The organism is Leptospira abararensis (assembly GCF_016918735.1).
Lineage (GTDB): Bacteria > Spirochaetota > Leptospiria > Leptospirales > Leptospiraceae > Leptospira_A > Leptospira_A abararensis.
This window is the reverse complement of record NZ_JAFFPR010000029.1, coordinates 1-57,671: the sequence shown is the minus strand read 5'-3', so window position 1 is coordinate 57,671 and position 57,671 is coordinate 1. Positions and strand designations below refer to the sequence as shown.

Annotated in this window: 49 protein-coding genes (1 of these 49 running past the window's edge); 19 read left to right on the top strand and 30 right to left on the bottom strand. The window is 38.3% G+C overall.

What is annotated here, in order from left to right; genetic code table 11:
• Positions 1 to 1,100: the 3' end of a beta strand repeat-containing protein gene (locus JWG40_RS10090; RefSeq protein WP_408611509.1), read on the top strand. Its footprint begins 3,130 nt before the window's first position; 1,100 of the gene's 4,230 nt are visible here — the last part of the coding sequence; its start codon lies beyond the left edge, outside the window; the stop codon is at positions 1,098 to 1,100.
• 41 nt (positions 1,101 to 1,141) lie between these two features.
• Here the strand turns inward: JWG40_RS10090 and JWG40_RS10085 are convergent, their stop codons facing one another.
• Both JWG40_RS10085 and JWG40_RS10080 read right to left on the bottom strand, forming a co-directional pair.
• Positions 1,142 to 2,941 (bottom strand): sulfatase, encoded by a 1,800-nt coding sequence (locus JWG40_RS10085; RefSeq protein WP_205285686.1) that lies wholly within the window; start codon positions 2,939 to 2,941, stop codon positions 1,142 to 1,144.
• 3 nt (positions 2,942 to 2,944) lie between these two features.
• Complete coding sequence (locus JWG40_RS10080) at positions 2,945 to 3,334, bottom strand: DMT family transporter (protein WP_205285685.1); 390 nt, start codon at positions 3,332 to 3,334, stop codon at positions 2,945 to 2,947.
• On the opposite strand from JWG40_RS10080, the gene JWG40_RS10075 reads away from it, so the two are divergent.
• Positions 3,329 to 4,246 carry an alpha/beta fold hydrolase gene (locus JWG40_RS10075; RefSeq protein WP_205285684.1) on the top strand — a complete coding sequence of 306 codons (918 nt, stop codon included), beginning with the start codon at positions 3,329 to 3,331 and terminating at the stop codon, positions 4,244 to 4,246. The two genes, JWG40_RS10080 and JWG40_RS10075, sit on opposite strands and share 6 nt — an antisense overlap.
• 71 nt (positions 4,247 to 4,317) lie before the next feature.
• Here JWG40_RS10075 and JWG40_RS10070 read toward each other — a convergent pair whose 3' ends face one another.
• From JWG40_RS10070 to JWG40_RS10040, 7 genes are all read right to left on the bottom strand, one after another.
• On the bottom strand, positions 4,318 to 4,467 hold the full coding sequence (locus JWG40_RS10070) for a CopG family antitoxin (protein ID WP_205285683.1): 150 nt from the start codon (positions 4,465 to 4,467) through the stop codon (positions 4,318 to 4,320).
• A gap of 337 nt (positions 4,468 to 4,804) precedes the next feature.
• The gene (locus JWG40_RS10065; RefSeq protein ID WP_205285682.1) at positions 4,805 to 5,632 is read right to left on the bottom strand and encodes a hypothetical protein; all 828 of its coding nucleotides are present in this window, start codon (positions 5,630 to 5,632) and stop codon (positions 4,805 to 4,807) included.
• A gap of 214 nt (positions 5,633 to 5,846) precedes the next feature.
• Positions 5,847 to 6,617, bottom strand: a complete 771-nt coding sequence (locus JWG40_RS10060) for a hypothetical protein (RefSeq protein ID WP_205285681.1) — start codon at positions 6,615 to 6,617, stop codon at positions 5,847 to 5,849.
• On the bottom strand, positions 6,607 to 7,530 hold the full coding sequence (locus JWG40_RS10055) for a hypothetical protein (protein ID WP_205285680.1): 924 nt from the start codon (positions 7,528 to 7,530) through the stop codon (positions 6,607 to 6,609). The genes JWG40_RS10060 and JWG40_RS10055 overlap by 11 nt, the downstream gene beginning before the upstream one ends.
• 72 nt (positions 7,531 to 7,602) lie before the next feature.
• Positions 7,603 to 9,231 (bottom strand): hypothetical protein, encoded by a 1,629-nt coding sequence (locus JWG40_RS10050; protein WP_205285679.1) that lies wholly within the window; start codon positions 9,229 to 9,231, stop codon positions 7,603 to 7,605.
• Between the two features lie 37 nt (positions 9,232 to 9,268).
• Complete coding sequence (lpdA, locus tag JWG40_RS10045) at positions 9,269 to 10,696, bottom strand: dihydrolipoyl dehydrogenase (protein WP_205285678.1); 1,428 nt, start codon at positions 10,694 to 10,696, stop codon at positions 9,269 to 9,271.
• A gap of 43 nt (positions 10,697 to 10,739) precedes the next feature.
• The gene (locus JWG40_RS10040) at positions 10,740 to 11,480 is read right to left on the bottom strand and encodes a class I SAM-dependent DNA methyltransferase (protein WP_205285677.1); all 741 of its coding nucleotides are present in this window, start codon (positions 11,478 to 11,480) and stop codon (positions 10,740 to 10,742) included.
• Between the two features lie 77 nt (positions 11,481 to 11,557).
• Between JWG40_RS10040 and JWG40_RS10035 the strand changes: the two genes are divergently transcribed.
• Genes JWG40_RS10035 through JWG40_RS10020 form a run of 4 tightly spaced genes read left to right on the top strand, consistent with a single transcriptional unit; the run spans position 11,558 to position 15,774 of the window.
• Complete coding sequence (locus JWG40_RS10035) at positions 11,558 to 12,688, top strand: hypothetical protein (RefSeq protein WP_205285676.1); 1,131 nt, start codon at positions 11,558 to 11,560, stop codon at positions 12,686 to 12,688.
• Positions 12,689 to 13,204 carry a chemotaxis protein CheX gene (locus JWG40_RS10030; RefSeq protein WP_205285675.1) on the top strand — a complete coding sequence of 172 codons (516 nt, stop codon included), beginning with the start codon at positions 12,689 to 12,691 and terminating at the stop codon, positions 13,202 to 13,204.
• A 6-nt stretch (positions 13,205 to 13,210) separates the two neighbouring features.
• Complete coding sequence (locus tag JWG40_RS10025) at positions 13,211 to 14,248, top strand: alpha/beta hydrolase (protein ID WP_205285674.1); 1,038 nt, start codon at positions 13,211 to 13,213, stop codon at positions 14,246 to 14,248.
• 44 nt (positions 14,249 to 14,292) lie between these two features.
• Positions 14,293 to 15,774 (top strand): DUF342 domain-containing protein, encoded by a 1,482-nt coding sequence (locus tag JWG40_RS10020; RefSeq protein WP_205285715.1) that lies wholly within the window; start codon positions 14,293 to 14,295, stop codon positions 15,772 to 15,774.
• Between the two features lie 11 nt (positions 15,775 to 15,785).
• On the opposite strand, the gene msrA is transcribed toward JWG40_RS10020, so the two are convergent.
• On the bottom strand, positions 15,786 to 16,295 hold the full coding sequence (gene msrA, locus JWG40_RS10015) for a peptide-methionine (S)-S-oxide reductase MsrA (RefSeq protein ID WP_205285673.1): 510 nt from the start codon (positions 16,293 to 16,295) through the stop codon (positions 15,786 to 15,788).
• Positions 16,292 to 17,365: an S-methyl-5-thioribose-1-phosphate isomerase gene (gene mtnA / locus JWG40_RS10010; protein WP_205285672.1), complete on the bottom strand. Its 1,074-nt coding sequence runs from the start codon at positions 17,363 to 17,365 to the stop codon at positions 16,292 to 16,294. The genes msrA and mtnA overlap by 4 nt, the downstream gene beginning before the upstream one ends.
• Before the next feature lie 121 nt (positions 17,366 to 17,486).
• Between mtnA and JWG40_RS10005 the strand changes: the two genes are divergently transcribed.
• Positions 17,487 to 17,753 carry a sigma-54 down-regulated protein gene (locus tag JWG40_RS10005; RefSeq protein ID WP_002973373.1) on the top strand — a complete coding sequence of 89 codons (267 nt, stop codon included), beginning with the start codon at positions 17,487 to 17,489 and terminating at the stop codon, positions 17,751 to 17,753.
• A 12-nt stretch (positions 17,754 to 17,765) separates the two neighbouring features.
• On the opposite strand, the gene JWG40_RS10000 is transcribed toward JWG40_RS10005, so the two are convergent.
• From JWG40_RS10000 to JWG40_RS09985, 4 genes are read right to left on the bottom strand one after another with little or no spacing between them, the layout of a single operon-like run.
• A complete protein-coding gene (locus JWG40_RS10000) occupies positions 17,766 to 18,500 on the bottom strand; it encodes a hypothetical protein (protein ID WP_205285671.1) in 735 nt (244 codons plus the stop codon).
• Positions 18,497 to 20,314, bottom strand: a complete 1,818-nt coding sequence (locus tag JWG40_RS09995; RefSeq protein ID WP_205285670.1) for a CHAT domain-containing protein — start codon at positions 20,312 to 20,314, stop codon at positions 18,497 to 18,499. Before JWG40_RS09995 ends, JWG40_RS10000 begins: the two co-directional genes overlap by 4 nt.
• A 12-nt stretch (positions 20,315 to 20,326) precedes the next feature.
• The gene (locus tag JWG40_RS09990) at positions 20,327 to 21,037 is read right to left on the bottom strand and encodes a hypothetical protein (protein WP_205285669.1); all 711 of its coding nucleotides are present in this window, start codon (positions 21,035 to 21,037) and stop codon (positions 20,327 to 20,329) included.
• A gap of 37 nt (positions 21,038 to 21,074) precedes the next feature.
• On the bottom strand, positions 21,075 to 21,992 hold the full coding sequence (locus JWG40_RS09985; protein ID WP_205285668.1) for a sigma-70 family RNA polymerase sigma factor: 918 nt from the start codon (positions 21,990 to 21,992) through the stop codon (positions 21,075 to 21,077).
• A 45-nt stretch (positions 21,993 to 22,037) separates the two neighbouring features.
• Between JWG40_RS09985 and JWG40_RS09980 the strand changes: the two genes are divergently transcribed.
• Positions 22,038 to 22,952, top strand: a complete 915-nt coding sequence (locus JWG40_RS09980) for a M23 family metallopeptidase (protein WP_205285667.1) — start codon at positions 22,038 to 22,040, stop codon at positions 22,950 to 22,952.
• A gap of 33 nt (positions 22,953 to 22,985) precedes the next feature.
• Here JWG40_RS09980 and JWG40_RS09975 read toward each other — a convergent pair whose 3' ends face one another.
• The 3 genes from JWG40_RS09975 to dnaE all read right to left on the bottom strand — a co-directional run bounded on the left by JWG40_RS09975 (position 22,986) and on the right by dnaE (position 29,566).
• Positions 22,986 to 24,884: an AMP-dependent synthetase/ligase gene (locus JWG40_RS09975; RefSeq protein WP_205285666.1), complete on the bottom strand. Its 1,899-nt coding sequence runs from the start codon at positions 24,882 to 24,884 to the stop codon at positions 22,986 to 22,988.
• A 78-nt stretch (positions 24,885 to 24,962) separates the two neighbouring features.
• On the bottom strand, positions 24,963 to 26,063 hold the full coding sequence (locus JWG40_RS09970) for an AraC family transcriptional regulator (protein WP_205285665.1): 1,101 nt from the start codon (positions 26,061 to 26,063) through the stop codon (positions 24,963 to 24,965).
• A gap of 5 nt (positions 26,064 to 26,068) precedes the next feature.
• On the bottom strand, positions 26,069 to 29,566 hold the full coding sequence (dnaE, locus tag JWG40_RS09965) for a DNA polymerase III subunit alpha (protein WP_205285714.1): 3,498 nt from the start codon (positions 29,564 to 29,566) through the stop codon (positions 26,069 to 26,071).
• 163 nt (positions 29,567 to 29,729) lie between these two features.
• Between dnaE and cobT the strand changes: the two genes are divergently transcribed.
• From cobT to JWG40_RS09950, 3 genes are read left to right on the top strand one after another with little or no spacing between them, the layout of a single operon-like run.
• The gene (gene cobT / locus JWG40_RS09960; protein ID WP_205285664.1) at positions 29,730 to 30,785 is read left to right on the top strand and encodes a nicotinate-nucleotide--dimethylbenzimidazole phosphoribosyltransferase; all 1,056 of its coding nucleotides are present in this window, start codon (positions 29,730 to 29,732) and stop codon (positions 30,783 to 30,785) included.
• Between the two features lie 8 nt (positions 30,786 to 30,793).
• Positions 30,794 to 31,615, top strand: a complete 822-nt coding sequence (locus JWG40_RS09955) for an adenosylcobinamide-GDP ribazoletransferase (RefSeq protein WP_205285663.1) — start codon at positions 30,794 to 30,796, stop codon at positions 31,613 to 31,615.
• Positions 31,600 to 32,193, top strand: coding sequence for a histidine phosphatase family protein (locus JWG40_RS09950; RefSeq protein ID WP_205285662.1), 594 nt, complete (start codon positions 31,600 to 31,602; stop codon positions 32,191 to 32,193). Before JWG40_RS09955 ends, JWG40_RS09950 begins: the two co-directional genes overlap by 16 nt.
• A 74-nt stretch (positions 32,194 to 32,267) precedes the next feature.
• On the opposite strand, the gene gatB is transcribed toward JWG40_RS09950, so the two are convergent.
• The 5 genes from gatB to JWG40_RS09925 all read right to left on the bottom strand — a co-directional run bounded on the left by gatB (position 32,268) and on the right by JWG40_RS09925 (position 40,894).
• Positions 32,268 to 33,731: an Asp-tRNA(Asn)/Glu-tRNA(Gln) amidotransferase subunit GatB gene (gene gatB, locus JWG40_RS09945; RefSeq protein ID WP_205285661.1), complete on the bottom strand. Its 1,464-nt coding sequence runs from the start codon at positions 33,729 to 33,731 to the stop codon at positions 32,268 to 32,270.
• Positions 33,732 to 33,790: 59 nt separating this feature from the next.
• Positions 33,791 to 34,894, bottom strand: coding sequence for a bacteriohemerythrin (locus JWG40_RS09940; RefSeq protein ID WP_205285660.1), 1,104 nt, complete (start codon positions 34,892 to 34,894; stop codon positions 33,791 to 33,793).
• 192 nt (positions 34,895 to 35,086) lie between these two features.
• Positions 35,087 to 36,562 carry an aldehyde dehydrogenase family protein gene (locus tag JWG40_RS09935; protein WP_205285659.1) on the bottom strand — a complete coding sequence of 492 codons (1,476 nt, stop codon included), beginning with the start codon at positions 36,560 to 36,562 and terminating at the stop codon, positions 35,087 to 35,089.
• Between the two features lie 85 nt (positions 36,563 to 36,647).
• Entirely contained in the window at positions 36,648 to 38,792 is a 2,145-nt protein-coding gene (locus tag JWG40_RS09930) for an adenylate/guanylate cyclase domain-containing protein (protein WP_205285658.1), read from the bottom strand.
• Positions 38,780 to 40,894 carry an adenylate/guanylate cyclase domain-containing protein gene (locus JWG40_RS09925; protein ID WP_205285657.1) on the bottom strand — a complete coding sequence of 705 codons (2,115 nt, stop codon included), beginning with the start codon at positions 40,892 to 40,894 and terminating at the stop codon, positions 38,780 to 38,782. The genes JWG40_RS09930 and JWG40_RS09925 overlap by 13 nt, the downstream gene beginning before the upstream one ends.
• Positions 40,895 to 41,007: 113 nt before the next feature.
• Between JWG40_RS09925 and JWG40_RS09920 the strand changes: the two genes are divergently transcribed.
• The 6 genes from JWG40_RS09920 to JWG40_RS09895 are packed head-to-tail and all read left to right on the top strand — an operon-like array spanning position 41,008 to position 49,041.
• On the top strand, positions 41,008 to 42,219 hold the full coding sequence (locus JWG40_RS09920; RefSeq protein ID WP_205285656.1) for a FliG C-terminal domain-containing protein: 1,212 nt from the start codon (positions 41,008 to 41,010) through the stop codon (positions 42,217 to 42,219).
• A gap of 4 nt (positions 42,220 to 42,223) precedes the next feature.
• Positions 42,224 to 43,147, top strand: a complete 924-nt coding sequence (fliH, locus tag JWG40_RS09915; protein WP_002973208.1) for a flagellar assembly protein FliH — start codon at positions 42,224 to 42,226, stop codon at positions 43,145 to 43,147.
• Complete coding sequence (locus tag JWG40_RS09910) at positions 43,144 to 45,129, top strand: sensor histidine kinase (RefSeq protein ID WP_205285655.1); 1,986 nt, start codon at positions 43,144 to 43,146, stop codon at positions 45,127 to 45,129. The genes fliH and JWG40_RS09910 overlap by 4 nt, the downstream gene beginning before the upstream one ends.
• Positions 45,126 to 47,123 carry a 7TM-DISM domain-containing protein gene (locus JWG40_RS09905; RefSeq protein WP_205285654.1) on the top strand — a complete coding sequence of 666 codons (1,998 nt, stop codon included), beginning with the start codon at positions 45,126 to 45,128 and terminating at the stop codon, positions 47,121 to 47,123. Before JWG40_RS09910 ends, JWG40_RS09905 begins: the two co-directional genes overlap by 4 nt.
• 56 nt (positions 47,124 to 47,179) lie before the next feature.
• Positions 47,180 to 47,764, top strand: coding sequence for a Crp/Fnr family transcriptional regulator (locus tag JWG40_RS09900; RefSeq protein WP_232369303.1), 585 nt, complete (start codon positions 47,180 to 47,182; stop codon positions 47,762 to 47,764).
• Between the two features lie 50 nt (positions 47,765 to 47,814).
• Positions 47,815 to 49,041: an NnrS family protein gene (locus JWG40_RS09895; protein WP_205285652.1), complete on the top strand. Its 1,227-nt coding sequence runs from the start codon at positions 47,815 to 47,817 to the stop codon at positions 49,039 to 49,041.
• A gap of 4 nt (positions 49,042 to 49,045) precedes the next feature.
• Here the strand turns inward: JWG40_RS09895 and JWG40_RS09890 are convergent, their stop codons facing one another.
• Genes JWG40_RS09890 through JWG40_RS09875 form a run of 4 tightly spaced genes read right to left on the bottom strand, consistent with a single transcriptional unit; the run spans position 49,046 to position 53,656 of the window.
• Entirely contained in the window at positions 49,046 to 50,797 is a 1,752-nt protein-coding gene (locus JWG40_RS09890; protein WP_205285651.1) for a nitric oxide reductase activation protein NorD, read from the bottom strand.
• Between the two features lie 9 nt (positions 50,798 to 50,806).
• Complete coding sequence (locus JWG40_RS09885; protein ID WP_205285650.1) at positions 50,807 to 51,589, bottom strand: CbbQ/NirQ/NorQ/GpvN family protein; 783 nt, start codon at positions 51,587 to 51,589, stop codon at positions 50,807 to 50,809.
• Positions 51,590 to 51,592: 3 nt separating this feature from the next.
• Positions 51,593 to 52,942 carry a cbb3-type cytochrome c oxidase subunit I gene (locus JWG40_RS09880; protein ID WP_205285649.1) on the bottom strand — a complete coding sequence of 450 codons (1,350 nt, stop codon included), beginning with the start codon at positions 52,940 to 52,942 and terminating at the stop codon, positions 51,593 to 51,595.
• A 9-nt stretch (positions 52,943 to 52,951) separates the two neighbouring features.
• Entirely contained in the window at positions 52,952 to 53,656 is a 705-nt protein-coding gene (locus JWG40_RS09875) for a c-type cytochrome (RefSeq protein WP_205285648.1), read from the bottom strand.
• A gap of 304 nt (positions 53,657 to 53,960) precedes the next feature.
• Between JWG40_RS09875 and JWG40_RS09870 the strand changes: the two genes are divergently transcribed.
• Positions 53,961 to 54,533 (top strand): cytochrome c oxidase subunit 3, encoded by a 573-nt coding sequence (locus JWG40_RS09870; protein ID WP_205285647.1) that lies wholly within the window; start codon positions 53,961 to 53,963, stop codon positions 54,531 to 54,533.
• 10 nt (positions 54,534 to 54,543) lie between these two features.
• Positions 54,544 to 54,774 carry a prokaryotic cytochrome C oxidase subunit IV gene (locus JWG40_RS09865; RefSeq protein ID WP_205285646.1) on the top strand — a complete coding sequence of 77 codons (231 nt, stop codon included), beginning with the start codon at positions 54,544 to 54,546 and terminating at the stop codon, positions 54,772 to 54,774.
• Here JWG40_RS09865 and mtnC read toward each other — a convergent pair.
• The 3 genes from mtnC to JWG40_RS09850 all read right to left on the bottom strand — a co-directional run.
• A complete protein-coding gene (mtnC, locus tag JWG40_RS09860; protein ID WP_205285645.1) occupies positions 54,771 to 55,502 on the bottom strand; it encodes an acireductone synthase in 732 nt (243 codons plus the stop codon). The two genes, JWG40_RS09865 and mtnC, sit on opposite strands and share 4 nt — an antisense overlap.
• A gap of 21 nt (positions 55,503 to 55,523) precedes the next feature.
• Positions 55,524 to 56,888, bottom strand: a complete 1,365-nt coding sequence (locus tag JWG40_RS09855; RefSeq protein ID WP_205285644.1) for an MFS transporter — start codon at positions 56,886 to 56,888, stop codon at positions 55,524 to 55,526.
• The coding region (locus tag JWG40_RS09850; protein WP_205285643.1) for a hypothetical protein at positions 56,885 to 57,671 on the bottom strand (787 nt) is incomplete at its 5' end. The genes JWG40_RS09855 and JWG40_RS09850, both read right to left, overlap by 4 nt.

The window sequence follows — 57,671 nt, the reverse complement described above, 5'->3', positions numbered from 1 at the left end:
CCGCCTTTCCCATCTATATTTTACTGAGTCAAGCACCCACAGATGATGTCATGGTTCCGGTTTCTCTAACCACTACTTTTCCATGTGAACTTGTTGTAAGCCCAACTGTCCCACAATTTTCAATCTCCGCAAGTTCTGTGACTATCACCAGTGCCAATTGGAATACGATCGGAGCGCATAACACAATCACTGTGACCCCAAATGACGATGCAGTCGATGATGGGAATGTATCTTGTCCTATTGTTGTGGGAATCCTCTCTTCCTCTGATGGATTTTATAATGGAGTAAATCCTTACCCTTCCGCGAACTATCCAATGCTCACTTTAAATGATAATGACAGTGCAGGAATCACTACTTCTGGATTTTCACCAGCGACAGTGATCACTTCCCAATCAGGTGCCTCTTCTGAATTTTATATTCATTTAGACTCACAACCCACAGCCAATATCACTGTGAACTTCAGTACTTCACCTGGCGGCCTAGTAAGTTTTCCGACGGGACCACTTACATTCACACCAAGTAATTTTGGATCAGGACAACTAGTCACTGTTACTGGACTCGATACCGCCGCAGTGGGAGATGTGGGTTACACAATCGCATCTGTTGTGACTTCGGGAGAAACGGGCACTGGGTTTACACCATCAGCAATCTACAGTGCACTCACACCTTTATCTATCAACGGAAACCATATCAATTATATTTATGATATCATTCCTTGCACTGACCCGAATCCAATGAATGTTTGCGGAACATCACCCAATAGTTCTGGAGGCATCGTCAACTCACCTAACTTGATCACTACGGAGATTGGTGGCCAGTCCAGGTTCCAAATGCGATTGCGGGCACGACCAGTTTCTAATGTCACCATTCCTATTTCAAGTTCCAATCCTACTGAAGGAACCTCCTCAGTTTCTAGTTTGGTATTTACCTCCAGCGACTGGAATACCTTCCAAAACGTTGTCCTTACGGGAGTTGATGATTTCCTTGTTGATGGAAATATGGCTTATTCGATTCTTTTTGGTTCCTTAAGTGGTGGTGGCGCAGGAGTGAATGGGGAGTCATTACCTTCAGTATCTGCCACAAACCAAGACAATGATTGAATGGATTCTATTACCAATTGGTAAAAACCAAATAGTAGATACTACTGCACATATCCTTGTTTCTTTAGAATCTCCAAAGCATCGGTTCCTAACTCTTGTTTAGAAGAGTAAGATTTTTTTTGTCCCCCCTCTTTCCAAAAATAAACTTTTGCATCTGGGTGGAGGATTGGTCTTTGTGGGCCTGACTCGTATAACAGATCACAGTTGGTTTTACAGGAAGCCATACTCACACCAAAGTATCCCGTAAAAATTTCAGATTTCGGGATTTGCTGATTAGAAAACCATATATTAAATTCTGGAAAACTGACATCGGGATACACTTCAAAACTAATTTCAAAGGCCTTGGTTCGATTAGTATGAATCTCTACCAATTTTCCTTTCTCATCAATAATAAGGCCTTCTGGCAGAGTCGCCATTCGAATCGTCCCACTAGGAACTCGAATTTGTATTTTTGAATCCGTTGATTTTGGTTGGATCGAAAGATGATACATGGGAAGTTTTGGTTCCATAGAACGAATTTGTTTCCAAAACCGCAGAATTTTCTTTTCCAGAGATGGATTTAATTTCATATCGCCTATGGCTGAAATATTAGAGATACGTAATGGATTTTCTTGGTTAGGATCTTTTTTGGCATCCGAATACAAATAAAACTCACTTCCCACAGAACCTAACCAAAACTTTCCGACTTCATGAAACCGATAAGACTTTTGCAAAAGGAACTCCGATCCTTCTCCATACCCTTGCGTAAATCTAGTTTCTCCGTAATATGTTCGTTTGGTGGTCTCTTGATTTTCGATTAAAGGTTTGAGAGATTTTCCTTGGATGGACTTAGGAATGGGAAGTCCACAATAATCAAGAACCGTTGGAAATAAATCAATGGATCTTGTCATTGAAGAAATTGAATCTTTCAAAGTTGAACCAGGCAATTTAAGGAGCAGCGGTACATGGATATTTTCCAAAAACAAATCCTGCCCATGACCATAGTATGTATTAGTCCCCGTGAAGGGAGAGATCGCATGGGCACTATGCATCACCTCTCCATGATCGGCAGTGATTAGAATGAGAGTGTTATCCCAGAGATTTTTGGTTTTAAGTTCCAGAAAGACTTTTCCCAACTCTTCATCTACAAAGGCGACTTCTCCCAGGTAATTCATTTTCTTTTCATCCAATACTTCTTTGGTCTGGATTCGATTGGTAAATCCTGGTGGTGGCGTATAAGGTTTGTGAGGATCGTTATAGTTTAAAAAAAGGAAAAAAGGTTTTTTTTGCGTGGAGATTTCATCCAATACTTCGAATGTTTTCTGAGTAATTTTTTTTGTATCTTCGCTATAATTAGAAAAATCATATAACGAATCAAAACCGACATCAACACCAAGCCCAAACTTATCAGTTAAAAATGGATTATTTCCTACCATATAAGTAATAAACGAATAGTCTTTTAATAACTTAGGTAGAGGATATTTTTCACTCCGATAAAATGCTTCCACTTCCGATTTTGTGGTTGGATAATCCCAAAAATTAACAGGATTTGCGGAAGCATATTTCCCTGTAAAAAAAACCAGAGTGGATGGCCTAGTCCATGCTGCATTGACCAAATGGTATTGGAAGTTGATCGCATTTTTTTGAAACAAATCCAAATGCGGAGTCACTCCATAACGACCGATGATATCTCCACGAAGCGAATCTATCACAATCCAAAGTACATTGGGGCGTTTCTGTATGCTAGACGAAACAGATTCCATGTCTGTTGTGGAATCTGTTTTTTTACAAAGAAAACAGAAAAGAAAAGAAAAAAGAAAAAGTAATGTTTTTAGTTTTATAGTAACAGATTTACGTTTCAAGATTTACGATTTAACATCAAACATTTGCAAGGCGGTAAGCCAAACACCTACTAATATAAATGCAATTCCTAACCATTGAGTTAAGTTTAATCTTTCTTTAAAAAAAATAGAGGATGCAATAAGCACAATGATAAACCCACTAGAAGTAAACGCAGGATAGGCGAGAGAAAGTTTTAAACCTTTACCCAAAACATACCGGTATCCAAGTAATGCCAATCCAAAACTTGCAAGCCCACCTATGAAATAAGGATTAAACACAGTAAAGAATGTATCCCAAAGGCCACCTGACAAAGTTTTTGTTTGATCTTGTAAGGAAGAGGATTTGATTAAAATATTAGCTAATGCATTGAAGAATACGGCTATACAGAAGAAGAGGATGACCTGGAATTGCATGGGATAGAGACAAAATCCGATCTAAATCGGGAAGGGTCAAATAGAAAAATGAAACAAAAATCCTTTCGGTTCAGAAACTGGGAATGTGCCTACTTAGATTCGGAAACTCCGGGTCCTGTTCTCGTTTTCTGTCATGCCAATGGCTATAGTGCCGGCTGTTACAATTATTATTTTCCATTGTTATCAAAACACTACAGAGTGATTGCTCCTGATTTTTTGGGACATGGTCGTTCCGAGTTTAGTTTAAAATTTCATAATTGGAATGTCTTTCGAGACCAGATCTTAGCACTCCTCGACCACGAATCCATTGAAAAAACAAATATCATTGGTCACTCACTCGGAGGAGCCTCTTCTCTCCTTGCTGCCGCTAAAGAGCCCTCTCGTTTTGAAAAGGTTCTGGCGATGGATCCTGTGATCCTCGGTTGGAAACTCATCCTTCTTTCAAAATTTCTAGAGAATCCACTTGCAAGAGGTGCCAAAAAAAGAAGGACTCATTTTAAATCTATAGAACTTGTTAGGCGGTCGTTTCGAAAATTTCCTGCCTTTGCCAACTTCGAACCTTCTATCTTCGAAGATTATCTAAACTCTTGTTTTACAAATACAGGTCATGAACAGGAAGTCAAACTTTGTTGTGATCCAAAAGTCGAAGCAAGGATCTTTGGACATGCTCATTTTCATGTCTTCAAAAACTTCTACGGCATCAAAACAGAAAACCACATTGCCATTCCAGAAAACTTTGAAGTCTGTAGTCCTAAGTATGCAAATCTCCTCGCCAAAGTGCATCCGAAGTCTGATGTCACCATCTTCCCTGGGTTCACTCATTTTTTTCCTTTTGAAAGACCAAAAGAAACATGGGACTGGATGCAGAGATGTTTAGGAATCAAAGAAGGGCGCCTCGAATTAGTTAGGTGATCGAAATTTTTTAGTATACTCGACCGCGCTATACGCTCCAATCTTTCGCTTAAGCGAAAGGATTTCCGCTGCTATCGCTGGCGCTTGAGGTTAATGTTAGGAAAAGATGTTTTTTCAGGATTCTCGAAATCGAAGAAATCAGTTGCATCATGTTTACCCCAAAATTCAATCTCATCGTCAATAGACTTGAACTTAGGATGTTTCTCTTTTCTAACTTTCATAAACCTTTCGCTCCTTTTGACTCATATCTCTGACAGAAATGATTCTAATTTTATTATTTCGAATATTAAAGTCAGCAAATCGCTATTCTTTTTCAGAATACTTACATTGATTAATTAGAAATATCAGCAATAAAAGAAAAACTAAGTTGATATTATTTTTCATCTATTGTTTTCCTGCAGTTTCTATGAAAAGAAATGGTATGGCCGCTACTAATCCGAATCATCACATAATTGGAAGTGGTAATTTGCATGGCTTCAGCAATTTTCGTACAAGCTTGATTCCGTGTACAGCTGGATTCTCAATTGACTTTGACCATCGCTGGGGCTCTAAAGGAACTTACCTTTCGTATCCAACAGGATCGATGATTTGTGCTTCCAATTTTCGATTGTATTTTTTCTCGTATTCTTTCACCCATTCGTCCATTTCTGTTTCGGAAACATTTTCCCAACGCTGGAGCATCACTCCAGTTAAAGCCGGAAGTTTTAACATACAATTTAAACTTTTATGGGTCAACCGAGAATCATTTAAACGAAGGAAGGTGAGCTTTTTGGCATTGGAGGTAAATTTGCAGAATGCTTGATCAGAAAAAATAGCCTTCTCCTCAGAGATAAATTTATCAAGGTTCGGTATTTCAGAAAAGCAGCTAATATCCTGATCGTTTATTACTACGCTAAAAAAACTGAGGGTGAATTTGTTTGCCTTATTTCGTTTGGAAAGTTCGCAAATTTGTAGGTTGTTTACGGGCATCCTCCAGAATGAATATTTCTCAATGGAAGAACTTTCACAATCGATAAGATCTTTCTCAGGATACTCCGATATCTGGGTGTTTTCGAAAATTACTACTCTTAGATTGTTGATGTTACAAATTTTGCCAAAATCACCAGGCATGTACCGACCATTTTTATTTAACTTTATTGCCGGAGCTCCGTCCTTCACATTATAATCGTTTATATTCGTAAAGAACTTATAGCCTCTGGCTAGTAGCTCCTTCTTTATTTCTTCCTCCGATAAGGAGGAAGGAGAGGATGTGATTGATGCACAATGAAATGTCACCATACAGATGAGTGTTAACAATGCTAGGTAACTCTTTATCATAATTTTATTTGCTCTTCTGAATATAGTCAAACTGATATGGGGGATTCTGTGCATAAGGATTGTTTTCATTTTCTGGATTTCCCAACAATGAGCCCTCTACATTCTCCGGATCAAACTTCGTTCCATTTGCATTCGATGCAGGATCAATCACTGTGTAAGTCTTTCCATCAGGATTCCTCTGTAAAGATATCGTATGGCCTTTTCCAGTGCCATCATCTTTTACTCGCAGAGTAATGGCTTCTGGTCGATTTTCTGCAAGAAAATCACCACGCTAAATAATTAATTAATAAGTGTCTGTTGTAGGATCTGCGATAATGCTCTCAATCTTTCTTCCATGCCTAATTTCGTATTGTCGTACGTATTCGATTCTTTCCATATCAGGCACCTTGGACCAATTTTGAAGCGTCACTCTCGTTAACTTTGGAAGAGAAAATATACAATCTAACGCTTTTTTAGAGAATGGAACATTATTTAGTCCGAAGAAAGTAACAGATGTTACTTTCAAAGTTAATTTACAAATGGAATCTTCACTGATTTTTGATTTCCTTGATATGTATATAGATTTTAATCTGGATATTTTCGAAATACAGTCAATAGTATGATCATTTACATTTGTATTACTAAAATAAAACGCAGGGGAGCCATCTTGTATTTTGTCTGCCAACAAACATAATGAGTCTAATTCTAATTCAACATCTACGAAGTCCAACTTCAAATCACTATTTTTCGAACATGATGCAACTTCATTTTGTGTCAGTTTTGGCATTAAGATGTCTTCAAAACGGAAATGTTTAATACTTTTAATAGAACAAAGACTCTCAAAATCTCCTGTTGTATATTGAGTTTTTTTATTGAACTCTATCGATTCAATCTTTCGACCAGGCTTCCATTTATAACCATTGATTCTATATCCTTTAGAAGCTAATAGAGTCGCAATAGATGCATCATCTTCAGGTAACCTTAATTTAGGAGATGACGTGCATACATCACAACTCAGTATTATAATGACTAGAGGTAATATACTGAAGGCAACTGAGTTACTTTTATTTAACATAATCGTATGCTTTTGGCAAAAACTCCTTATATGGGTTTGATTCCGACTGTGCATTACCTAATTCAGAGTTTTCAAAATTCTCTGGATCAAACTGTGTACCATTAATTTCTGACTGAGATGTATCAATAACTGTGTAAGTTTTGCCATCAAGATTCCTTTGTAAGGATATTGTATGACCTTTCTCGTCTACTTCCTTTACCCTTAAAGTAATCGCCTCTGGTCTATTTTTGATCAAATCGCTTGCTAAGGCTTCATATCTAGCCGATCGACTACCCTTATCTTCTAAACTAACTCGATCAAAATTTCCACCATTAGGTTTTGCATAATGATTGACTATATCCTTCGTGCCACCATTGGCGGTTGCTAATTCCATATTAGATGGGTTTATAAATTTGAGATCAACCATATCCTTCACAAATTTAGTAAAGTCTGGAATCGCATCTCCATAATTTCGTTTTAGCATTCCCCAGGTTGAAACTGCAACACACCATTTACTTCTAAGATAGTTCGCGTCTGATTCGGAGAGATTTTCCGTTTTTATAGTTTCTCCAGTTTCAAGTGACAATAAAAACTTCAAATCTGGTGTTTGCTTGAAAATCCCAGTTGCCATTTGTTCATAATAACTTGGGTTTTTATGCTGCCACATAGCACCAAGTGCATCAATTTCTGCTTTGTTTTCCTTCAGTTTGTTTGCAAGGAAATCATCGGCAGCTTTTTGCCGATCCGCAGGATCTGGATACCTAACTTCTAGAGTTAATTTTTCACCTGGGGTGATAGTTGTCAGCTCCGTAATTCGATTCTGTACGGCTGCATCCGCCAATGCTGTATCAAATTTAAACTGTTCATTAAGTTTGAAATCAGCTTCTGCTTTGTTTCTTTCTTTTAGGACACGGTTCCATTCTTTATCTGCCAACGCTTTGTCGGCAGCTTTCCGCGTTTCAGGCGAAAGATTTGGATCTCTGGTATCAACTGTAATGATTTTGTTCTATCCTGATGCCGGATCAACCACCGAAATTTTTACTTCAAAAAGTCTTTGTTCCCTTGCAACAATTGTATTCATAGAACTTGAAACTTCTTTTTGGATTTTCGATTTTTCAGTGTTAAGTTTTTTTGTCGCATCATTCAGCTCTTTTGTCAAAGGAGCAACTTTACGTTCTTCAATTGCCATTTTAACAACAAGCTTTTCGTAAGAAACTCTCAGTTGATTTGCAACGTCAGCCGGCGTGGATGCGTCTATCGTTGGCGGTTTTAATCCTGCCAATGCCAATTTTTGCTCAGCCGCGTTTCTCTCTTTTGTTGGCAATTTATCAAAAAGTAACTGATGTTGGTTTTCACCAAAGACCATAACCTTTCTTTCTGCGGGCGTTAAGTTCTTGAGATCAATTCCATTTGGCAAAATGGATTTTTCCATTTCATTAAAAGTTTTAATGTACACACTTGTAGCGACATTTTTATCTACTGAGTTAATTTCTTTCCACGTCGCTTCAGTCTTTTCTTTAATTAGCTTTTTTGCAGCATCTTTCGTTAACTGACCAGCTTCAACCAACCTTGCATAACCTTCTACGTATGCATTAAGAGAAGTAATCGTGTCTTGGATATTTTTCGAAGCCCCTGCATTTTCGATAAATTTTCCTTTTGCTTTCGCCGCAATACCAGTAATACCATTCAGTTCTGTTTCTAGAGCATTTTTTTGCGAAGAGTATTTTTTTACTGCCTCAGATAGGGTACGAATTGCGAGATCACCTTGGTATTTCTTTTCGATGGCTTTACGCAACTCAGAAGGCATGCCATCAACCAATTCTTTAGTCTTTGAGTTTCCACCTGAACGATTATATTCACCATTAACTGTATATTCTCCTGACGAATACCAAGGAATAACAGAAGCTCCGCCTGCTAGAATCTCGTTGTTTGGAATGTCTAATACTTCGAGTGCCGCATCCCCATCGTTTTCTTTTCTACCTAACCCCAAGTAACCTAACAACATAAAAGCAAGCGAGCCAGTAGCAGCTGCCCCAGCTGCTGTATTCTCAGCATTTTGTTTTTGTTGTAGTGCTTCTAATTTAGCTGCAATTTCCTTAGGATTAAGACCTTTCAAACTTTCTGGAGTTTCTGTTTTACTAGCAATCAAACGTTCCTTAGCTCTTTCGTTATCGGCAAAGTTTTCAACTTCACTATCTGGAATAACTATAGGCGGTTTGTACTCCGATATTAGCTTTTTATTTAGATCGTCTATGTATGCTTTATCTTTTAAAAACTTTTGTCTATCTTGAGCTTCGTTAATATTTAACATCGCCCAATCGATTTCCTGCATACTGAACCCAGCAGGACCCATTGAAGCCAAGTTAACACCGTCATATTGAGCAGTACTCGTCATTCCGTAACGGTCAAAATTCAGGTTAATTCCCATTTTGTTAAATGGATTCGATTCATCGGACATCGTATAACCAATCCCGCCTGAAGCCATTCCTTGTTGGATGTCGTAGTTAAGACTCAGGTTAAATCCTTTTCGGTCACCGCCTCCGCCATTTACGTTCAAACCTACTTGAGTCGAATTTCCAGAATGAGAAAGTGTTAGTTGGGAATAATCAGTGAACGCCGCCAAACTTGCATCCAAACTGGTAGCTCCATGTTGGGAGAATCGAATAACCCCCCTAAATATTAATCGCTTCACCCAACACCGCTGCTGCACTTTCCATAATTCCTTCTGACAAAGTAGGATGGGCATGGATGGTGTTTGCAAGCTCTCTTACTGTAATCTCCATATTAGCACCTAATGTAAGCTCAGCGATTAGTTCCGTCGCTCCAGATCCAATGATATGAGCTCCTAAGATTTCACCATGTTTTTTATCAGAGACAATTTTAATCATTCCTGTGGTATCCCCTTGGGCTTGGGCTCTGCCACTGGCAGTGAATGGAAATTTTCCAACAGTAACTTCATACCCTAGCGCTTTTGCTTTTTCTTCCGTAAGACCCACACTGGCCACTTCTGGATGGCAATAGGTACATCCTGGAATATAAGAATAGTTCAACTTGGAAATTTGTAAATGGTGGGGGTTCCCCAATCGAAAAGAAATATCTTCGGCAGCACGGATTCCTTCGGCACTGGCAACATGGGCAAGGGCAGGTGTGGAAATACAATCCCCAATCGCGTAGATATGATCCACTGTAGTTCGGTAATTTCCAACAAATTCCACAAATCCATTTTTAAGTTTGATACCAATTTCATCCAAACCGATAGAACTAGTATTCGCTGAGATTCCCACCCCAACTATCACCTTATCAAAGTTTAGTTTTTCTTTTTTTGCCGATTTACGATCTTGTAAGGTGAGCTCCACTCCTGAATCTGAGACCGTAGCTGTCTCCACCCCAAAACTTAAATACTGTTCAATCCCTCTTTTTTTAAAACTTCTTTCTAATACTCCGGAGATCTCCAAATCTTCATTGGGAAGAAGATGGTCTTGGAATTCAATGATGGAAACTTTAGATCCCATACTGGCATAAAAATCGGCAAACTCCACACCTATGGCACCGGCTCCAATGATGCCAAGATTTGGAATTACTTTTGGTTCTGACATGGCATCTCTAGCAGATAACACGCGTTTCCCGTCAAATGGCAAAAAAGGGAGGGCTTTGTTTTTAGCACCGACAGCCAAAATATAAAAATCAGCAGTATATGTGACTAGTTCCCCGGAATTAGGTTTTACTTGGATGGTTTTAGAATTTTGAAAACTGGCCTCTCCATTTACGACGGTGATTTTGTTTTTCTTCATCAGAAACTCAACACCTTTGGCCATTTGGTCTGCTACTGAACGTGATCGTTTGATCACAGCATCGAAGTCTGCTTTAACATTATCACAAGAAAGTCCAAAACTGGCAGCATGTTTTAAATGTTCGAGAACATGTGCACTTTCTAACAATGCTTTGGTGGGAATACAACCCCAGTTCAAACAAACCCCCCCGAGTTTTTCCCGTTCGACGACACATGTTTGCAAACCTAATTGTGCGGCTCGGATGGCTGCGACATAACCGCCAGGCCCTCCTCCAATAACGATCACTTGGAAATGGTTTGGATTGGACATACGTTCTCCCGATAGTTTGAGATACCGTACGAAAAAAAGAAAGTCAAGACCTCTTTTTGGCTACAATGAGCATCCTTGCTCCCGTTTTTATATATTTTTCACCGTCGTAGTTGCTATAAACATGCAAAACATCAAATTTATTATCGTCTAAGAAATTCTGTACTTGTGGGAAATGAAATACACGCATTGTGTGTTTGTCTTTTAAATCCTTTTGATTTAAGTTATAAACATAATTCACTTCCACGATGGCCACATCATCTGCCCTTGTTAAACGAAATCCACGATTTCTTCGAATGGATGTGTCCCCTTGTCTTACATTACTCACCGTAGTGATTGGTTTTCGTTTGATTCTATGAATGGGGTCTGCATTCCAAATTTCCAAAATCAAAAGGCCGGCTTGTTTTAAATTTTTGTGACAATTCCGTAGGAAATTTTGCACCAAGTCATCGTTGATCAGATAATTAAAGGTCCCGTATAAACAAATCACAGAGTCTACCGGTTGTTTGGCGACGTAAACCTCCATTTTTCCCAGTTCAAACTGGCAATGAGGAAATCGAGCTTTGGCTATCTCCAACATTCGGGGAGATCCGTCTACACCGAGTGGTTTGAAACCCATACCCTGCAATTCCTTGATATGTTCTCCTGTCCCACAGCCAATATCTAAAATAGTATGTATTTTATGTCGCTTAAAGGTATCCCGAAGGAAGAGGATTTCTTCCGAAAACTTGCGGCTTGCTTCTTCAATGGTAAAATAGTATTCGGCCAATTCGGAATAGAGTTTCATTTGCCCCTAGCGGAAAGGGAAAATCAGTTCAGCGAATCCCCATTTTACCCGTTATATTGAGTAACGGCTAAGTCACCATGAAACGATATACAATTCCAACAATTTTTTTTATCATTGGAGTCATCCTTCAGTATTCATTCTATTTTTCCTGGGTGAGTTTTACTCTCCTCACCGTTTCCTGTTTGTTACTCGCTTTGTTTTTATACAGTTTGGACTTTCAAAAGCCAGAGTCCCAAAATGAAACCAATCAAAATCTAAATACCAAAGATATATTAGATAAAATTCCACATACAGATGTAGTCTTCGATACAAACACCTCTTTGCCAACAGTACCTTCGAATGCAGAACCGAAACCAAAAGAGATCCTCTGGAAAAAAGATCCCATCTTACTTGCCAGAGAACAAATCCATTCCGAAGGACGATCTTTGTTTTGTGAAACGGTAAAAGAATTCCCTTTTCCTTTTTTTACAGAGAAACTCACTTCCATCCAATATGTTTATTATGATGGAAAAGAATTTAAGGAATGTTATTGGCAAAAGGCCGGTATGATGGTGGAAACCGACGACAATCCAGTGGAATGGGAAGAATATGAAGAAGGAAGAGTAAAAGAATTAACCCCTGCCATCTCCTTCGACAAACGAAAGTTATACATCCCACTTACTATGAATGCACATTTATTTGGCTTTTTATGTTTTTCTACCAAAGAGTCTTGGAATGAATCCGAAATCCAATCTTTCTGGGAAAAATCTACCACCATCTCAGAAAAGATTATGCTTAAAAGAGAATATACAAAGGTAACCAAACATCCCATTTCCAAACTCTTCAATGTATCTCATTTTTATCAAATGGCAAAATCCGTTTTTGAATCCAAAGAAAAAATGACCCTCATTCTATTCAAATTCATTGATACCAATTTTCAATCGGAAATTGCGATCGGTCTAAATACACTTGGCAAACAGAATGCAGTCATTGGTTTAGGTTTGTACCATCTAGAAGAAAATTTGTATGCCGCTATCATTTCGAATGATAAACTCGATCTTTTTTCAGAATTTTTCAAACAGTTCATTGAGGAACTAGATAGCCTGGGATATCCTTCGGAAGTAGCGCTTGGTTTTTCGAACCAATCCATTCCTGGAATTAAATTTGATGTATGGATCAAGGCGGCCTACAAATCTTTGGAAGAGAGTATCCTTTACCACGCAGCATAAATGGATCCTTTAATTGATGAAAAATTTATCCTAACTGTTTCACAAGTTTTACCGGAACACTTTCAAAAAACCTTACTTGTTTATGCAGAAAGGGAAGCTTATGGTCCTTCTAAAAACGAAGGCCTTTGTTTTGAAAATTGTACACTTGTCGAATTTGTTGGAGATATTAATGGAAAAGTTTATCTTGCCTTAGATGGTTATACAAAACTTAAACTCCTACCTAAAATCGCAAAGGCCTTTCAGATCGATCCCACCTCCCGTTCTCATTCTGCATCCATCATGATGGAATTTGCAAATCAGATCGCTGGAAAATTGATTACAGAAATGAGACTGGGACGTTACGAAATTGATATTTTGCCACCAGAAAATTTAAATCATAAACTGGTTCCCATTTCCTTAGAACATTATCGCCAATACATTCTTATCTTCAATCTCAAAGATAGAAGAGGAGAAGATTATATGGGTAGACTCTATTTGATTTTATTGTTGGAAAAATTCCCAACTCCCAAAAACTAATTCCCAATGAAACCTTATGTTTTGGCAATCCCACTCATTTTGGGTTATGCAGGCCTTAAACAAAAAAAATCTTTAGAACGTAAGGAACTCAGAATGCCAGAAACTGGCAGGCGAGTCTTTCATTTTTATCCTACAGGAAAAAATCCAGAATCTTTACCGGGTGTTTATATCCAACATGGAATGAGTGCTCTGGGAATTGACGACCCAAGGATATTGGAACTTGCAGAAAATATTGCGAGCTCTAACCACAGTGTCATTCTTCCGGAACTTCCTGAAGTAAAAGGACTTCGGATCGAAGAAAAAACTATTTCCAACATCCAAGATTTGATGATGGAAATTCATTCCACAAAACATATGTTTAATGGCGATGATTTAGGATATTTATCTGCTAGTTTTTCTGGAGGTATGGGACTTATTGCAGCATCCAAATCAAATACAAGAAACAAAATTAAATCTTCCATGGCCATCGGTGCATACTGTGATTTTTTAGATACCGTACCTTTTGTATTTTCAAACTATGACATCGATCCTTATGCGGTGTATGTCATTCTTTTCAATTTCCTCCATCGTTTTGAGCCGACAATTGCCGAGGAATTAGAACCCATATACTTTGAGGCCGCCTTAGACAACGGACTCAAACGAATGGGAAAGGATCGACTTGCAGAAGGATTACTCAAAAAAAATTCTACCCTCGCCCAGGATTTCTTTTTTCAAGTGGGTGCGGATGAAAAATTACGAATGGAAATAGCGAACCGCGTTCTCGACACTGTTCCACAAAACCTTCCAGAAAATCTTTCCCCTTTTTACCAATTAGAAACCCTCAGTGGTCCTGTGGCTCTACTCCATGGAAAGACAGACCCCGTGATCTCGCCCGAGGAGTCAGAAAAACTGTCCCTGCTCTTCCAGAAAAAAGAAATATCGCACGTCCATCGCACATCGACCGCCCTCACTCATGGAGATAGCCTCCCTCTCCATTCCCAAATTTTTGGAGTTCCCGCTCTCCTTCAAACCTTCGGAAGTTTTCTATATTGGCTCCGCCGATAGAAATTCTCGTTTCTCCTAAGAAACCTGCCGATACTTTTAACAGAATGGACGTTAAAAATGCACCGGACTTCAATCCGGAACGGGGACTGAAAATCCAAATCTCCGAGGATCGACTCACAGCAACTTTGGTCGCAAAACCAATTTGGTTGTTAGGCGGTTCTATGAGCAATATTTTAATCTATGAAGCTCTAGATAATGCAAGCATCCATCGGGATCGAATTTTGATGAAAGAGGTAGATAAGGCTGCCATCGAAATTGATAAAATATTAAAGGATCCCGCAAAAGTAAGAGATGATTTTAATTTTATAGTAGCTCAGGGAAACCCCGCCAAACAAGGGGAAAGTGGTTGGATTAAATTTTATTTTCCAAGAGCACAACGTGTTGTTCTAAAAGATGACGGATCTGCAGATTACAGAAACATAAATAAATACGTTCACGTAAAAGAAGGCGAAAGACTCGCTACACTTTTTGAAGGTATTGCAGGTGAACAAGGAATTGATGTTTTAGGAAATCCAATTTATCCCAATCCGATCGACAGACCTAGACTCACCTTAGGTAAAAACGTTCTTCCAAAAACAGTGGAAGATCCAGAAAAACCTGGTCGACAACTCAAGGAATATTTTGCATCCCTTAGCGGAGTTGTATTTTCAACGGACACCTCTCTCACTGTATCTCCCGAATTAAATATTGAAAGTAATATTGGCCTTGGAACCGGAAACATCAACTTTGAAGGTACCATCCGAGTGAAAGGAACCATTGAAGAAGGTGCGATTGTCAATTGCCAAGGTTCCCTTTATTTAGATGGTAACGTAGAATCTTCCGACGTCATTGTTGGCGAAGACTTAGAAGTGAAAGGTGGAGTCAAAGCCAAAGGGAAAGGTGTCATTCGTATCAAGGGAGATCTTCGTGCAAAATTCATTGAAAATGGAAACCTCGAAATTGATGGCGATTGTATTGTAGAAAATTTTATTTTAGGAAGTAAAATCCTTTGTTTAGGAAACGTAATCCTAACTGGTGAATCTTCCTCAATCATTGGATCAGATATTGTTTCTTACCAAGGAATCACTGTATCTTCTCTTGGTTCTACCGCACAAATGGACACTGTTGTAGAAGTTGGATTTCATTTTAGAAATGATAGACTTTTTACAGAAGGTAGTTCGAAACTTGCCGAATTTGAAAGAGATTTAGAAGCCCTAGTTCCAGAAATTCAAAAAATCAAAGAAGTGGTTCAGAGATCTCGTGGTAAATTGGATGATTCAAGAAAAGAAAAGTTCAAAGAAATCTTTGATGCTTACCAGAAAAAAAGCAAAACTGTTGAATTACTACGATCAAAAATTGAAGAGCTAAAGGGAGCTCGTTACAACCAAGACAATGTTAAAGTGGTTGTACGTAACACAGCCCATCCAGGTGCCGTCATCAAATATAGAAGGCAAGTGGAAAAAATCGGCAAAGCCCAAACTGCATTTGTAATGAACTTCTTTCCAAACCAAGAAAAAGCAATGTTAACTGCTTTTAAAGGAAAATAACCTCTTAGCGCTTACAGCTTTAATCCCAACTTTTTTAGTTTGGGAAAAATCACATAATGGCAATAAGGATTTTGTGGGTTGAGAGTGAAATAATTTTGGTGGTAATCTTCCGCGGGATAAAACTCTGGAGCCTGCGAAATTTCTGTCACGATCGGATCGGGAAAAAGATAAGCATGTTTTCTTTTGGATTCCACAGCTAATTCTTTTTGTTTTTCATTTAGATAGAAAATAACAGAACGATATTGTGTTCCGACATCATTGCCTTGTTTATTAAGTGTTGTGGGATCATGAGAAGCCCAAAAGATTTCTAAAATTTTTGAGTAGGTAATGACCTCGGGATCAAATTCGATTTCAATTACCTCTGCATGACCAGTAGTTCCTGTGCAAATTTCTTTGTAGGTTGGATGAGGATTGGATCCACCTGCGTATCCGGACTTAACAGATAAAATTCCTGGAATCCTAAGATACACAGCTTCCGTACACCAAAAACACCCACCACCTAAAATTGCTTTTTCCGTCATACATTCTTTAGACGAAGAGAAATCTCTGCCGGTACGAAACATCCAAATTCAGTGATAAAGTTTTTGATTAAATGAGCTTTTGTTACATCAAAAGAAGGATTAAGTGCCCTTGCACCCACAGGTGATGTTTTTCCTTCAGGAAATAAATACTTTCCATCCGATCCTTTTAGAAAATCAAACTGAGTGACTTCCGATTCTTTTCTCATTTCGATAGGAATTTCTTCCCCTGATTTTAATTTTAAATCAAAACTATCTTTTGTGGCACAAACATAGAATGGTACACCATGTTCTTTTGCGACTATCCCTAAATTGTAAGTTCCAATTTTGTTGGCAGTGTCTCCGTTGGCCGCTACTCTGTCACATCCGACAATGACTGCATCAATCTTACGATGGTTCATAAGCCATCCAGACATTCCATCAGTGATGATATAACATTCAATTCCTTCTTCCATCATTTCAAAAGCAGTAAGTCTAGAACCTTGTAGGAAGGGTCTTGTTTCATCTGCGTAAACCACTACTTTTTTTCCAGCATCTCGCAAACTTCGAATCACACCTAAGGCCGTTCCGTGACCAGCAGTGGCTAATGCCCCCGTATTACAATGAGTGATGATATGAAATTCCTTTTGGTCTTTAGGAAATAATTGCACCCCATTTTCCCCCAAAGCTTTGTTTGCTGCCAGATCTTCTGTCATCATTTCTTGGCCATAGGTTTCCCAAATTTTCGTGATTGTTTCCCAATCGGTGATTCCTTGGACTCGGTTTTTGGCTTCGCGAATGGCATAGGTCAAATTGACCGCCGTGGGTCTTGACTCGAAAACAGAAGAAAGTAATGTTTCAAGGTCTTTGGGATCGGCTACACCTGTCCGAGATTTGGCGCCTAATGTGAGTCCAAAAACCCCTGTAATGGCAATAGCTGGTGCTCCCCTAACGGCCATTTCGCGGATTGCTATAATGGTTTCTTCGGCTGTAGATAATTTCAAAAATTCTTTTTTCCCAGGAAGAATCCGTTGGTCGAGAAGTTCTAAATATGTGGATTTCCACTGAATGGGCAAAAATTCCGGATGAGACATCTATCCATTTTTTTTGTGCGATGCAGGAAAAAAATACAAAAACGGGTTGACAAATCCCTGTGCACCGCACAAAAAGAGATAGTGCATTGCACAAAACAAAAACCGAAAAGGAAAAATGAAAATGGAACAACAAGTAAAAGACGGATTAAACTTCATCCTAGGCGCAGTAAACACAGCAAAAGTAGAAGCGGAAAAAGCTTTTTCTGAAATCAGCACAGGATTCCAAAGCTTAGCTGCTAAAGGTGCTCAAGACCAAAGCGAAGTTTCTGTAAATCTTAGAAAATACCTTCAAGAAGGAATTTCTCAAGTAGAAACAATCATTGGAAAAGCAAACACAGTTGTAGCAGAAACAAAAGCAAAAGTAGCAACTGTTACATCTAAAGCTTAATTAAATTTTTCTCTAATCAAAGCCCGGATACTTACCTCTATCCGGGATTTTTTTACTCATTCCTTCTTGCCAATCTTTCCAATACCCACCCAACTCTTTGGAAAAATATCCTTCCAAATCATTAAATTCAGAAAAACTCTCATAATTGATTTCAAAAGAAGTGAAATTTTTTTCTGCCGAAGTAAGTAACCTAGTTCGAAACAATTCCATTACCTCCAAACGAAATTCCCGAAACATACGATCCATACTAATGTTTATCAATTGGAAATATTTTTCAATTGCATGGGTAAAGATATGGTCTGCGGATAAAAATGAATACTCTACCGAGTCCTTTGCCATTTCTACAAAGAGTGATTCCCATAAATCGGCCAAAGCACTTTCTTTGTTTTTACAATCATAGGCTTGGCATATAGATGCTCCATAAAAGGAAAAGTTCTGGCTTTTGGGATCTCCAGTAAAAATTGGATGGATCATACAACCAATTCGTTGTTTCTCGGAATCAACATATCCCAAAAAAGGGCAGTTGTAAGTCATATCATCTTTTTTTGGAATCTGGACTTCTTTGGTTTCTCTTTCTTTACGAAAGATGGGAAAACTATGGCGAACTTCAAATTTAACTGTAGAATGGAATTCGGAAGTTCGTTCCAATAAAAGTGTTTTAAATTCTTTTGGTTGTAGTTTTAAATTAAATAAACCGCAACAGGCACCACAAGATACATTACCTACTTCTGGATGGCATAAACTCAATTCTGCTTGGCCCCTAATACAAACGGAGTAAGACCATTAAACACAAGTTCTAAATCACCGGTTTCTTTTCTTTCTTTAAAGTAAGTCGGAAAAGGAATCACGATTTTACGACTTTCATGAACCAAAACTAAATTTCCTTTTTGATTAGAAAGTTGTTCCTGTAATTTGTCTTTTGATCCAGGGGAGGATGGATATAAATAAGCAGGTTTAATACCTTTGAAATAAAAATGCGGATTGTGATTCTCAGAAACCAAAAGAATACTAACTTTCTCCAATTCCGAAAATTCTAATAACATATTCTCTAAAAAGAATTGTAAAATGATTTGGTAGGATTCAATTTCTTCTTCGTTGATTTCATCTCGTTCCCAAGATTCCATCCATCCAACGATTTTAAAAATCGTTTCTTTTTGTTCATGCAAAACCGGCAGAGCCATTTCCAGAATACTTGAAATCTTTAATTTTTGGAAATCCCAAACACATCCATACACAAGTTCCCACCATTTACGAAGTGACACCGCATCATCAGGGTTATTCGGGATTGATTTGTTCATTGCGTGTGCCGCATGATCACTAAAAACCATCATTCCAACTACTTGGCTGATTGCTTCGAACAATTTTACAAGGCCAAGGAGATTGTTTTTATCAATAGATTTCGACTTACTCGTATTGATAAACTTGGAATAAGCGACGGCAATCGGAGTGGGGTAAAACTCTAGAACCGTGGTTGGATTTAGAATTTTTGCAGAATGGAAGTTTTTTCTTTCTTTTACAAATAAAGAAAAATCAGGATTTCCATACAACGCATAGTTGGCCCAAGTTAAATCATTCGCATGGTAGTTTCGCCTAGCAAATTCTTTAGATAAATACAAAGACTCACCCACAGATTTATCAGAAAACAAAAAGGTATAGAATCGAACAGTAAAATCGATGGTTCTTTCGTTGTCTAAAATTTCCCAATTGGTTCCCACAAAGGTTTTGATACCTGCAGTCAAAAATGCTCCTGCATATTGGTTCATAATATTTGTATTTAATTTTTTGCCTGCGGCTTTTGCAGACATACAAGAATTGGAAAATACTAAATCAGTATCGATCCCTGTTGATTTGATCTCCCGTGCCTTCAACACTTTTCCATCGGACAACAACCAACCATTCTCCAATGAATCATCTGAAAAATGAAGGTGACCCGAATAATGAATGATATGTTTATCTTTAATAAGAGAAAGTAACTTTAGTTTGGTGACTTGTTTGCCACCGATAAACTCTAACTCCAAAAGATGAGTCGGAACCTTTTGGCTCAGAACAGAAAAGAGCACCTCCCCTTCTTTTTGTGCATGAGGTAAGTCTTCTGTGGGATCGGCAATGATGAGCATCTTGATCTTTCGATTCTCTTGGTGTGTGGGACGGTGTAATCCTCCACGAATGGTTTTTCCAATTCTAAATTTATCAGAAAGGAAACTAGCTCCATCATGAAGTAGTTCCCAAGGAATCAAGGCGAGGGCAGGATCAATATTAAAATGAATGCTATGTTTGGTTGTATTTTTTAATTTTTCAATGATAGAAAGTGGAAAAAACTGTTGGTAAAAGGTTTCCCCTAACACTTTTAAATCTTGTAGGATGTCGGCATTGAGAATTTGGTTTGGATTGGAAAGAACTGACTGAGAAACGTGGACAAGTCTCTCCACTTCTCCTAAATATTCGAATATTAAGTCATCGTCTAACGTGGACTGAATGTGCGATTCTTCTACAGGAAGATTATCTTCCAAAACATTGAAGATATTAACATTTCCAACTCTATCTATAATAAGGGAGAGCATACTCCCAAGAACCTATCCGACGAGGATAGACAAGTCAAACGATTTTGATTGGCCAGGACCAACAAACTCAATGGTGTAACTACCAGGGATTAACCCCGAGAAGCTCGCACTGCCCTCTAAGTTGATTTTGTTAGAAAGAATAAACCTTCCTTCTCTGCGAAGGTTGACTTGTTGGAAAGCAGGAGTTCCCTCTGCCTTAACAGAAAGATATACTTCTTCTTGGTTTTCCTTTACAATTTGGTAATAGAATTTTTGGTTTTCGCTCGTGGTTTCTTCAAAGATAACAGAATTTGCATCTCCAGAACGAACTTCTGCTGATGCAGAACGCATCGAAGGAGCAAACTCAAAACTCTCTCGAATCTGTAAAGATTCGACAAGACTATCAATCACTCGAATCCCCGATTGGGTGAGACGAACAATGAGACTATCTTTCTTCTCTGGCAAGACTAGATTCTTACGCGTGTATTCTTTTAAAAATTCAGGAAGCGGAAGAGGAGCCTTGCCCATAGTCAATTCGGCTTTCGCTAAATCCCAGGACTCGGCAAAGGGGTGGTTTGTAACCACTTCTTGGCGCAAACTAGCAAAGAAGGCTTCTTCACAAAACCAAAAGGCATCCTGCAAATCAGGATGATTTTGCAACTCATCCTCACTAGGAAACTCACCTCGGACAAAAAGTCCCCTGGCTAGTTCCAGTACCTCTACGTTAAAACCCTGATTTTCCATGTGGACCCCCCACCCTGTAAAAGTATGACGAAGGAAATTAGTCCTCTCCAGCGATCGAATGCATTTTTTTTTGCATTTTTTCTAGGACCCGGAGCAAGGTGACACTGACACCACCTTCGGAAATCCCTAAAATTCTGGCAATCTCTCGATAAGGCGTGCGGACAAGAAAGTGTCCTTTTTGCTTTTTTTCGATTAGCTTTTTCCTTTGTTCATACTTTTTGGCGAGGGCATGGTCCAATCGCTCTTTATAATATTGTGCTTCTACTGAATCACCCTGGGCTTTAGATTTCTTTTGTTCTTTTAAATCCAGAATATTCAAATACAAAGAGGTGATTTTATCCTCCATTTTTAAGTTCTCTTCTTCGCGGCCCGAAAGATCTTCTCTGAGTCGCAAAACTTCAATTCGAATTTCTTCGTCCGAACGACTAGTTTTTTCCGCAATATAACGAATTTCTTCCGGATCTAAATGGAGGTAGTAAACAAAGGATAATTTGAACACAACACGGTTCTCAATTTTGATTGTGGAGAGTACTGAGTGGAACTGATCCGAGACATCGATAGCCAAAGCGAGAGCTTCTGATCGTTTGTCTGGTTCGTCTTCGATGGTGCTGTATTCTTTCCCATCCTTATTGACTTTGGAAATCGTTTGGGTTTTGACTTCCCGCTTGGTGCGCTGCCAATCAATAAGTAAATTTCTGAGAACAGAGAAAAACCAAGTTTTGAAACTGGATTTTCCCACAAAACTTTTGAATCGTTTCCCTGTTTTTAACCTTTCAAATGCGTAGATATAATAATCAGAAGCGTCGTCTTCACTTAAGTGGAAGACGCGGATAGGAAAGTTGTAAATATCTTGTGAGTAGATATCGAAAAAAGTCTGGAGAGACTTTTCGTCGCCAGCGCCGCAAGATTTCACGATTTCTAAAATTTCTTCATTGGTATGAGAAGTTAGTTTCATTATCTACTTTCCTAAAAAGGAACCCGCCTGGACACTTCTCTAAACATGAGAAGTATTGTTGTAGTATTCAGTCTCTTGGCAAGTTTTATTTTAGCAGACGAACCGGTCTCCGATATAAAACCCGAGTTTGGTTGGCCCATCCAGGGTTTGGAATTGTCCGCTCTCATCACAAGCACCTTTGGTGAGTCAAGAAAGGACCATTTTCACAATGGACTCGACATTTCTTCTGTTTTACAACCTGTCAAAAGTATGAGCCAGGGATTTATCCTATACTCCCGTTATGCGGAGGACGATCCGTTTGAAGACGAACGTGGCTCCGGGAATATTGTTTGGATTGCACATAAAAACGGTTATGTGAGCGGATATTACCATTTAGGTGGAACAAGAAATGAGACTGTTCGCACAGGCAAACAGGTCTCTATGGGTGATACCATTGGAATCTCAGGAAATACAGGCCACTCCACTGGCGGCCACTTACACTTCGTTTTGGGAAAAGACTATGGAAAAACTCTTCTGGATCCTTTGACCTATCTCCCACCAGTGGAAGACACAATGCCTCCTCAAATTGCTAACCTCTTCATCCATGTGGGTGAAAATTATACCAATTTAAACGATGGTGATAATATCAATGTATCCAAAGCTTTCCCCCTAACAGTTAGCATCATTGACGGTGGTGTCAAAAATAGCCAACGTAGGGGAGTCAAGGAAGTGAAGTTCCTTTTTAATGGGGAGGCTTACAAACAAGCAACTTTTGGTTCCCTGCGATTTGACTCTGGGAAATGGAAAACCAAAGAAGGACATAGTTTTGATGATTTGTTTTTCAAAGATCGATATTTGGTGGGAGTGCTCAACTTAAAAGCAGGGGAAAATACCATCAAAGTAAAAACAAAGGACTTTAGCGGGCAAGAGTCGGAAAGGGGTTTTAGTATTAATATAACGCGAATTAGTGGAGGGAACTAGGCCCTCCCCTAATCTTTGCCATTCAGAAAACCTTCAGTTGTTAGAATACAATTTAGAAATTTCTGATTTGTATTTGTCAGTGATGACATGTCGTTTTAAAGATAGTTTTGCCGTAAGTTCATCCCCCACTTCAAATGGTTTTGGCAAAACCACAACACCCACTACTCTTTCAAAAGACTTAAATCCTGTCTGTGCATTGACCTTGGTTTTGATTTCTGTTTCAATTTTTTGAATCACTTCTTTTTGGTTCCAAAATTCCCCTGTGAGCAGCTCTTCAAATCGTGATATGTTGGGGTATACAAGAACACTCAAATACTTTTGATCTTGTCCCACCACCATACACTGATCGATCCATTCTGATTCTAAAATTTTTGATTCAATAGGAACTGGCTCCACATTTTCGCCACCTAACAAAACTATTGTTTCTTTAGACCTTCCTACAATGCGTAAATTATGGTTTGCCGTAAAAATACCCAAGTCACCAGTGTTCAACCAACCATCCACCAAAACCTTATTCGTTGCATCTGGATTCTTATAGTATCCAGCCATCACTTGTTTTCCTTTGACGTGGATCTCACCCTTGCGTCCAAATACAAATTTACCAACTTCCGTATCTAAAAAAACTTCACCAGTATGTAAATCAACAAGCCTTAAATGAGTTTTTGGAAATACTCTTCCCACAGAACCAGGAATGATTTCCTCGAACGTCCGCATAGCAAGGACAGGTGCCGTTTCCGTCATCCCATAACCTTCTAAAACAGGAATTCCGATAGTATTAAAAAACTCATCTACATGATAAGGGAGCGCTCCTCCACCAGAACAAGACCCTTTTAGTTCTCCTCCCGTTGCCTTTCGAATTTTTGATAGAACTAAAAGGTCAAAAAACAGATGTGGTAAACTCACCAAAAAAAATCGATATAAGTGATAAACAAAACGAATGCCCTGTTTCCAGAAAACAACTGGATGAATGTCTAAAACATTTCCCGTAATGATTTGTCTCGAAACAAAAAATCTTTTTGCAAAGAACATCGCAATTTGAAACATCTTTTGTTTTACAGCGGATGATTTGGCAAGTGTTCCCAAAATCCCGGAATAGATACTTTCCCAAAGTCTTGGAGCAGATGCCATAAAGTTAGGTTTTACAAATCTTAAATCTTCTTTTAATGTGCGAACACTGCTGTAGTAAGTGCAAGCTCCATAATACAAACTAAAGATTTCAAAGATTCGTTCAAATATATGCCAAATGGGTAATATTGATAGTGTTCTATCACCTTTCTCTAAACGAATCGGAAGATTTTGCAATTGAAATAGAATATTTCCTTGTGTCAACATCACTCCTTTGGGTGTTCCTGTAGTTCCCGAGGTGTAGATCATAGTAAATAGATCCGATTCTTTAATCGTACTGTTCAAAAATAGTGAATCTGTTGTATCGGCCTTACGAAGCTCCTTTCCTTTTGCCACTAGCCCTTGCAAGGTGGATATTTTGATTTTACGAGAACTCATCTCTTTATTTCCTTCTTTCGGAGGATAGATGATTACAATTTCTTTTAAAAATTCCAACTCTGATTCCAAACGAATGACTCTTTTGAATACCGCTTCATTTTCCACAAAAAGAATCTTTGATTCTGAATGATTTAGGATATAGAGTATATCGTGGTCAGTTACATCGGATGCTCTTGGTACATCGACTGCACCTAACAAAGTAATAGCTATACTTGTTTGGATCCATTCATAGGCATTGTCTGCAAAAATTGCGACCTTTTCTCTTTCAGATAAATTCGCCCGCAGTCCAAATGCCAAATCCTTCGCATCCGAAAGCAAGTTGTTATAAGTTTTAAATTGGTAAACACCAGCACCGACTCGGGTGGCAAAAGCATTTTTATGTCCGAATTTAGCCGGAAGATTTAAATAAAAATCAATCATAGTTCGCATTGAATTTCCTCGTTACGAAAGCAATTCTAACGAAGGAAATGAAAACTGTCGTCTTGGAGAATTCTTTGAGACGTAGATTTAGTTGGATTTTGATTGTTTACGAAATTCGGAAGGGGTGGTGCCGACTGTTTCTAAAAAAACTCGGTTAAAGGTTGATTTTGAATTGAATCCAACGGCATCCGCAATCGAAAGAATGGACCTCTCGTCTGATTCCAATAACAATCGTTTTGCCTCATCGATTCTGTATTGGTTGATGTATTGGTAGAATCCGAACCCATACCGTTTGTGAAAGTATTCTGAAAGTTGGCCTGGTTTGACTTCTGCCATATCTGCGAGTTTAGAAAGGCTGAGATCTTCATCACAAAAAACCTTTTCGCGCATCAGTTCGTATAACCTTTGATCGATGGTTTCTAATTGAACCGATACTAGTTTAGATTTTTCGTATTTATTTCTTTGGATACTCTCTCGTACATCGCTGACAAAAGGGGTCCAAAGTTCTCTAGTAAAATAGTAAAAATACATAAGGACAGGCAAAAGATAAGCACTGAGTTTACGAAAAAAAGCAACCTGAAATGTAAATCCAATACTTCCAAGTAACAAATCGATCCAAATCAGAAGAATGAATACCAGAGAATAGATGGCTTTTTTTGTAAAAAAGACGGACAAACGAACATTCGGAATCCATTCTTTGACAAGAAATATTCCCACTGAAAGTAAAATAGAAACTTTAATTCCGAAGTTTAAAGCCACTATGATGGAACCATATTCTGTATTACTCAAAGATTCTAAAATTTCCAATCGATCTATATCAGTTCCTGAATAAAAGGGAATCAAAAAAAGAACAGCAAGAGTGGAGGGAATAAAATGGAAAACTTTGATATGGATCGGTTTTTCCAAAAACAGAAATTCTAAGTACAAATAGAGTAATGTAGAAGATAAAAAAACAAAAGGGATATGGATGAGTGCAATCGAAGGAAGATACTGATAAAAACCAGTGAACATAAAGGCGCCGGTGAGTAACCAAAGCCCTGTGGAAAATAAAATAAAAGACCAAACAAATCCTGAAATATTACGATTTCGAACCAAATTGGATAGAGACCAAATCAAACAAAATACTGATCCCGAACCCATCCAAAGAAACTCTAATAATAAAGTTAAAGAAAGAGAGGCAGTCTCCACAAACTTTATCCGAACACTCTCACTTCTTCGCCAACTGTATAACGAACTGCACCTTTTCCAAGAATGTCTGTTAACATTTTCATCAGGTCAGAACTTATTTCGATGGAGAAATGATCATGGGCACGGATGACTTTTTTCTCATCACCGTTACCCACCAAGTGAAAGAAAACAGAAGAGGCTCCACGATGAACTGATAAAATGTCTTGGAGTTTCAAAATCACATCTCTGTTTTTTTCTTCCAACATATTGATTGTTAAATGGAGAGTTTTTTCCATTTTCTTTTCAATCGTAACAGAATTTAGTTCTTCTAGTTTGTTGACTATGATTTGGCCTTTTAATTCTGATTCATCGGCATCAAGGCGTTCCAAAATTCCACGAATAAAAACTGTATTGTCTTCTGTGAATAGGTGTTTGAATTCTGCATAGGTTTTGGGAAAGGCAACACACTCGATCTCACCGGTCTGGTCTTCGATCATAAAGTTCACAAACTCTTCTTTTTTCTTAGTGAGTTTTACCACTTTTTTTGAAAGAACCCCTGCAATTTCTACTTTGGACTTAGGCCGCACCTCTTCCAAGTTTTCGATCGTAGTTGGATTGAGTGTTTTTAATTGTTCTGTAAATTTATCTAAGGGATGGCCAGAAAGATAGAGTCCTGTGGTTTCTTTTTCTTTTCGAAGAAGTTCATCTCCATTCCACTCAATTCCATCTTTGGGAAGATTTAGGTTTTCTTCTCCGCCACCATTGACACCACCAAACAGAGAAAATTGGCCTTCTTTTTCTTCCGCTTGTTTTTTGTTAGCATAGTTAAGAATGATATCTGTTGATTCAGAAATGGTTTTTCTTGAGTATCCAAAGGAGTCAAAAGCTCCACCTTGTGCAAGAGATTCCAATACCTTTTTGTTTGCCAGTCTTGTATCTAGTTTCTTGGTAAAGTCTCCCAATTGGTTGTACCCACCCAAGGAATTGCGATTGGAAATGATATTTTCTGCAGCAAGTTCCCCCACACCCTTGATGGAAGAAAGGCCAAATCGAACTGTTTTGTCATCGGTGATTTCAAAAGAAATTCCCGACTCTTTGACATCGGGACCTAAAATCCGAATTCCCATCTCTTTGGCGTTATTGATGTATTTCACCACATCTGTAATTTTAGAATGATCTCCTGATAGAAGCGCAGTTAAGTATTCAATAGAATAATTTGCCTTTAGAAAGGCTGTTTGATAAGTCACAAAGGCATAAGCAACTGAGTGAGATTTGTTAAATCCATACTCACCAAATTTTTCTAATTGTTCAAAAAGTTCAATGGCCAGTTTTTCATTGATCTTTTTTTCGATAGCACCTTTCACAAACTTTTCTTTTAAGGCAGGGAGTTTCGATTTATCTTTTTTGGCCATCGCCTTACGAAGAACATCCGAGTCACCCACAGAGTACCCTCCCATAATTCGGGAGATACCCATTACCTGCTCTTGGTAAACCACTACGCCGTAAGTTTCACCTAACACCTCTGCTAAACTCTCGTGAGGGAAAACTACTTTCTTTTTACCGTTTTTACGATCTAAATAATCATCCAACATTCCAGATCCCATAGGACCTGGACGGTATAACGCAAGTAAGGCGGCAATTTCTTCAAATTTTTGGACTTGGGCCTTAGCAAAAAGGTCGCGAATTCCGGAAGAAGAATCTAACTGGAATATCCCAAGAACATTTGCTTTTCGTAACAAACTAAATGTGGCCGCATCATCTAAGGGAATTTTATCTAAATCGAGTAAGATACCATGACGTTTTTCAATCAGTTTAGTGGCATGATGGATGGTCGTTAAGTTTTTTAAACCTAAAATATCCATCTTGATCAGTCCCACCTGTTCCGACATATTTTTGTCGTATTGGGTGACTATGGAACGACCGTCTCTACCAGGTTCACTAACGGTAGATAAAGGAACAATTTCTTCCAGAGCTGTCGGAGCGATGACAACACCTGCCGCATGACGCCCCACCTGACGGTAGTTACCTTCTAATTTCTGGGCAATATAAAAAACTTTTTTGTTTAAATCAGATTTTTCTGCAATATCGCGAAGGTCTTTTGAAGTATCGACGGCTTCTTGGATGGTAATTCCCAGTTTTTTGGGAAAAAGTTTACTCATCTCGTTTACTTCAGAAAACGGGACATTAAAAACACGAGCCACGTCTTTGATCGCAGCCTTTGCCGCTAGAGATCCAAAGGTGATGATTTGGCCTACTCGGTTCTCACCATACTTATGTTTGATATAATTGATGACTTCCTCGCGTCTTTCCACGCAAAAGTCTGTATCAATATCTGGCATATCCTTTCTATCAGGATTGAGAAATCGTTCAAAGAGGAGATTGTAACGAATGGGATCCACATTGGTAATGCCTAATGCATAAGCAATGATAGATCCTGCAGCAGACCCGCGTCCCGGTCCTACAGGAATTCCTGCTCGCCTAGCAAAATTTATATAATCTTGAACAATAAGAAAGTATCCTGCAAAATGCATATTCCGAATCGTTTGCATTTCATATTCCGTTCTTTCCCGAACAACAGGCGTTATATCTTGATATTTTTCCTGGATTCCTTCCCAAACAAGCTTTTCTAAATAGCTGTCTGTGTCAAAACCTGCAGGAACTTCAAAAGGAGGAAGGAGTGGATTTCCAAATTGGAAATTTAAAGAACATTTATCACGAATGGCCAATGTATTAAAAAATGCATCTTTATGATCAGGGAAAATGTTGATCATTTCCGCAGGAGACTTTACATAAAAGTTTTCATTGAATCCGAAACGCATTTCATCATCGATGTTTTTACGCATCCCGATACGAAGTAAAATATCTTGGGCTTCTCTATCGTCTTTCGTAAGGAAGTGTGAATCGTTGGTGAGTACAAGAGGAATGCCGGTTCGTTTAGAAAATCCCATAACGGCTTCTGCAACAATGCGTTGTTCAGGAATCCCATGGTCTTGGATTTCTAAATAAAAATCTTCTTTGCGGAAAATTTCGTGTAAACGGCCAGCTAACGCATACGCCTTATCTGCTTTGCCTTCTAAAATCTTTCGGTTGACTTCACCAGCAAGACAAGCAGTTAAACAAACAAGTCCTTCGCTATACCTCTCTAATAAATCATAATCAATCCTTGGTTTGCGATAAAATCCTTCTGTGAAAGATCGACTTGCAAGCTTTATGATATTTTTATAACCAATTTCGTTTTTACAAAGTAAGATGATGTGATAAGCACCACCGTCAGCGATTTCATCTAGTTCAGTTTCGGCACTGCGAGAAGGTGTTACGTAAAACTCGCACCCAATGATAGGTTTGACATCGTGTTTGACAGCTTCTTTATAGAACTCAATTGCCCCATACATGTTTCCATGGTCTGTGATGGCAACCGAACTCATACCGAGTTCCTTCACACGTTTCATCAAATCGCTGATCCGTATGGCCCCATCCAACATGGAATAAGTAGTATGTAAATGAAGGTGAGCGAAATCTTCCATGGCTTGGTGACATAGTAACTCCGATGGGTTCCCACGTAAAGCGCCCCAAGCAGGGAATATCGGATTTTTTTTGGCCCAAATAGCCAAATCCCAAACCTCCCTGCCCCGTCCAAGCCCAAAAACGATGGAAGCGGATACCGGCTCGGTTAGACTGGTTTTGTTTATGTCACCATTTTCCCTACCCTCCATTTCTCCCGTAACCGATGTTTTGCGAAGATCCATCCGCAGTAAAATTGACAATAAAACCAAACCTTTGGGTTCCTTGGGAGATTTGGAAACCATCGCCCTGCAATTGGCAGAAATCCAAAATACGCTTTCGCCCGAACTAAAAAATCCGAAGCTCATCCTTTTTGCAGCGGATCATGGAATAACGGAAGAACCAGTCTCCTTATATCCTAAAGATGTGACATGGCAGATGGTTTTGAATTTTTTATCTGGTGGTGCCTGCGCCAATGTCTTTGCCAAACACAGTCATATCGAAATGGAAGTTGTGGATGCAGGTGTCGATCACGATTGGGCAGAAAATGCCCCAAAACCTATCGAAAGAAAAATTCGAAAAGGAACTTCCAATTTTCTAAAATCGAAGGCTATGTCGCTGGATGAGGCGAAAGAAACCATTTTGAATGGGATTGAACTTCTAGCGGAAGAACAATACCAAGATACCAACGTATTTTTATTTGGCGAAATGGGAATTGGGAATACTTCAGCAGCATCTCTGATTCTATCTCATCTAACAGACATTCCTCTAAGAAAACTTGTAGGAAAAGGTACAGGTCTAAATAATAGCGGAAAAGAAAATAAGTTTAAAATCCTTTCTGAAGCGTTTGGCAGAACAGGAAAACTAAACGATCCATTAGAAATACTTTCTGAATTTGGTGGATTTGAAATTGGAATGATGGCAGGTGCGATGATTGGAGTGGCTGCACAAAGAAAAACATTTGTTGTGGATGGTTTTATCGCAACAGCTGCATTTGCGATTGCATTTGCACTGAACCCAACAGTAAAGGACTACGCCATTTTTTCACATCTATCCGAAGAAGAGGGACATACTGTAGTTTTAGAACATTGGAAAATAAAACCGCTTCTTAGGCTCAATCTTCGTTTAGGTGAAGGTAGTGGTGCTCTTGCAGCTTATCCACTCATTGAACTAAGTGTTAAATTTCTCAATGAAATGTCTTCTTTCGCTGATGCTGGTGTTAGCAATTCGGATTCAAAATAAAATATTATATGCATTTTTTATTAAGAGAAATTCGCCTATTCTTTGTTTGTTTGTCTTTTCTTTCCAGAATTCCCTCTCCTCAGTGGATTGGTTTTCAAGAGGAATGGTTACATAAATCAATCAAATATTCACCAACAGTGGGAATCATACTCGGAACCTTACAATGGTTTGTTTATTTGATTTTCCAATTGTTTTTTGGTCCCAGTATTGCCTTTGTCATCTCGTTAGGATTTTTATTAATCCTAACGGGTGCCTTTCACGAAGATGGGTTTTCTGATTTTTGTGACGGGATTGGAGGAGGTTGGAAAAGGGAAGATATCCTTCGGATCATGAAAGATAGTCGTGTTGGCAGTTTTGGAGCTGCCGGGATCTGTATACTACTCGTTCTAAAAATTTTAGGTGCCTCCGAGTCCCTTGCAACCACTGGATTTCGCTTAAGCCAATTACAATTTTTGGGGACCAATCAGCTAATTACAATTTGGTTATACTTTATTTCAGCACATAGTCTGAGTCGATTTTTTTCAGTCCTTATGATGAAACTCCTTCCCTATGCTAAAGAAGAAGGTTATGCAAAACCAATGGCAAAAGAAATTACCTGGCCACAAACTTTCTTCGCAAGTATAGGAGGACTAGTTCCTTTTCTACTTCTGTCATACCAACATCCCCACTTTTTCTTAAGTTTGATTCTTATCATCCCCAGTCTATACTATATGTATTCTCTGATGAAACGTTGGATTGACGGCTTTACGGGCGACTGTTTAGGAGCAGTCCAACAAGTAGTAGAAACTTGCCTGTGGATTTCGGGAGTGTTTGTATGGACCTCTATTTAATTCGCCATCCAGAAACGATAGCTCCCAAAGGAACTTGTTATGGCCGAACCGACTTCCCTCTCAAATACCCTGTGGAAGATACAGCAGATTCTACTTTTCCTCATTTACCGCCAAACTTTGACCATTTCCTCTCAAGTCCCGCACCCCGAGCCTTAAAACTATCTTCCGCACTTCTAGCTAAATACAACCTTTCCAAGGCAGATCATTCCTTAATTCCAACTGACGAACGTTTGTGGGAAATGAATTTTGGAGATTGGGATGGGAAACTTTGGGAAGAAATTCCAAGAAAAGAAACCATCCCCTGGATGAAAGACTTCGTCAATGCCAGGACCCCCGGAGGAGAAGCCTTTACCGATCTAATCTTTCGAATGAATGCTTTTATAGAAGATTGGAAAGAAGGTGGAAACTTACGAACCCATTGGGAAACAAACAACAATCAATCGCTACGATCCCTCATTGTTGTTTGCCACTCAGGTCCTATTCGAGCAGTTCTTTGTAAACAGTTCGGAACTCCATACGAAGAAGCATTCAAATCCCCTGTAGACTTCGGATCAGTACACAAAATAGAGATAGTCTAACATCCGCCAAACGGCAGAGCGAACCCGTTAATTCCTCTGCCTATCGTTATCTAGAGCTTGCCGTTGCAGAAAGACTATACCTTCTTTTTTTCGCCGAGTGGACCCAACTTAGCAAGAATCAGTTCATTCACAAGTTTTGGGTCTGCCTTGCCTTTAGTTTCTTTCATGACTCCACCAACGATAGCACCAAGCACACGATCTTTTCCGTTTTTCCAACCTTCAACGGATTCTGGTTGAGCCTCAATCACTCGTATTACAATTTCTTCTAATGCTTTGTCATCCCGAACTACTTTTAAACCTTTGGATTCCACAATGGCTTCCGGTTGGTCTTTCGTGGTTAGCATATCTTCGAAGATAGATTTTGCGATTTTTCCAGTGATCTCTCCTGAATTGATGAGTTTCACAAGTTTACCAATACGTAATGGATCAATGGCAAATTCCTGAATGGAAATGTTTTCTTTGTTTACGATTCCAAGGATTTCATCCTTTACCCAGTTGGATGTTTTTTTAGCATCCCCCGAGACGAGAAGTGCTTCTTCAAAGTATTCAGCAATTTCACGTTCGCTCGTAAGCACTTCAGCATCATAATCAGGAAGTCCCAGTTCTGTTTTGTATCTTTCTTTTTTTTGTCTAGGAAGTTCAGGTAAAGTTTTACGAATGTCTTCAATAAAAGAATCAGAAATTTGAATGGTTGGTAGATCTGGCTCAGGGAAATAACGATAGTCATGGCTCATTTCTTTGGAACGCATAGGAATGGTTTTGAGTAAAGTAGCATCCCAAAGTTTTGTCATCTGACGAAATGACTCACCACGAGAATACACATCCTTTTGCCATTCAATTTCATAGTCTATCGCCTGTTTTACGGCCTTAAAAGAGTTAAGGTTTTTAATTTCTACCCGAGTTCGAAAACCTTTTTCACCAATATGTCGAATGGAAACGTTGGCATCACAACGAAGTGACCCTTCTTCCATATTACAATCCGATACTTGAATGTATCTTAAGATTGTTTTTAGTTCATTCAAATAAACATAAGCTTCATCAGAAGAACGTAAGTCAGGTTCCGAAACAATTTCAATGAGAGGGGTTCCTGCACGATTGTAATCTACATAAGACCTGTTGATGGATGGATCATGAGAATGGATTAGTTTTCCCGCATCCTCTTCCATATGAATACGAGTGAGGGGGATGAACTTTTCTTCTGTTTCCCCTTTCAATTTGATATGGATTCCACCTTGCGTTGCATAGGGTTTATCAAACTGAGAAATCTGATATCCTTTCGGTAGATCAGGGTAAAAATAATTTTTACGGTCGAACTTTGTAAAACGTGTGATCTCACATCCAAGAGCAACACCGGCACGAACGGCTTTTTCGAGAACCACTTCGTTTAACACTGGCAATGTGCCAGGTAATGCCACACAAAGTGTTGAAATATGAGTATTGGGGCTACCACCGAATTCGTTTGTGGCCGTAGAAAAAATTTTAGATAGAGTGTTGAGCTGGACGTGAACTTCCAGACCGATGATGACTTCGTATTCCATGGGTTTGAAAACAGGATTTTCCCGGAAAATGAACCTGGCAATTCAATTTCCGACAGAAATTAATCTAGCGGGTCTGGAGCCGTTTGCATTACCAGTTTATATAGGTTTTTTTGCTCCCGAGAGATGCTAATTTCGCCAGTTTGGTGTAGTTTTTTTGTAAACTCAGAAAGTTCCCGCACTCGAGATTCAAAAGCCAGACCAATTTTTTTATCCTCAAGGGCAATATGGGACAAAAGCCAATTTCGTAAGTCCTGGACCAAATGTAATCCAGCCCGCGGATTTCCTAATTTAAATTCATCGTTTCTTGTTTTGATAAAATCAATAAACCGTTTGTGTTGGTTCATATGGTTGACCACATCAGTATATCGAAAGTAACGCATAATTTTATCTTCCACACCAAAATGATCTTTTGTATATTCAATGGCGGCGGTTATGACCTTATGGAAGGTATCGCTAGCACTATCACCTAACTTTAGTGAATGATCTAATTCAACAATCATTTTCAAAAGCCAAATGTGTTGTAAATCAATGATAGGAATTCCTGTAGAAAGATTATATGTTTTCCAAATATTTCTGATTTCTTGAATGGTATCAATAGATTGTTCGTGAAGTGAAATATGTGTTGTATCCATTTGTACAATGTTTTGATAAATCAAAAGTTGTTCTTTGGAAATCGGATATTTACCAGACTTTAAAATTTCATTACAGTAAGATTTTAAATCAACACCACTTGCTTTAAAGAACTCTGCATAATCGGTATCATCATGTAAGATATGTTGGAAAAGCCATTTTTTGAGAATTTGTAAAATACCCAAGGCAGCCATTTGGCTATCTTTTGCTTCATAGTATTTTTCCGTTAACCGTTCAACAAATTTGCGGTGGCCTTGGATATGTTCTGAAAATTTGGGATAGTTAAAATGTTCCAAGATATCTTCTTCTAATGCAAAATGTTCTGCCACATAGTCCAAAGCTTTTCGAAAGGACGAATGAACATCAACATCAGCTCCATCTTTTTCGGAATCAACAATGGTTTCTTCTAATTCAAGGATGATATGAACCAACCAAACATGTTGTAAGTCAATGATGGGAATTCCGAGATGGAAAGGTTCACTTAACCATGTGATTCGTAAGGAATCTAAATGTGCGGAGTAATCCTTTTGCATAATTCCACAAAAATAATCACTAGTGCGATGTCACTGAATTAGAATCATTTTAGGAATTGATATTTATCAGTACTTTCTAAAAAACGAGAACATTGATAAAGGGATGAGGAGTTACTGAGATTTTGTAGCGGATTTATGAGGTGCACTCCCGAGTATTCCCCAGGAGTGTTTTATCCCTAATGCGAAATTAGACTAAACGAAAAATTTAGTGGTTAACTTCACCATAAGTCTCACAAAACCAGAGTAAGGTGGATACATCAACTTAGCGATGGATGCCTTTGGAGTTTGTAAAACAGATCTTTCATGAGAAAAAGTTTTAAAACCAAAAATTCCGTGGTAACTACCATGCCCAGAATGATTCACTCCACCAAAAGGTAGGTTTGGATTCACTAAGTGAAGGATGACATCATTGATCACTGCCCCACCGGAACTGGTTCTACGTAAGACATATTTAGATGTACTTCTCTTTTTTGTGAAAATATACAAAGCCAATGGTTTCGGTTTTTCGTTGATGATGTGGATGGCTTCATCCAAAGTTTTGTAAGTAATGATTGGAAGGAGTGGTCCAAAAATTTCATCTTCCATAATACGAGCATCTAAAGACACATTCGTAAGAATGGTTGGTGAAATAAAGTTATCAGAACTTCTTGTTTCTCCACCATAAGCAATTTTGGCACCTTTTTTCACCGCATCTTCTATATAAGAAGACACTCTTCCAAAGTTCTTTGCATTCACGATACGGCAAAAATCTGCACTTGCTGTAAAATTTTCAGGTTTGGATTTAAAGAAATTTTCTGTTGTTTCCTTTGCATTTTTTACAAATTCGTCTACTTTGGATTCAGGAATCAAAAGGTAATCGGGGGCCACACAGGTTTGGCCGGCATTTAAAAATTTTCCCCACATGATCCTTTCCGCAGCCACTTTCATATCGGCATCTTCTGCAACAATTGAAGGCGACTTCCCACCCAATTCAAGCGTTACGCTTGTGAGGTTTTTTGCCGCTGCTGTCATAACAATTTTACCCACAGGAGTAGAGCCAGTAAAAAAGATATGATCGAAAGGCACTTCAAGAAGGGCTGTGGCAACAGCAACATCACCTTCAAATACAGCAACTTCCTCTTCGGAGAACACTTCACTTAACATTAATTTAATGACATCGGCAGTATGTGGAGTGAACTCGGAAGGTTTTAACATCACAGTGTTACCCGCAGCGATCGCAGCAGCCAAAGGGGCAATCGCTAGATGAAATGGATAGTTCCATGGAGCAATGATGAGGCAAACACCTTTGGGCTCATAAACGATACGACTGGTTGCCCCAAGTAAAGTGGGTGGTGTCATTACGTTTTTTGGGCGCATCCAATGTTTTACATGGCGGATGGCATCATTGATTTCGGCAATCGTAGGAAGAATTTCTGTAATATCGACTTCGCCAGATGATTTTTTAAAATCAGAATGGAGTGCCGTTTGGATGTCTTTTTGGTATTTAAGGACAGCGTCTTTTAGTTTCTTTAGTTTTACAATGCGAGTTTTGAAATTCGATAATCGAAGTTCCAAAGCCTTTGCCTTCTGCGCCTTGAAAATACGGTCAATATCAGATGGAGTAAAACTTTTGGTTTGGATCACAGCCTTTCCAGTGGTAGGGGCTTGTGTAAGAGTGGCTTGGGTCATGGGAATCTCCGTATTACTGACTCTCGTTCATTTAGAGAGGAAGTTCAAGAACTTTTTCAAGAAACGGGGCGAATCTATGTCTTTTTTATGCCAAAAACCCCTTCCCAAATCCGGGTGGTGTGCCGTTTTGCGCATACAATTCGGTGCGTTCCAGATATAATTTGGCCGCTTTGTCAGAAGGATCCATTCCCACAATCGCCCGAAATCCGATCCCGGCCCTTTCAAAATCCCCGTCCCAAAATAAATTCACACTATCTTCGAACTGATCCTTAGTTTTTAACTTTATTTCAAAGGATTCTTCCACACCCTCCACCAAAACTTGGGCAATTCCAATTAACTTTTGTTTCGCTGGAATCTTAATAAAATCTAACAAACGGTGAGGATAAGAATCTGGATGGTGTAATTCGAGTAATGCATCGAGACTAATGATAATTTTGGCGCCGTATTTTTTGGTCATTGATTCCAAAGAATTGGCAACACCCATAGAGTCAGAAAGGACAGCAGACTCAATCCTTTGTTCTTCACCAATAATACCGAGCATAAGTTCTCCAAAATGAATTCCTACCCCAATCTGAATTTCAGCAACGCGGTGAGACCTTTCCTCTTTGTTCCACCTTGCAGTAGTTTTGTGCATTTCAATCGCTGCCGATAGTGCATCTTCTGGTTGTCTTTCAAACAAAGCTAAGATGGCATCTCCCACATACTTTTCTATAAATCCATTGTGGGATCTGATAATAGGCCCCACTTGGCGCAAATAATCATTCAGAAAAAGAAATGTTTCCTCAGGACTTAGAGCTTCAGAGATAGCTGTAAAATCACGAATATCTGAAGATAATACGGACATCTGTTTTACGATAAAATCTCCACGTTTAACTCTGGATTTGGATTGTTGTGAAAACAACTGAATGAGTCGCATAGGTACAAACTTCGCATACACATGATTAGATGATTCAAGTCGATTGTTTACTTCTATTAACTCATTTGTTAGCGTATCCATAGAAGAATAAAACCGAGCATTCCTTCTCGCAAGAAGGATACTCTGGAACAAAAAAAACACAAAAAGAGAAAACGGCATAAAAGGTTGCGATTGAAACCAATAATTCCCTGCCATCAAATCGTGAGTAGACCCAAGCATAAGTAGCAGTGATCCATAAAATACTAAACTACTATCTCTCTTTCTTTGTCGATAGATCTTAAGGATCACATAAAAAGAACAAACACTAAAAAATAGGATCACCACTTGTGAAAAAATGTTTGTTTTGGTGAAAAGTTTAGCATCTGTCAAAACCACAAAGGACACATAACAAGCAGTTATACTCCAACAAGAATATAACATCCACTTAGGAACTTCTGATTTTCCAGGAAACAAACTCTTTAAATATCCTAAGAAAAAACAGACAAGCAGAGGAGCCGATGTGTAATCTAATACTTGCATCCAGTGCCAGGAAAAATCTGGAAATGCATAAACAATATAGTAGTTATCGAGGACAACAAGTCGCAGTCCAGTAAACAGACAAAACAAAGAGAAGAAAAGAGAACTTTTTTCTTCTCTGCGAAAGAGAAAAACTGTTAGTTGGTAAAGAGCCATAGTCAACATGGCACCAAATACAAATACTTCACCCGCAGAATAAATTAACGATTCGTTTTGAATGACTTCTTTGGTTCCAATGTCAATTGGTTTTCTGTACCCACCCCGAGCATGGTGAAAATTGCTAACCACAAGGAGTATTTCTTGTTCGTAATCATCTGGTTGAAAGGATACATATTGGATTTGATATTTGGGAATGGCACTCAGCTCATCTGTTCCCACCTTTCCAGAACTTGCGATTTTCTGGCGATTGATATAGAGTTCATAGGAACTCGTTGCTGGCTGGACTCGCAGATAATAACGAATTTTTGGATCCGGTAGTTTTAATGTTAGGCGAAATACAGCAAAGCCGTCTCCACCTTCTCCTTCCGGTCGATAAGAATTCCAGGAAGAAGGAACTTTAACATAAGTTTTATTAGGTTCCTTTATTTTTTCGAATAAACTTTCACCGTAAATTTCCCCCCAATAGAATTCCCATTCACCACCTGTAGAAAGTTTTTTCCCATCTTTTACATAAGAAAAAGGAAGTTCTAAATATCCTTTCACTGCTTCGGGAGAAGAATCAAAACTACAAGATAAAAATAAAAATGCAGAAATAAGAAATAAAAAACTGAACGGGATGGTCTTCATTATTTTTCCCATGCAGAAACTCCATCCCAATCTCCACCTACTTCTGCAGTTTGGTAATACTCACATCTTTCAATATAAATTTGCGCAGCCAAATCATCTGGATTGTTTGCAAATACCGCGCGAAATTTTTCTAAAGCGGATACGAAATTGGCGCGTTCATAATCAAAAATCCCAGCTTCAAACTCTTCTTTATTCTCGATTTTTTTATTAGAAATAATATCGATACCGGGGATCAAAACCTCAGCAATCATTACTGATTCTTGTTTGCCCTGAACTCGCACAAAATCCAAAATTCGATAGGGAATTGTATCCAAATCTTCATGTAACATAAGCGATGTTACACTGACAAGTATTCTTGCTCCATATTTTTTTGTTAGACCCTGGATTCGACTCGAAAGATTAACTGTATCCGAAATCACTGTTGATTCAAATCTTTCTTCCTCTCCCAAAATTCCAAGCATGGTATCACCTGAATGGATTCCAATTCCAGCATGTAATGGCAAATATCCTAAAGTTTTCCGACGTTCATTGTACTTTTCTAATTCCCATTGGATATCTTCAGCGGCCTTGATTGAGTTTTGAATTCCACCATCGAATAATGCCATGATGGCGCTTCCAATGTATTTATCAATAAAGCCATTATTTTTACGAACACATGGCCCAATTCTTCCTAAATAAGAATTGGTAAATAACATTCTATTTTCAAGAGGTATAGAATAAATAATATCCCAATATTCCCAAATATCGGCAAACAAAACTGTAATTTCTCTTTCGCTACTATCACCTAACCGAACCTCTTCGATACTTTCTTTGTCTAGGTGGGTCAAAAAATCACGGGGAATAAACTTTGCATAAAAACGGTTTGTTAAAATAAAATGTTCATTAATAATTTCAAACTCTTCTTTTAACAAAAGTTTTTTGCGAAAGTTTCTTGCCGTACGAAGTGTAACAATAGTGGATTGCACTCCGAAAAATAAAAAGACCGCAATTTGAGAGAAAATGGATTCCCCTTCTCCACTGTAGGCGAGAAAAACATCATACACAAATCCAACAAATAAAACCAAATACCCTAAAAAGAAAATTCCGGCTTCTGGTAGACCTTTGATTACCATTTGAGACAAACGGATTCCCAAAAAAACTGCGTAAACTATACCCAATATTTGAAAAACTATTTCAAATTGAGTGTAGACTTCCGGTTTTATGATCAAACCATAAACTAACATAAACTGTACGTAGGCGCTAAAGTATAAAATGATTTTAGTATCAATAAAACGAGGGAAAAGACCATCCACAAACCATAAAAACAAAATCCCCAGGACGAAAACGGAGGCATACTCTACATATATCACTAATTCCCAAGGGATACCAGGAAACATGGCATAAATAGTTTTACTCCCAATGAAAGGAATCCTTGCAGCAAATACCAAACAGAAAAACCCGAAATAAAAAGCTTCTCTCTGTTTTTTTCTATAAAAGAATAAAATGAAATGGTATAAACCAAACATAAAGATAGCACCCGTTAATGCTAAATCAACGGTACTTTGAGCTAATATATAATTTTGAACACTTTCTGCAAGACCAAAGACCGGTGCATTAGGGAGCCCACCCTCTTTGTGATGGAAATTACTTACCTCTATCCGGATTTGAAGGTGATCTTTTGTTACAGTCGTAAAACTTTGACCTTGGGCACTTGGTGTCGTTGTTTCTTTTGTAAGACCAGGGACACCAGACAACAAACTTCTGTTACCTGCCATTAGCTTAAAAGAGGTCCTGGCTTCAGGTAAATAAACGGAGTATATTTGATTTTCTTCCGGAAGTTTAATCTCTAAAACATAAGTTCCATACCCCTTACCATTTTGAATCCCCGATCGCAATGGCATTTGGTTCCAAAGGGAAGGTACAGGAAGACTATTGGGTGAATCTGCATCTTCTGGAACATTCAATTGTCCTGGAAAAAATTTCCAATCCCCTTGTAGGGCCATAGCGGCCCCCGACTCAAAAGGAAATTTTCGCAAATCCAATTCACCCGATTCGATTTTAGGTGAGGGAGCAACCATACGACAAGCCGTTGCCAAAAATGCAATGGAAAGATAAATGAATGTCTGACGGGTCATCCCTAACCTTCAGAGACTCGAAGGACAAGAATTTGAAAAGGAAGTTTTCTAAATAAAAAAAATAATATTTTTTGGTTTGTACGGCTGTCACGCTAAGTTATTATGTCACCTAAATGAAAACTCCGTCCGGACCCAATAAAGCCGCCTTTGCCTACCAAATCTTAGGCCGCTATTTACCGGATGAAGTGTTCTCTCATTTGAGTGATTCCGAAATTGAGTCCCTTCTCTTAAAGGTGGAGTCCAACCCATCTCCAACCAAGGGTCAGGAAAAAGACATCCTACTCTCCTTTACAAGGTTCCTCCAAAAAAAAGGAAACCAAGGGAACTCACGAAACCCGAACCAGTCAGGCAGCGACGGGTTGAGCGGATATACGAATAACAACAATCATCCTGTTCGTCCGGGCCAGGGTGGAACCTCCGGCGGGGGTTATACGAATAACGCATATTCCTCCAAACCAGCGGGGAAAACCGAACCCGCATTCGGAAATTCACCTATCGACAGCGGTTTTACGAATAACGACTATACTCCCCAATCCTTGAGTGGTAGCGGGAAATATGCGCAGAGCGAACATCCAGATACAAATGAGTTGTATTCGCTCCTCCAAGAAATCTTAAAAGAGGAAGATTCCAAGTCGCCAGCTCCCCTCTGGCCGGAACTTCCGACTTATTCTTTGGAAATGCTCAAAAACCTGACCATGGACGAATCCTCCGAGGTCGTGGCCCGGGTCTTAAGTTTTTCAGACCCAGAAACGGCTTCGGAGGTTTTGGCTGAATATCCGGAAAACCATAGAGAAGATATCATTTTAGCTCTTTCCGAAATTGATTACCATTCGGATCGGGAAAGGGACCAATTGGAGCGTTTCCTCCGGTTCAAAATGGAGCTCATCCAGAAAAAAATGCCGGTTTCCAAAATTCGCAGTCGCAAGGCAAAAACAGCGGGGGAAATTCTCACAAGGCTTCCTTTTTTACCCTCTCAAAATTTAATTGAACGAATTCAGAAAAAAAGCCCAGAATATGCCGAAACTATAGTAGAACACTACTTTCGTTTGGAAGACCTCCTTCATTTAGGAAGGACGAGCCTCACTCGGTTCTTTTCTGAGATCCATCCTCTTGTCCTTGCTTGTGCATTGAAAGGAGTGGAGACAGAATTTCGTGATCAAGTATATTCCAATTTGGAATCTTGGCTTGTGAAAGAAATAAAGATCGAATGGGATTCGTTAGGTCCAGTTTCGCTTGCGGAGATTGAAGAAGCCCAAAAGGGAATCTTAGATCGTTTGCGCGAAGCAATGGATGAAGGCAAAGTGAAACTTTGGAGATTGAAGTAAGGATATGGCAAAACTAGTTTTTAAACCCATTCAAATTGCCGACTTACAAGAAGAAGTTGAAATTCAACTTCCTGATAAGTACAAAAAATTTCATAAGACCGACGAACAAGAAGACTTCGAGATAGACCAAGAAGGGAATATCATCGAACAATACCAAGGACCATCGATCGAAGAGATCGAAGCAGAACTCCAAAGGTATCGCCAAGAGACGGAAGAACAAGTCCGGCAATTATTAGAAGACGCTAAAAAACAAGCCAAAGCCATTGAAGAAGAAGGACGAACCAAAGCCTTCCAAATGGTGCAAGACTCCAAAGAAAAAATTAAATTAGAAGAAGACTCAGGCCGAGCCAAAGCGGAACAAATCTTAGATCGTGCGAAGATGGAAGTCGAACGTATGATCAAAGAAGCCGAAATGAAACAGGCTGAGATCGAACACGAAGCATACCAAAAAGGTTACGATGCAGGTCGTGAAGTTGGATTCAAAAAAGGCCAAGGGGAAGTGAGACGACTCATTGACCGATTAGGAACTATCATTGGTAAGGCGATTGACATCAGGGAAGAGATGATTGCAGCCTCTGAAAAACAAATGGTAGAAATGATTCTTGTGATCGCAAGAAAAGTAATCAAAGACGAAATCATTGAACGTAAAGAAATCGTGCTTAATAACATTCGTGAAGCAATGAAACGAATTAAAGATCGTGACCGAATTGATATTCGTGTTAACTTTGCTGACTTGGAACTCACGACAGCGCACAAAGACGAACTCATCAAACTTATGGAATCTCTCCGCAAGGTCAATATCTACGAAGATTCTCGAGTGGATCGCGGTGGAGTTATCATCGAAACAGATGTGGGTGCTATCGACGCAAGGATTTCTACTCAGCTCAAAGAAATCGAAGAGGCCATTCGAAACGTCGAACCGATATGATTTCGAAAACCCGTATTTTCAAGCTCGTATTCGGGTTCGCATTCGTTTTGTTGCCAGCTTTTTTCAGTTTGGCGGCAGAACCTTGTGGGGCCATGATCACTTCCTTCGAAAGACCCATTGTTTTAAAAACAGATTGGTTATTTAGAAAGGGTGATAACTTAGATTGGCGTGACGAAACTGTCGAGGAATCATTTTGGGTCAAAAGATCGGTTCCTGATTATGGAATTTCTAAAACAGAAAACCTAACAGGCTACCACTGGTATCGTTGTTCCTTTTATTTACCAGAAAACTATACAACACCTGTTGAACCGGTTGCGATTCAACTCGGTCGGATCCGAGATATTGATGAGTTTTATCTCAATGGAACTTTAATCGATAAAACAGGAACCGTTTTGCCAAAAATGGAAGTAGACTTCCAAAAAATCAGAATTTATTCCTTACCCACTCACCTTCTCAAACCAGGCCTGAACGTAATGGCGATTCGCATTTACGCTGCGACCAATCTAAATGGACTCAAAGAAGCTCCCACAATTGCAAAAGAACGTCTGTTACGAGAAACAGTCTTTACGAAAGAAATCTTTGCCATGGTATGCGGATATGTATTTATATTTATGGGGATTTATTTTTTAGTAGGTTCCATAGTACGCGGACGAGCTGGAGAAAACTTTTTCTTTGCTCTATTTTCTATTTTCATGGGAATTTATGTTTTAATTCGTACTCAACATCGTGATATTTTATTTGAAAGTTTTACTTGGTCTTATGTTGCAGAACTTTTAGTTCTCATTTGCCTTCCCGTATTTTTCATCAACTTCATGCACCAGTATTTAAAGATGAAAAGAAACATGGTGTTACTAGTTTACGAAGTATTTCTTTTTGCTTTATTTGTCATCACACTGTTTTTCAGAACTCCAAAGACTTGGATCTTGGTCATTGCTCTTTTTAACTATGCATTACCAGTGGCAATGGGACTTGTGATTTATTTATTTGTAAATAATGGAAAAACTAACATTGCAAAGGTGAAGTACATTCTCATTGGGATTGCCTCTTTGTTGCCGACCATCCTGATTGATAGTCTTTCTGCTTTAGAAATTATCTCCATGCCGGGAACATTGTATTTAGGTTTTTTGATTTTTCTTGTAATGATTTCGATTCAACTTTCGAACGATATTGTTTTGGGTTTGGAAAACTTTATCGAACAAGAAAAAGAGCTAATCCAGATGGAAAGAGTAAAAACTGGCTTTCTAATCAACTTATCCTCTGAGTTCAAATCTGGAATGGAAAAAATCAAGAAGGCAATTGACAATATATCAACAAACTCAGTTAAAAACAGTTCCAAAGAACAAACAAAAGTATCTACGAAATCTGCACCCAAAAAGAAAGCTAAAGCAAAATCTGGACAAAAACAAGAGTTAGACCCTGTAAAACAGGCAGAAGACCATATTTCTTACATGAGTTATATGGTAGAAGAAGCAATGCTCTTACGTAAACTCGAAGATCGAACATATATTCCTTTTTATGAAACATTCTCTGTAGCAGAGTTAATTCGAAATTGTGTATCCAGTGTAGAAAATCATTTGGAACAACATAGAAAAACAACTTCAATCGAAGTAAAACCAAATGACTTGGAAATCTACTTCCCTAAAGAACTATTTTTTTGTATTTTAAGAAACCTTATTGAAAATGCCTACCAATACACAGATCCAAAAACAGACATTAGCATAGAATTTTTTAATCGCGATGGTTACCACCAACTCATTGTTATGGATGAAGGCATGGGTCTCAGCCAATTAGAGATGGAAACAATCTTTCAAAAGTTTGTTCGTGGATATCGTGACAAAAAAAATGAAATCCCTGGAGCAGGGATAGGACTCACTTTAGTCGAAGCTACGACAAAATTTTTAGGTGGAACCGTAAGTTTAAAGTCCAGCGAAGGTATGGGAGCAAAATTCACAATCCGTATCCCGGAGAAACCTAAAAAATGAAATTTTTTAAATTTAACCGAATCCTATTATTATTTCTGTTTTTCTTTGTTTCTCATTGCTCTCGCTCAACCAATGAAAACACAGTTGTATTACGTTTGGATGGGGACGACTGGGGGATTTATTTTAACGATAACGCCGATATCCTCAGCAATGAATTTAATGCCAACAACTTAGATATCACTACAGTCCCTAGTAATTTTAGGAACTTAAACAGAAGTTATCGCGGATCCATTTGGGTTAGAAAGAGTTTTGACATCACCACAGAACAACACCAGAAGTCATTAGCCCTACAATTGGGAAAAATCTACGAATCAGATGAAGTATTTATCAACGGTGTATTGATTGGAAAAAACAATTCTGCATTCGGAAAAGATCCAGATGAATTTGCTTTCGGTAGACCAAGAATTTACCCAATTCCTCACGATTTATTGTTAGATGGAGAAAATATCCTAATTATAAAAATCGATTCTTCACTTTCCACTTCTGCAGGAATTATCACAGGGCCAATCCGCATTGTAACTTACGAAGAAGCATTAAATGGTAATCTTTATGATTCTCTAGTCGAACTTATCTTTGTTGGATTTTATCTCTTTATCGCTTTGTTCTTCTTTATTAATTTCTTTAACCTAAGAGATAAAAAAGAATACTTTAGCTTCAGTATACTAGCACTTATATTTTCTGCCTATGAATTGTCTAAAAATGAAGTTCGATTCTTTTTAATCGATCATTTCGCTATATTAAAGTTTATCGAGTATACTTTTTTACTCATACTTCCTTATGGTTTTATTAAATTTATCCAGGATTTCTTTGAATTAAAACCTTTTAAATACCAAAGAATCTACCTCCTAACCCAATTTTTCTTTATCGCTGTTTTTGCTTTAGTGCACAATCCCGTATTTTGGTATAACTTTATCGGTTATTGGGACATTCATTTATTGGCTGTGATTGGTTATGCTATCTATGTTACATTTGTAAAATTCCGTGATCAGGCAAGGGGATCTGCCATTCACTTGCTCGCTCTTGTTTATTTACTTTATTCCATTTTAAAAGAAATCTTAATCGAAAGAGGATATCTTAATTCTCATTCCTCTCTCGAAACCAGTTTTTTAGTCTATCTAATTCTAATGACTCTTGCTTTAAGATTTCAATTTCTGATGATGAAGCGAAAACTTCAAAATCGATATGAAAGATTGAAAGAAGCAGATTCGCTTCGCGAAAAGATTTTTTACTACATGGATGCTATGATTTCAGGACCCTTAAAATCCATGAAAGATAAGTTGATTTCCTATAGAGAGTCTACTCAAAAAACTAAGGATAAAAATCTAGTAAAAGAAGTGATCGAAGTACAATCATCCATTGACAATGTAATGGATGATATTATTGAACTTTCGAGGTTAGAAGTACTCAAAGAGGTACCTTTTAAAGAACAAGTAAACTTTATTTCCTTCATCAATGAAGTCATTCCAGAAGATGATATAACTTACTCGATTAAGGTAAACCCAGAGACTGAAATCCATAACAGTTTAGATTTAATTAACTCTGTAGTGGTGAGACTTGTTGATTTTCCTCCTTTTAAAGAATTCAATCATAATGATTTGATTATCACACAAGATTTAAGAGGAAATGTTCACTTCCGATTTTTACTATTTCATAGTAATCCCAAAGTTTCACAAAGATTATTTAGCGATTTAATGGAAAACTACAATACACTAACACCTGTAAAAGTAAAATGGGCAATCATATTAGAAATAGTACGCCTACTCGGTGCAAAGATAGATTTCAAAATCATTAAAAAGAAATATCTCAAAATCGACTTAGGCATTGCGGCGATTGTACCCGTTTCCGAACTTCAACCAGTTAAAGAATCACAGGTCAACGGCAAAACTATATCGACCAAACCACAGAAAGAAGACTGGAAAGTAACTTTAAAGCGTATTTGGAAATTTCTAAAAGAAACTGAAATTAAAATTCCCAATTTTAAAAAGAAAAAATAATTTCCTATGATTTTATGATTATAAAGTATCTTACACAGCTTAATTCTGAATCATTAATGAAAGCATTTGAAGGATGCCAGGAATTAACTTTTTCAAAAGATGAATTTTTATTCCATGGCGGCGACAAAGTTTCCTATATGGATTTACTTGTTACAGGAGACTTACAGGTTTTCAAATACGATGGGAACATGAATGAAGTGACCTTAACTTTCTTTCGACCAGTGAGTATCATAGCAGAGTGGGCGGTCATCCAGGGAATTCCTTATCCTGCTTCTGGCAGATTCACTAAAAATAGTACAATATTAAGAATGCCATTAACTGAAGTACAAAGCCGCATTCATAAAAATATAGAACTCAATCACATTTTAATGCATTCACTGATGAACAAAATTGAAACCTTAAATTTGGCAATCAATCGTGGTCTAACAATGGACGCAATGCAAAGGGTAGCTCATTTTTTATTTTATGGGACACCGGATTCGCTAACTTTGAAACAAACACAAATGGCATCTTTACTCTATTTAAGACCAGAAACATTTTCCAGAATCCTAAAACAATTAAAAGACCAAGGCCTAGTTGATACCCAAAAGGGAGAGATCTCCATTTTGGACAAAGAGGGTTTACTGAAAATTTTAGCTTAGTTCTTGATTTGAATCAATGAAATGATTCTAATTTCTATTAGGATCACAATATGAAGAATTCATTTTTTCAGCAAAGTTTGTGGAATACCGCATTCCGACCTTTTTTTTGGTTCGGTTCGACTTATGGGATTTTTGTCATTGGATTTTGGTTATTAGTACTTTCGAATACAGTAAGTAACCCAATCAAAATTAATTCCATCCATTGGCATTCCTACGAAATGGTCTTTGGTTTTTCCAAAGCAATTGTACTCGGCTTCCTTTTCACTGCAGTTCAAAATTGGACGAACTCTAGCATCTTAAAAGGAAAAAATCTATTCTTTCTTCTTCTTTTTTGGGTCTTAGGTAGATTTTCCATGTACCCTCTGGGCCTTCCTTCCTATTTATCTTTCGGTTTGGACATTAGCTCTGATCTAATGGTCATCTACTTATTATTACCTAAACTTATGGTACCTACACAAAAACATAATAGACCCATTGTATTTCACTACGCACTCTTCACCATATTCCATTTGTTAAGTGGTCTTTCTGCTCGTTCGGTTTTAGAGCCAGAACAAACTTTATTATTTATTCATTTAAGCATTTTCGTAATCTTGTTTTTGATTTTGATCATTGGGGGACGTGTTGTTCCCTTCTTTTCTGGAGTTGTTATCGCAGGGTATTCCTTCAAACGAATCCCTAAACTAGAATCGGCCATCCTTTATTTGCCGTTTGCCTTTTATCTTTTTAAACTCACCCAAGGATTCTTAGAACCAAGTGCTTCAACAAATATTGACTTAACAAAATTTAATTTAGTTACATTGACACTCATCACTTCTTTTTTGATTAGTTTATCATTATTTGTTACCAATAGTATACGATTTCTTTCTTGGAAACCTTGGAAGTCGTACAAAAAACCTATATTATGGATTTTGTATATGGGTTACTTCTGGGTTTGTTTAGGATTTTTGTTCTATAGTTTGGCGGAACTCGGATACTTCCCTATCTCTTCAGCAATCCACTGTCTAACAGTTGGAGGAATCGGAGTTTTTATCTATGGGATGATCACAAGAGTGAGTTTAGGACATACGGGAAGAAGTATTGTGGCCTCCCAACTCACTGTATTTGCCTATGTTATTTTTAATTTTGCTGTGTTCGTTCGGCTTTTCTTTCCTTTGGTTGGCGAATACAAGTATGCATACCATTTATCCGGTGTGATTTGGATTCTAACATTTTTGATATTTCTATTACAATACACGAAAGTTTTATTTAGCCCAAGACCTGACGGAAAACCATCATAAAGGATTACACTCTTATGGCTCTTCGAAAAAATTCTTGGAGAGAATCGAGGAGCCTTTCCGGATGGAACAACATTTGATAACTGGCGTTTCTCATCATAGCGGGAATTGTTGGTTTTTCTTCTGTACCTATTGCCAAGGTATAAACCTGAATTCCATTTAACAAACATTCTCCGACCGCTTTATTTACATCCTCAATTCCATACTTTCCTTCATACTGATCATAATCATTGGGACGAGCATCAGTGATTAAAATAATCCATTTTTGTTTGTAAGAGGTTTCTTTTAGTATCGAACTTGTATGACGTAAAGATGGACCCACGCGCGTGTATCCAATTGGGGAAAGTGGACCTAAACGATTTCGTACCACCGTCCAAGCTTCTGATAGTTTCTTTACATGAACGAATTGATTGTAGTTACGAGTCCGTGAATAAAAACCGGCAATTCCAAATGGAATTTTTAGGTCTTCCAAACATTCTGAAAACAAAAGTAGACTTTCTCTTTCGACATCCAAAACCCTTTTTTCTTGAATCCAGGAATCTGTAGATAAACTTAAGTCCACAAGAAAATATAAAACCATATCTGATACATCCCGAATAGGATTCATATAAATCGATTCGGAAGGGCTAATTTTGGCTTTGAGATCTGCATACCGATCCACGAGGGCATCCAAGTCAATATCAGCTCCAGCCACCAAACGTTTTTTGATCCGAGTTTGATTTAGGAGAGCCATCATTTTCTTTTTTAATTGAATTAAATGCGAATGTTGTTTTTCCAAAACATGTTTCGTATAAGCAACATCAGTTTGTTTTGGAAACTCTTCTACCACAGAACAATAGTTTGGTTTATATTTTTTTAGTTTGTAATCCCACTCAGAATAAGTAAAACTTTTTCCCTCATCATTTACATCCGCGATTTCCAGTAAAGTTCCCGATCCTGATTCACTAGTTCGTGTTGTATGGACGGGATCTTCTGTTCGAATGATATGTTTTAGATTTAGCTCTTGCAAAGCCTCCTCCTCTTCCATATCCTCTTCCCCATCAATATCACGCCATTGCCCATCAAACTCTTCAACGGTTTCAATTTTTTCAAAATTGTGACCCAAGGTGTACTCTTCGATTTTTTTCTCATCGACTTCTAAAAGTTCAGCTTCGTTTGGATCCAACTTTTGTTTTGATTCTTTCGATTGAATTTTTTGTTTATTCGATTGGGATACAAAGTCTTTTCCGGCTGGGAAAATTTGTTTTGTATCGGTGATATATGTTTGGGCTGTAAGTAAGATGAAATTTATTTTTTTATATTGTGTTTGGTCTTTTTTGCGAATCTCCAACCTTTCCTTACGAATATCTTTCCAATCCGCTACGATACCCGGATATTTTTTAAAAAACATTCGAAACTGATGAAAGAAATTTTCGAAAGAACCAGAAGCAATTGCGGTATTAGTTAGTAAATCTTGCTTTCTATCAAAAAGAAAAGAAAGATAAGCTAGGAGAATCCGAACAAATTTTTTTGAAATGGTTTCAGATACAAACCAATGTACCACTTCTGGAAATTTCAAAAAGTTTTGACCTAAGGAAATGGAATCACCTCCAAGAATCAAAATGACTGGTTCTTTTTTTAGAGTTTGTAAATACCTAATGATTCGAACTTCTTCGGATTTTAAATCATATCCATAATAGGGACTCGGAGTTTTAAGTTTTTTACGAATTTTTTTCCAAAGTGTATGGCCTTGGTAGAATATGAACTGGTCCCATTCCAATGTTTTATCCTAAAAGATCAGGTCGAAGCTATCTTGTAAGGCAGCAACTGTATCTATATCATCGGACAAAGGAAGGATGATGGCAGTTCTTCCGGCAAGGCGCGAGGGAAGCCCTTTTGTTATCAATTTTGCACAGGACACGAGTAATCTTGTCGATACGGTTTCGGCTAACCCCAACTCGGATTTATTTCTGACAAGACCCGCAAACTGAACTAATTTTTTAGCGATTGGTTCGCCAATCCCCGTTTCTCCCACAATGATTTTTTCCTCAACAGAAGGTTTGGGATAAGGAAAGTCCATTCCGAGAAATCGTTGTTTGGTGGAAGGTTTTAGTTCTTTAAACCCTCTTTGGTATCCAGGGTTATAGGATGCTACGAGTAAAAAATCTGGATGTGCTATGATTTCTTCATTTTTTCTTTCGAGAAATAAAGTGCGACGGTGGTCTGTTAATGAATGGATCGTTACCAGTGTGTCTGGTCTTGCTTCTGCAATTTCATCCAAATACACAATAGCTCCTTCTTTGACTCCCGTTGTGAGTGGTCCATCCATCCAAATGGTATCAGCCCCTTTCACCAAAAATCTTCCGACTAAATCAACGGAAGAAGTTTCATCATTACACAAAATTGTGATGAGTCTACGTCCCATTAAGTGAGCCATATATTCCAAAAACCGAGATTTACCAGATCCAGTAGGGCCTTTCAACAGAAGCGGCAGAGAATTCTCTGCCGCCATTTGAAAGATTTCTATTTCCTTACCGATTGGTTCGTAATAGGGTGCTTTCTTCGTTAACATAAATTAATCGAGGTCACCAACATTTTTACCCAGAGCTTCATTCGATGGAAGACCATGGCGAATGAAATCGACGATAAAGTATGTGATTCCAACAGTGAAGAGGGTTGCCGCAAGTAACATTCCGTAAAAATGGAAAATGATTTCTTTTTGAACCACCAAAAAGTCCATACCCAATTTACGTTCTAAATACACTTGTGTGATTCCGGCAACAGCGAGTGCTCCCGTCATTCCCAACATTCCAATATTGGATGCCCAAAATGCTAAATAACCAGACATTCCTGTAAATAGTTTTCTTCCCGTAAGGTTAGGCATAGCATAAGAAATTACAGCTAACACTAACATTGCGTAGGCTCCCCAGAAAGCAAGGTGTCCATGCATCGCAGTAATAAGTGTTCCATGGGTCCATTGGTTGACCGCAGGCCAAGTATGAGCAAAACCGAGGAAACCTGCTCCAATAAAAGACATCATCGCACTTCCCAGTGTCCAATAGAGTGCAATTTTATTCGGATGGTTTTTTCCTTTTTTGCGATACATATTGAGTGCCCAGATGGCCATACCAAGGAAAGCAAGTGGTTCTAAGGCAGAGAAAATACCACCGACCATAAGCCAATACTTAGGAGTTCCAATCCAATAGTAGTGGTGACCCGTTCCCAAAATTCCGGAAAGGAAAGTCAAACCCACAACTACATAGAGCCATTTTTCGATTACTTCTCTGTCCACTCCCGTGAGTTTGATGAGTAAAAAAGAAAGGATACCACCCATAATGAGTTCCCATACTCCTTCTACCCAAAGATGTACTACCCACCAGCGAAAGTAAGAATCTATCGTTTGGTTGTCGAAGTAAATCATACCAGGTAAATAGAGTAAGGCGGCACATAACAAACCAAAGAAGAGAACAAGTTGTGTTGTACTTCTTTTTTTGGCATCCCAAATGGTCATAGCAATGTTAAACAAAAATGTTAAAACATTCACAACTACCAAATAGTCAAGTGGCCTTGGGATTTCTAAGAACTTACGTCCTTCCCACCAATTGAAGTGAAATCCGATGATAGCGATTACACCAACGACCACCCAAGAAATGAGTTGGATGTAGGCAAGTTTGACACTATACAACTCCCTGTCTGATTCTTCAGGAATGATATAATAAGCAGCACCCATAAAACCAGTTAACAACCATACTACGAGTAAGTTTGTATGAGTAGCACGTGCGGTATTGAAAGGAATATAATCATGTAGTCCATCCAAGCCGATACGAGCAAATCCCATAATGAAACCATATATGATTTGTAAAGATAAGAGTAACATACAAGTTGCAAAGAACCAATATGCGACCTTTTGTGATTGGAATCTCATTGTTTCTCCTTATTTCAATGCAGAAAGATAAGTTACGATATCTTTTCTTTCTGGATCAGTTAACGGCAACTTAGGCATATTTGTTCCCGGTTTGATGGCCTGAGGATCTGATAACCAACGATTGAGGTAATCAGAATCAAATTTACTACCTACGTGATCAAGCGCTGGCCCAACATTTCCTCCTTTTCCACCTACCGCATGACAGGCGACACAAAGTTGAGAAAACTTTTCTGGTTGAGACAAAACAACTGCATTGGATTTGACCTGAGGGGCAGGAGAAGTTGCAATCGAATCGATGGGAATATTTGGTTTTGGAGGCCAACCGTTGGCATCAATTTTACCTACCCAATCCAAAAAGGCAATGACCTGTCCTTTTTCTTCTTTAGTAAAGTTGTACTTCACCATTTTTCTTTCTCCAGGAAACATCGCCTGTGGATCGTCTAAAAAAACATCGATCCAAGTGGCTCCTCGCCTTTCGACAACCTTAGTCAGATCCGGTGCATAATATGCCCCTTCACCTAACAGTGTATGACAACCCATACAATTGTTTTTTTCCCAAATTTCTTTACCCTTTAAAACATCTTCGGTGATGTTTTGTGCATTGGTTCGGGAATCAGTTTGTCGCAAGGTATCCACAGTGAGAAACACAAAGACAGCACTAAACAAGAAAGTGCCTCCCAAAAAGAACGCCCTAGCTTGCGATTTTGATAGCATCCTTGCCTCCTATTTTCAATTTTTAGAATTGTAGGAGCAGATTCTAGTCTTGGCATTGATTTATATCAAGTACGAATTTGAATTTTTCTAATATGATTGATTTTCAGGCGATGAACGAATGTTAACTGCTATTTAGAATCAATCTAATTGCCTAAGAACTATGTTCACAAAGTATTTCTTTGTACAGATTGTCCTTATTTAAATGGAATCCCTAAGTGTTAGTCAACAAAATAGATTTTCCAATTGAATTATATTAATTGAATATTCGTTTATTTAGAAATAAGTATAGGTTCTGGAGAATGGAATGAATCAAAACAATATACAAACAAATCAATCTTTATGGTATCCTCCGGGAGGAATCCTGATTTGGATGATTGTTCTTGTAGAAGTGCTTACGTTTTGTATGGGAATTGGCTCGCTCGTGTATGAAAAATCGAATGATCTTACAAATTTTTCTTTTATGCAGTCGCACTTAAACAAAACTTTTGCATTTTGGAATACAGTGTTTTTACTAACGAGTGGGTTTTGTATTGCAGTCGCTGTACTTTATAAAAGCAAAAACAATATAGATGTTTTTAAAGTCTGTCTCACTGCATCGATCCTATTTGGATTCGCATTCCTGATACTTAAATCCTATGAATTTAGAGAAAAATGGCTGCTAGGTTATACTTTAGAAACCAGTAATTTTTTTAGTTACTATTGGTTACTCACTGGATTTCATTATCTCCATGTAGTTGTGGGTATTCTAATTCTTTTTATCATCTACTTTAGTCGTAAAACCATAACTTTTGAAAACCTAGAGGCTGGTGCTGTATTTTGGCATATGTGCGATTTGATTTGGTTGTTACTTTATCCCGCACTTTATTTGATTCAGTAGGTACTAGAAAATGAAATTAATTATCATTACTTATATAACTCTTATGTTTATCGTTTACTTTTCCTTTTTTGGAATGGGCCAGACAATTCCTGGAAATTGGAATCTCATTCTTATGAGTGCCATCAAGTTTCTATTGATTTGTTATGTATTTATGAACCTGAAAGAAGCCCATCCTTTTTGGAAAGTAACCTTTCCCATACTTATCGGGATCTATTCATTCAGTATTTGGATTCTTACTTAGAAATGATTCCATACGGGAAAGGTATGTGGTTTTTGCGATAGGTTCCCTGGCCTGTTAAGTATTACCACATCCATCCCCACAGCATTGGCAGCTTCTGCTTCCTCTACGATATCTGTAAAAAAACGAATTTGATTTGGTGGAGACTCTAGTTTGTTTGCGATATTTTCATAACTTTCTTTTTCTCTTTTCCCACCGACTGCTGTATCAAAATAAGAAGTGAAATAGTTCCTAAGATCACCTAACTCTGAATACTGATAGATTAAAATTTGTGCTTCGACAGAACCAGAGGAATACACATGATTTTGAATTCCTAGATCCATTGTTTTTTTTAAAAATCCGGGAACATCCTCATACACAATACTTTTGATTTCCCCTGATTCATAACCTTCTTTCCAGATTTTGCCTTGGATCTCTTTCAGAGGGCCAAACTTACGATCTTTCTCGATCAAATATTCAAAGTAGGAGGGAATGAATTCCGTTGAAAAACCGAGGGGATTTGACTGCTGTTTTCCGTTCCCTTTTGTAAAAAGATTCAAAAAATCTTTTTCACGTAATGTCAGATCTTTCTCAAATTCTAATTGGATTTCTTTGAGTCGATCTTCCGAAAACTGATAGGTTCTTAGGAAACGAGTAATGTGGTTTTTTGCATAAGGAAAGAGAACCTGATGGACAAAGGCGATTGGTGCCGTTGTCCCTTCAATGTCGAGTAAGTTGTGTTTAATATTCATTCAGTCCCAAGGCTAAAGAATTTATGCAACGGATGCATTTTCTTTCATAAGCAGATGCATTCTTTCTTCATCTTTTTCATAATTAAACAATATAAGTAACCATGCCAATGCACAAGGAATCCAGAAAAGAATCGATATGGATAAGGCAAGTCCTCGGTCAGGAGTCAAACCTAAAATCACGGCTGACATCACGGGCCCAAGACCTTTTCCTAAATCATCTGTTAGGTTGTAAATGGAAAATATGGCACTTCTTGATTTTGGTTCATTTACATTTAATAAAACAGCACGTACGTTCGGTCCAGTAACAGAGATCATAATCCCAGTAAAAATATTCAGGGCAATGAAAAGTCCCATAAAAGGAACAATGTCAAAGGAATACAAAAGCAAAATTGCCGGGAATACACCAAAAAATGTGGTTCCCATACATAGAAGTGGTTGGTATGTTTTTTTAATATTATATAAAATTTGACCAAGAACCCCACCAAAAAAAGTTCCAATAAAAATTCCGATTGCTGCAAAGGTAATCATCCCAGCAGAGATTTCTTTGGAAAGATGGTAAGTGTGTTCGTAATAATCAGCCAAATAAACAAAGAATACTCCCCAAGGAATACATCCCGGAAGGCCTTGTAAAAAGGCTCCTAAGTTGGTTTTGTTTTCGAAGAGTAATTTAAAATCTTTTAAACTGATTTTGTGAGATAACTCATCACTGACAACACCTTCGGCCCCACCGCGTTTGGGTTCTTTACAAAAGAACAAATAAATTGCTGCGAATATAAAAGAAGGAGCTGACATATAAATAAAAGAGGCGCGCCATCCGTTGATCGGGTCAGCTCCACCCAAAATTCCACCGAGGAGTTGGCCTACTCCCACACCAAGTCCCATCGCTAAGGACACATATCCAGTAGCAATCGCTCTTGATTGACTAGAAAAATAATCTCCAATCAAACTAAAGAGTAATGGAAAAATTCCACCAAGACCAAACCCACAAAGTGTACGCAAAACCAAAAACTGATCATACGTTTCTACATAAGCAGTTAAAAAACAAGGAATTTCACCGAGCAGTACTGTTGCGAGTAGTAAGTTTTTTCGTGAAAAGGTTTGTGATAGATATCCCATGGATAAGGAAACCACTCCACCCAAAATAAAAAACAATACAGGAATGATCCCACCTAACTTCCAGTCAACCTCGTTTGGATCTGTAATTCCTAAAGAGGCACCAATGTTTTTCATATTGGGTGCAATTAGGTTTTGATCGCCGAACAAAAAGAAGGCCATTCCTAAAATGACCCAAAATGCTAGAATCCCTCTGGCTCCATGGTCTGCGAGTTCGGCGAGGCCAAAGAATCGCAAATAGGATTTATCTCGTACTGATTGTTTTTGGTTCATGGATTGTTTTTCCTTTCTATTTGTTTTCGATAGACAAAAATAAATGAGAGCGTAAATAAAAATCCAAGAAATCCCACAACAGCAAAAAGGGAAAGGTCCCAACTCGTAAGTATGGAGCCATTCCAAATTTCTGGATTCGGATTGTTGGAAATAGTGGGAAGTGGTTTTCCACCAGAGAATGTAAATTCAACCGTAGTTCCAAATGCTAATGAACTAAGAACATAAGCACTAAGGCCAGCCGGAACGTCTTTATCTAGTTTGGTAACTGGAGTTTTTTCTCCGGTTGTAATTTCCATATCTTGTGGTTTTACAAAGATGGGAAATTTTCCATTCTCAGACTCAATTAACATTCGTTCGCTGAAAGAATCATTGTTATTGGGTATAAAATAAGAAATTTGCATTTCCGATACGCCAGGTAGGATTGCCCGATCCAAAATCCTTCCTCCATTAGTTCCCTCTGGGATTCCTAAAGGAATGGCCATCTTACTTCCTGGCTGTTGGATTTGTGCTAAAATCTCTGTCGCTTCTTTTGCAACTGAATATTCTAAAGGAGATAATTTTGAATCATAAGATTTTGGAGGTTTACTCGAGTTGTCTATTAGAAATAGTTTAAAGACTCGAAGACCTTTTTTTTCTCGCATAACCTGCATTAAGCTTTTCACAGCCACTTGTTTGCGATCCGCACCCGTATCAAACACCATTACCTCTTGCGGAGATGTACGAAATTTGGTGGTTGGCGGAATCATTTTATTATAATTTACACCTTGGTATTGGATTTGCAAG

Coding starts and splice junctions, on each gene's coding strand:
- JWG40_RS10080 (WP_205285685.1), bottom strand. CDS start 3,334: ATGCAATTCCAGGTCATCCTCTTCTTCTGTATAGCCGTATTCTTCAAT.
- JWG40_RS10070 (WP_205285683.1), bottom strand. CDS start 4,467: ATGAAAGTTAGAAAAGAGAAACATCCTAAGTTCAAGTCTATTGACGAT.
- JWG40_RS10065 (WP_205285682.1), bottom strand. CDS start 5,632: ATGAAAACAATCCTTATGCACAGAATCCCCCATATCAGTTTGACTATA.
- JWG40_RS10060 (WP_205285681.1), bottom strand. CDS start 6,617: ATGTTAAATAAAAGTAACTCAGTTGCCTTCAGTATATTACCTCTAGTC.
- lpdA (WP_205285678.1), bottom strand. CDS start 10,696: ATGTCCAATCCAAACCATTTCCAAGTGATCGTTATTGGAGGAGGGCCT.
- JWG40_RS10040 (WP_205285677.1), bottom strand. CDS start 11,480: ATGAAACTCTATTCCGAATTGGCCGAATACTATTTTACCATTGAAGAA.
- JWG40_RS10035 (WP_205285676.1), top strand. CDS start 11,558: ATGAAACGATATACAATTCCAACAATTTTTTTTATCATTGGAGTCATC.
- JWG40_RS10030 (WP_205285675.1), top strand. CDS start 12,689: ATGGATCCTTTAATTGATGAAAAATTTATCCTAACTGTTTCACAAGTT.
- JWG40_RS10025 (WP_205285674.1), top strand. CDS start 13,211: ATGAAACCTTATGTTTTGGCAATCCCACTCATTTTGGGTTATGCAGGC.
- JWG40_RS10020 (WP_205285715.1), top strand. CDS start 14,293: ATGGACGTTAAAAATGCACCGGACTTCAATCCGGAACGGGGACTGAAA.
- msrA (WP_205285673.1), bottom strand. CDS start 16,295: ATGACGGAAAAAGCAATTTTAGGTGGTGGGTGTTTTTGGTGTACGGAA.
- mtnA (WP_205285672.1), bottom strand. CDS start 17,365: ATGTCTCATCCGGAATTTTTGCCCATTCAGTGGAAATCCACATATTTA.
- JWG40_RS10005 (WP_002973373.1), top strand. CDS start 17,487: ATGGAACAACAAGTAAAAGACGGATTAAACTTCATCCTAGGCGCAGTA.
- JWG40_RS09995 (WP_205285670.1), bottom strand. CDS start 20,314: ATGCTCTCCCTTATTATAGATAGAGTTGGAAATGTTAATATCTTCAAT.
- JWG40_RS09990 (WP_205285669.1), bottom strand. CDS start 21,037: ATGGAAAATCAGGGTTTTAACGTAGAGGTACTGGAACTAGCCAGGGGA.
- JWG40_RS09985 (WP_205285668.1), bottom strand. CDS start 21,992: ATGAAACTAACTTCTCATACCAATGAAGAAATTTTAGAAATCGTGAAA.
- JWG40_RS09980 (WP_205285667.1), top strand. CDS start 22,038: ATGAGAAGTATTGTTGTAGTATTCAGTCTCTTGGCAAGTTTTATTTTA.
- JWG40_RS09975 (WP_205285666.1), bottom strand. CDS start 24,884: ATGCGAACTATGATTGATTTTTATTTAAATCTTCCGGCTAAATTCGGA.
- dnaE (WP_205285714.1), bottom strand. CDS start 29,566: ATGGAAGATTTCGCTCACCTTCATTTACATACTACTTATTCCATGTTG.
- cobT (WP_205285664.1), top strand. CDS start 29,730: ATGTCACCATTTTCCCTACCCTCCATTTCTCCCGTAACCGATGTTTTG.
- JWG40_RS09955 (WP_205285663.1), top strand. CDS start 30,794: ATGCATTTTTTATTAAGAGAAATTCGCCTATTCTTTGTTTGTTTGTCT.
- JWG40_RS09950 (WP_205285662.1), top strand. CDS start 31,600: ATGGACCTCTATTTAATTCGCCATCCAGAAACGATAGCTCCCAAAGGA.
- gatB (WP_205285661.1), bottom strand. CDS start 33,731: ATGGAATACGAAGTCATCATCGGTCTGGAAGTTCACGTCCAGCTCAAC.
- JWG40_RS09940 (WP_205285660.1), bottom strand. CDS start 34,894: ATGCAAAAGGATTACTCCGCACATTTAGATTCCTTACGAATCACATGG.
- JWG40_RS09935 (WP_205285659.1), bottom strand. CDS start 36,562: ATGACCCAAGCCACTCTTACACAAGCCCCTACCACTGGAAAGGCTGTG.
- JWG40_RS09930 (WP_205285658.1), bottom strand. CDS start 38,792: ATGGGAAAAATAATGAAGACCATCCCGTTCAGTTTTTTATTTCTTATT.
- JWG40_RS09925 (WP_205285657.1), bottom strand. CDS start 40,894: ATGACCCGTCAGACATTCATTTATCTTTCCATTGCATTTTTGGCAACG.
- JWG40_RS09920 (WP_205285656.1), top strand. CDS start 41,008: ATGAAAACTCCGTCCGGACCCAATAAAGCCGCCTTTGCCTACCAAATC.
- fliH (WP_002973208.1), top strand. CDS start 42,224: ATGGCAAAACTAGTTTTTAAACCCATTCAAATTGCCGACTTACAAGAA.
- JWG40_RS09910 (WP_205285655.1), top strand. CDS start 43,144: ATGATTTCGAAAACCCGTATTTTCAAGCTCGTATTCGGGTTCGCATTC.
- JWG40_RS09905 (WP_205285654.1), top strand. CDS start 45,126: ATGAAATTTTTTAAATTTAACCGAATCCTATTATTATTTCTGTTTTTC.
- JWG40_RS09900 (WP_232369303.1), top strand. CDS start 47,180: ATGAAAGCATTTGAAGGATGCCAGGAATTAACTTTTTCAAAAGATGAA.
- JWG40_RS09895 (WP_205285652.1), top strand. CDS start 47,815: ATGAAGAATTCATTTTTTCAGCAAAGTTTGTGGAATACCGCATTCCGA.
- JWG40_RS09885 (WP_205285650.1), bottom strand. CDS start 51,589: ATGTTAACGAAGAAAGCACCCTATTACGAACCAATCGGTAAGGAAATA.
- JWG40_RS09880 (WP_205285649.1), bottom strand. CDS start 52,942: ATGAGATTCCAATCACAAAAGGTCGCATATTGGTTCTTTGCAACTTGT.
- JWG40_RS09875 (WP_205285648.1), bottom strand. CDS start 53,656: ATGCTATCAAAATCGCAAGCTAGGGCGTTCTTTTTGGGAGGCACTTTC.
- JWG40_RS09870 (WP_205285647.1), top strand. CDS start 53,961: ATGAATCAAAACAATATACAAACAAATCAATCTTTATGGTATCCTCCG.
- JWG40_RS09865 (WP_205285646.1), top strand. CDS start 54,544: ATGAAATTAATTATCATTACTTATATAACTCTTATGTTTATCGTTTAC.
- mtnC (WP_205285645.1), bottom strand. CDS start 55,502: ATGAATATTAAACACAACTTACTCGACATTGAAGGGACAACGGCACCA.
- JWG40_RS09855 (WP_205285644.1), bottom strand. CDS start 56,888: ATGAACCAAAAACAATCAGTACGAGATAAATCCTATTTGCGATTCTTT.